The following is a 57671-nucleotide window of genomic DNA, read 5'->3' as shown; positions in this document are numbered from 1 at the left end:
TTATTGAATAACCAGTTCACCATTTCCACCGTCCCTTTGTATAAGTTGCAATACACTTTATGCGCATTTTCAAATGTGGGTACCCGGTCAAAATAGACAACGGGAATATCATATTTATCCAATGCCTGCAGGTGATCATATTTATTGGTTTGCTTGGATAAGGAAATGATCAACCCATCCACCCGTTGCTTTTTCATGGCATCAACCACCTTTTTTTCTCTTTCGGGATCATCAAAGCTTTGACCAAACAGTATGGTGTATTCATGTTCCATGGCTGCTGCTTCAATACCACTAATGGCTTCCGAAAAAAAATCTTCACGGATAAAAGGAACGATCACGCCAATGACATGTGTTTTCTTTTGTTTAAAAAAAATAGCCTGGGCATTAGGCTCATAATTCATTTCCTTGGCCAACTGTTGTACCCGTTCCCGGGTAGATAAGCCAATACGGGGATGATTGCTTAATGCCCTGGAAACAGTAGACACGGAGACATTCAGCTTCTTCGCAATTTCTTTGATGGTAGGTAGTTTATCCATTACAACACATTATTTACAATTTACCTAAAAATCAATACCCCCGGCGGTCAGTTTTTTACATCTTTCACACAACGAAATCCCGTATGCTCCAATCCTGTATCAGGACTGCTTTTCATACGACGTGCCACGCGGTATCCGCTGCAGTAACTGTCGTTACATAAAAAGCTGCCGCCGCGTAAACTTTTCTTGGGTGTATAAAGATCTTCCGGATCGTTACTTTTATCGGGACCCGGTGGATTAACAGCTGTTGCTTTACCGGAACTTAAATAATACGCAGCATCGTACCAGTCACTGCACCATTCCCATACATTGCCGGCGATATCGTATAATTGATAGCCATTTGCTGCAAATGATTTGACAGGCGCCGCAGTCATGTATCCATCTTTCATTTCATTCAAATAAGGAAATTTTCCTTCCCAGCTATTGGCTTTTGGTTTTCCTGTATTTACAGGTTCGTTTCCCCAGGGATAAATATTATTGACTAAACCACCCCTGGCTGCAAACTCCCATTCGGCTTCTGTCGGCAATCTTTTACCGGCCCATTTACAATAAGCCATAGCATCATACCAGCTCACCTGGACCACGGGGTAATTTTCCTTTCCTTTTATCGAACTACCCGGCCCCTGTGGATGTTTCCAGTTAGCACCTGCTACCCAACTCCACCATTGATTATAGTCATGAAGATTCACTTCACGGTCTGTTTGCCTGAACACCAACGAAGCAGCCACTAAGACACTATCAGGTGGTTTGGGAGTGCCGGGTGGTACTGTTTTTTTTAATTCCTCCCAGTCAGGTTTTTGTTCAGCAGTAGTAACGTAGCCAGTCGCCTCTACGAATTTTTGAAACTGCGCATTGGTCACTTCTGTTTCATCCATCCAGAAAGGTCGCACCTGCACAGTATGTTTTGGATACTCATCTGAACTGGCCTGTTCGTTATCGCCTCCCATCATAAATGATCCACCTGGTATATATTTCATCCCTGCGGTCGATGTATCACCGCTGGGCCGAATGGCAGCAAGGCTATCCACAGCAAACCTTGCCGGTGTTTTCATACAGGAAATAGCTGAATCTTCTTTTACAGTTTCCTGTTCGGGGGCTGCCTGGTTATTACAGGAAAAAAAGACTAACACCGCACCCATCCCTGCCAAACGACTAATTCTGTTCAATAGCATCCGGTAAAGTTAATCCTCTCCGAATTTATTAATTGATTATTGAAAAACTCATGCAAACGGTTGACCGCTGCGTTATAAATCAATTTCACTATTTTGAGGACTTTAAAATCAATACCTGCATGCAGCAACAAACAGCTACCCTCGCCCTGCCTAAAAAAGAAAGTTACGTGATGCCGATGTTCTTCATTTGTGCATTGTTCTTCATCTTTGGGTTTGTTACATGGGCCAATGGAACATTAATTCCTTTTTTTAAGCTGTCTTTCGGGTTATCTGACTTCCAGGCCTTCTTTGTTACTTTTTCTTCTTACATGGCTTATTTCTTTTTAGCATTGCCTTCGTCGTGGATATTAAAAAAGATAGGATTTAAGAATGGACTCGTAACAGGGCTATTGGTTTTAGGCCTGGGTTCATTGCTCTTCGTTCCAGCTGCAAAAACGAACTCATTTCCTTTATTTCTAACCGGAATATTTATTCAAGGTTCCGCCTTGGCCCTGTTGCAAACAGCATCTAATCCTTATTTGACAATCATTGGACCTATTGAAAGCGCAGCCAAACGTATCAGCATTGCCGGAATTTGTAATAAGACGGCGGGTATTATTGTTCCTGTAATAATGGGTACTTTGTTCCTGAAGAATGCAACGGCTATCGAGAAACAAATTGAAGCGACAACGGGTATTGAAAAAGAACAATTGTTGCAGGAAGTGTTGGGCCGTGTAAACACACCTTATATTTCCCTTGCCATTATATTCTGCTTATTTGCATTGGTGATAAAATTCAGTCATCTACCCGAAGTACAAGTAGAAGAAGACGTAAAGGATGAAACAAGCGGGGAAATTATTCATCATAAAAGTATTTTCCAGTTTCCTCATTTGTTCCTGGGTGCCTTTTGCATATTCGTGTATGTAGCGGCAGAAGTGATGGCTGGTGATATTATTGGAGTATATGGCAAGGCATTAGGCATAAGCCCGGATATCGCTAAATTTTTTACAGCATTAACGCTATCCGGTATGCTGATCGGCTATGTTGCCGGCATCATTACCATCCCAAAATATATTTCGCAGCAAAAAGCACTGAGAATATGTGCCATACTGGGTATCATTTTTACCATTGCAGCTTATTTTACCAGTGGCTATGCTTCTGTTACGTTTATCGCCTTGCTGGGATTGGCAAATTCCCTGATGTGGCCCGCCATTTTCCCGCTTGGCATAAGTCACCTGGGAAAGTTCACTAAAACTGGTTCAGCCATCATGATCATGGGTATCGCCGGCGGAGCCATTTGGCCGTTGATCTACGCCTTTTTGAAAGACAATCTTCACCTTGACTTTCAACTCTCCTATTTTGTCACTGTATTGCCTTGCTATTTATACATCCTTTATTTCGCTGTCAGTGGACATAAGGTTGGGTTAAAAAAATAAGCTCTCTACCTTTTAAGAACCAGCAGCGTTTATATTATCTTTTATTTAATTGAGCAATAATAACAAATCCATTTTTGCAGCAATATCAGGCGCAACGTTAAGCAACATCATATTGGGGTGATTTGCCAATCCGCAGATTAGCGACTAATTTCGTCCAGGCAATTTGCCCCTTAATCCATTTTGATTAGAGGTGACGAAATATAACCTATAATGGATCACCATCACCCTGAAAAAGTTAAAAACATCCTGGCGGCTATTATCCGTGAAAATGTAGCACCCGATGCGTGGAGCTGGCTGGAGAAAGCAATTTCAGAAACACCTGCCCGGCAAAAAATAACCGCCTTTGTCGCCATGCCCCGCAAAACGGGCCACCAGTTGACACATTTTACTGAGCAGCAAGAACAAGAACTTCATTCCGCCCGGCCCCATTTTTCTATCAATCATTGGACAATCGACAGGCTATGCCGTGTTTGGCTTTTGCTTCATCTTGACCCCACTAATAAAGAGACTTACATTGACACGATCGAAAATCTTTTTTTAGCCGCCGAAATGAATGAGTTGGTAGCGTTGTATTCATCCTTACCCGTTCTTCATTATCCCGAAAGTTGGAAAAATCGTTGCGCCGAAGGCATCAGGAGCAATATCGGTTCCGTATTGGAAGCGATCATTTGCAATAACCCCTATCCTTCAGAGCAATTAAGTGAAGCCGCCTGGAATCAATTGGTGATGAAAGCTTTTTTTACTGAAAAACCAATTCATCAAATAATCGGACTTGATCAGCGGGCCAATCCTGAACTGGCTTCGATGCTATCCGATTATGCCAGCGAACGCCGTGCAGCGGGTAGAGCGGTGAATCCTCAACTTTGGAGATGTGTGGGTCCTTTTATCGATGAAAAAAAATTCCCTGGTATGCAACGAGCCTTTCAATCGAATGAGCCGTTGGAACAGGAAGCGGCCGCATTAGCCTGTCATAATAGTAACTATGCCCCGGCTAAAGAATTATTGGATCAACATGCCGATTTAAAACTAAAAATTGCCAGTGGGCAGGTAAGCTGGGACAAGCTTGCCGATAAATTGACCTTACAACCCAGTTAAAAACCTTTATCCTTTTACCTTCAAACCGACAGCATATGTGTTGCAATAATATCACCGAAAAAGATCTTCAGCCAGGGAGTCATTTGCCACTGATGCTGGATAAAATAAAGGGCATGAAATTTTTTGATCCTCATGTTCACATGACTTCCCGTACTACGGATGACTACCAGGCCATGGCCGATGCAGGTGTAGTAGCATTGATTGAACCCGCCTTTTGGCTGGGGCAACCCCGAACAGGTGTTTCGACTTTCAGGGATTACTACAGCAGCCTGGTTGGGTGGGAACGTTTCCGATCTTCACAATATGGTATTAAACATTATTGCACCATTGGCCTCAACTCACGGGAGGCCAATAATGAAGCATTGGCTGAGCAGGTGATGGAAATATTGCCGGCATTTATCTATAAAGAAGGCGTTGTTGGCGTTGGCGAAATTGGCTTTGATGATCAGACAGCCGCCGAAGAAAAATATTATCGCCTGCAATTGGACCTGGCGAAAGAAGCCAGCCTGCCCGTACAAATTCACACGCCGCACCGCGATAAAAAAAGAGGCACTACCCGCAGCATGGACATCGCTATTGAACATGGACTTGATCCCTATATGGTGATCGTAGATCATAACAATGAAGAAACCGTCAAAGAAGTGCTGGACCGCGGCTTCTGGGCGGCATTCACCATTTATCCTTTTACCAAAATGGGGAATGAAAGAATGGTGGAGATCGTTAAGCAATATGGTACTGAAAGGATCATGATCAACTCGGCGGCCGACTGGGGCATCAGTGATCCGCTGGCAGTACCCAAAACAGCTGTGTTGATGAAGGAAAAAGGAATCAGTGATGAAGACATCAAAATGGTAACCTATCAAAATGCTATCACCGCCTTTGCACAAAGCGGGCAGATCAATGAGGCCGACTTTGTTGGTGGTTTGCAGGGAGTAGACCAAAGCCAAAAATTCGAGGGCAACACCATTCTCCGTGGAGGACAGCAACCCCGCATTGATAAAGACTCAATCATTATCCGATAAATCCAGCAAGTGCGGAAACTAACAGGCTATCTACGTTTAATGCGCCCTGCTAATATTGTGACTGCTGTTGCTGATATTTTGGCCGGAGTAGTAATTGCCGGGTTTGCCAGTACAGAGGGGTCAATTCCTTCCTTGTCTCCTGTCTTCTTATTGATCATTTGCACTGTAGGTCTGTATGGCGGGGGTGTGGTGTTTAATGACGTGTTTGATGCGGACATTGACCGGGTGGAAAGACCTGAACGACCCATACCCAGCGGACTTATTCAAAAAAGTAATGCCACGATACTTGCCATCGGTTTATATGTTATGGCATTGATTGCTGCAGCATTCGTTCATCCGCAAATCTTTTCTTTATCTTTTTTATTGGCGTCTGTCATAGCAATACTGGCAACCGTTTATGATAAATGGGGCAAACATCATTCTTTTTTTGGCCCTGTCAACATGGGACTATGCAGAGGTTTTAATTTATTATTAGGCATGAGTGTATTGTCCACAGCGGTGATGCAATATTGGTGGCTGGGCATTTTCCCTGTTATTTACATTGGCGCCATTACGATGATCAGCCGCGACGAAGTCTATGGCGGCAAAAGGATAACATTGTACCTGGCTGCATTTTTTTATTTGATTATCCTGTCTGCTATTGGCTGGTTTGCAGTTGAAAAAAATCAATTACTGTATGCGGCGGGCTTTATCCTTTTTTTTGCTGGCATGATAGGTCTCCCATTGGCTAAAGCCATTCAAAACCCTGTAGCCCAAAATATCCGCAAATCGGTAAAAGCCGGTGTAATCGCTGTGATCCTCATGAATGCGTCCTGGGCGGCTGCTTTCGGAGCCGTTGGCTGGGCACTCGTCATCCTGTGCCTGCTGCCTCTTTCTATATTATTCGCGAAGATATTTGCTGTTACCTGATCTTTTGAAGCCCTTGTGCTTCAAAAAAAACTTAACCGCTAAGTAATGCAAAGCATATCAGGAAATATAGTACGATAGAATCATTGAATCACTGAGGCACCAGGACACAGAGTCAGGGAGATTTTTCTTTTATTTTCCTGCGTCCCTGTGTCTCCGTGACTTTGTGTTTCAAAAAAAACTTAACCACGAGCCACAAAGACAAGCGATACACAAGGATGATTGCCCCGTTCACCTTCGGCCCTGGCGTCTCGTTGTTCTCTGTGGTTTATTCTTATCTGCTTGATATAGCGACAACTCGAATAGGCTCCCACGACCCGTTTTAACCGGCTAATGCTTAATTTCGCTTTTGCCTTGCCATCTCATCTGTTTTTTTATAGGTTCACAGTATTTTTAAACCGATTCTTATACAAGTTCGCCCGATGAATATGGATTTTTTGCAGCAATCATTCCAGGTAAGTTTTGACTACAAAGTTTTCTTCACCGAACATCTATTCGATACTAATAACCCGGTGCTTCGTGATTATTTATTATCACACGCAACACGCAATACAAAAAAATTATTATTTGTTCTCGACCAGTGCGTAGTGGATCACCATCCTGATTTGCCATCACAAGTAAAAACTTATCTCTCCGGTTTGCCGTCTTTGTCACTTATAGAAAATATGATACTCGTTCCGGGCGGCGAGCAATCCAAAAATAATGAGCAAGCCTTTGATCAGATCATTGCGGCCGTCAATCAATACGGCATCGACCGGCATTCTTATATTATTGCCATTGGCGGCGGCTCTTTATTGGACATTGCAGGATATGCGGCTGCTGTTGCTCACCGGGGTATACGTCATGTCCGTATTCCAACAACTGTGTTGTCGCAAAACGATTCGGGTATCGGCGTAAAAAACGGGATCAACTTTTTTGGCAAAAAAAATTTCCTTGGCACTTTCGCTCCACCCGCTGCAGTTTTTAATGATGCTCATTTTCTGACCTCCCTGGATGAACGCAATTGGCGAAGTGGTATTTCCGAAGCTATTAAAGTGGCCCTGATAAAAGACGCCGCTTTTTTTGAATGGCTGGAAGAGCAAGCGGATAATTTGGCCAACCGGGATATGGGCGCCATGAAATGGCTGATCAAGCGATGTGCTCAATTGCACCTGCAACATATTGCTGGCAGCGACCCTTTCGAAATGGGTTCATCCCGGCCATTAGATTTTGGTCACTGGAGTGCTCACAAACTGGAACAGTTGACGAATTTTTCCGTGTTGCACGGCGAGGCTGTCGCAATGGGTATCGTATTGGATACTGTGTATTCATTTGTATCAGGAAAAATAACAGAACAGGATTGTGTAAGAATAACCGGGCTGATCAGCAAACTCGGATTCGAGTTGACACATCCGCAGATGCAAATTGAAAATGAAAATAGTCCATTGATTGCAGGGCTAAATGAATTCAGAGAACATCTCGGCGGCCAGCTTACGATTATGCTTTTAAAATCGATTGGCGAAGGTGAAGAAGTACATGAGTTGAATACGGAGCTTTTAAAAAAATCAAGTGAATGGATCAATAAAAACAGGATGGCATGGACAGCAACTACGGACATCTGACTTATTGCAGCAATATTCACCCCGGCGAAACCTGGGAACAACATTTTTTGGAGTTGCAAAAACATATCCCGCTGATCATAGAAAAATGCAGTGGGGGAAAATCATTTGGAATCGGATTACGCTTGTCTGATAAAGCCAGTCTTGATCTCCAGGAATCAACCAATCTCTCCGCGTTTCTTGATTGGCTGAAAGCCAATGACTGTTATGTTTTTACCATGAATGGTTTTCCGTTTGGCAACTTTCATCATACCGTTGTAAAAGACAAAGTTCATGAACCTGACTGGTCCACACAAGATCGGGTTGATTATACTATTCGTTTAGCCAATATTTTATCCGTTCTTCTTCCTGAAGGGATCGATGGAGGTATCTCTACCTCACCGCTTTCGTATCGCCATTGGCATGATGCTGATCAACTGGATGATATTTTTAAAGAAACAACAAGTCGTTTGCTTGAAGTTGTATTGGAACTCATCAGCATTAAAACCAAGACGGGAGAATCCATTCACATCGACATAGAGCCTGAACCCGATGGCCTGCTCGAAACCGGGATGGAATTTATTCGATGGTATGATAATTATCTTTTGCCAATCGGTGTGCCGTTATTGACGGAGCGATTTAACTGGACCACTGAAAAAGCAACAGCTACAATCAAGGAGCATATTCAACTCTGTTATGATATTTGTCATTTTGCGGTTGGGTTCGAGGATCACCGGCAGGTGATTGATTTATTGAAGCAAAAAAATATCCGCATTGGTAAGATACAGATCAGTGCTGCATTGAAAGCAAGGCTTTCATCAACGACTGCCGAAAGAGGCGAAGTAATGAATGCGTTTAAACAGTTTAATGAATCCACTTACCTGCACCAGGTGATTGCGTTGCAGCAGGATGGAAGTTTTAAAAAATACCGGGATCTGCCCGATGCGTTGAAAGATGCAGCCAACCCTTCCGCCATCGAATGGCGTTCGCATTTTCATGTACCGATTTTTGTAGAAAACTTTGGTGTGTTGCAATCAACTCAACAGGATATTGTTACGGTATTAAACTATCATAAGCAGCAACGAATGACCAATCACCTGGAAATTGAAACTTATACCTGGGAAGTATTACCCGACTCATTAAAGCTGACTATAACCGATTCCATCATCCGCGAATTGGAATGGGTGCGGGAAAATTTAGAGCTCCAGGTTTCCTAGCGCCGTGTTGATTGCATTGCATACGCCATGTTACCGGTTACCAGTAACAAGCAACAGGTAACTGGTAACAATTTATGAACCTATAACTTTAAACCATCCGTTTCACCATGCACAAAACCGTTGTCATCGATATTGTAGGATTGTCTTCTTCGCTGATCAATGAGCATACTCCTTTTCTAAAAAAATATACTACCGAAAAAGGGTTGAATACGATCGAACCGATGCTACCGGCCGTCACCACTTCGGTACAATCGACTTTTGTCACAGGTAAATGGCCCGCAGAACATGGCATAGTTGGCAATGGCTGGTACGATGAGACTGACAGTGAAATAAAATTCTGGAAGCAATCCAACAAATTAGTGCTGGCTGAAAAAATTTGGGAACGGGCAAAAAGGGCCGATCCTTCATTTACCTGTTCCAAAATGTTTTGGTGGTATAATATGTATTCGGGTGCTGATTATTCTGTAACGCCGAGGCCGAATTATTTAGCGGATGGCAGAAAAATACCGGATTGTTATTCGCACCCGGCGGAGTTAAGAGATGAATTGCAAAAAGAACTGGGACAATTTCCTTTATTTAAATTCTGGGGACCGGCTACGGATATTTCATCCACCCAATGGATCGCCGACGCATCGATTTATACGGATAAAAAATATGACCCGACATTAACGCTGATCTATCTGCCACATTTGGATTATTGTTTGCAAAAATTTGGTCAGGATATTTCGGCTATTGCAAAAGATCTGGCTGAAATCGATAAAGTAGTCGAGCAATTGGTGAATCATTATACTACTAAAAACGCAAAGATCATTTTACTGTCGGAGTATGGCATTACGAATGTGAGCCGTCCAATACATCTTAACAGGGAGCTACGCAAAAATGGTTTGCTGCAAATAAGAACCGAACGTGGCCTTGAACTGTTAGATGCCGGTGCTTCGAAAGCATTTGCTGTGGCTGATCACCAGGTGGCACATATTTATGTAAACGATAAATCGCTGACTGACGAAGTAAAAAAAATAATCAAACAAGTACCCGGGGTACAGTTGATTTTGGATAAAGAGGAGCAACGACAGTATCATATCGACCATGAACGGTCCGGCGATTTAGTGGCTGTTGCCGATAAACAAAGCTGGTTTACCTATTATTTCTGGCTGGACGATGCAAAAGCTCCCGATTATGCAAGAGTGGTAGACATTCATAAAAAGCCCGGCTATGACCCGGTTGAATTATTTATGACATCCAAAGCAAGGGCTGGCTATAAACTATTAAGAAAAAAGTTAGCCTTACGCTATGTGATGGACGTTATTCCCCTTGATGCAACACTGGTAAAAGGATCACACGGAAGACTGGAAGCAGATAAAAAAAATCATGCTGTATTAGTGGCTGATAAAGTAAAAGATCAGCAGGTAAGGGCAACCGATGTGTATGATGTCATTTGGAATGAACTAACAGGTTCATAAAGAAAATTTATTGGGGCTAAAATCAAGTTATTCGCTGTATGGCATTCCCCAATGTTCATAATTAATATAAAGAGCAAATAACAGGAATAACAATGAGATTATTTTGACCTTGAAAAGGTATAGCCAAAACCCCATTAATGTAATTATTAAAACATTCAGCGGATAAAAATGACTTGAATAAGTAAAGCCAGGGATAACCAGGTTTAAAGAAATTAAAATTCTACAAATCCATTCAATCCATTTGCTATCATAAAGAAGATATTTCATACTAATTTCTTTTATCCAAATCTCTCCACCTCAAACGGACTTAAATCCAAACTCGTTTTCTTTTCATCCACCAATTCACCTACCAGCTTGCCGGTACCTGCACCGAGACTGAGACCAATCATGGCATGGCCGGTTGCCACTACTACATTTTTATATTTTTTGATGCGACCAATATAAGGCAATCCATCTGCCGAACAGGGACGGTATCCATACCAGATTTTATCAGTCGAAGGCATGGCAATATCAAATTCTGGTAAAAATCTTTTTACTGCATTTAATATGCCTTCTACCCTATTGTAACGCGGCGGTGTTTTGGTGGGCACGACTTCCATCGTACCGCCGAAGCGTATTTTGTTACCATCCATTGGTGTGATGGCTACCCGTCCTTCCATCAGCACGGCCGGGTGATTGAGATAATAAGGTGAATTTTCCAGCGTGACAGAATACCCTCGTCCCGGCATTAGGGAAATTTTTGCATCGGCGAGGGCAGCTATCTCCCGGCTCCATGACCCTGTCGCAATAACAAACTCATCTGCCTCATAAGCCTTCTTATCTGTGATCACTTTTTTGACTTGTGTGCCGTTCTTTTCAAATTTCGTCACCGCTTCCTGGCTGACAAAATTCACGTTCATTTTTTTCAACTGATCCAGCAAAGCGGTCATCAGTTTATTAGGATATAAATGTGCATCACCTTTAAAGTGTATCGCACCGAGACCATTGATCTTAGTATGCGGTTCTAAAGCCTGCAGTTCTTCATAACTTAATAGCGCCACATCCAGTCCCAATTCTTTTGCTTTATCTACCGTGTGTTTGGCATGCTCTCCCACCGGCCGCGTCTGAAACACCTCCAGCAATCCTTTTTTCTCGTACGAAAAATCAAAACCGGGTGTGTTCATCCACGATTGATATTCCAGTTGACTGAATATAGCGATATCCCGTAAGGGAACAGCTGATTTTTCAACATGTTTGTTCGTTGCGCTTTTTACAAAATTTATTCCCCAGTTGATCAGCGCACTGTTCAATGCAGGTTGTACATAAAAAGGACTTCTTGAATTGAACATCCATTTCAATCCTTGCCATACAATACCGGGTGTGGCCAGCGGAATAAAATGGCTGGGACAAACATAACCGGCATTGCCGTAGGAACAATTATCCAGCAGATCACCTTTATCAATCACCGTTACCTGGTGACCTGATTGACGTAAATAATAAGCTGCACTCAAACCAATGATACCACCGCCTATTACAATAACATTTTTCAAATCTTATAATTTATATCTTCCGATTAATGTTGAAATTTTCATTTCCCTGACCATCAAACAATCTTCTTGCAATTATGGTTTTGAAAGTTCCGGAGTCTCATTAAAGCCCCTTTAGGGGTTGGGGGTTTTATATCACCTGGAACCCATGCGCATATGGATCGTCATCATCAATTTTTATATTGTTATACCCGTATACAATGGCCCAACCTTCAATGGACGGAACAATGGCCGGTTTATCACCCACAGTCGTTTCTTCTTCTATCCGGCCAATAAATTGCGAACCGATAATACTTTCGTGTACAAACTTATCACCCTTTCTCAATTTTCCTTTAGCAAACCATTGGGCCATTCTTGCAGATGTCCCCGTGCCACAGGGCGACCGGTCAATGGCTTTATCACCATAAAACACGGCATTACGGGCGGTGGCATCAGGCGAAATAGTTTTACCGGTCCATAATAAATGACTCAATCCTTTGATGTGCTCATTCTCCGGATGTATGAATGAATACGTTTGATTTAAACGTTCGCGGCATACACGGCTCCACGCAATCAACTGGTCGGCTTTATAATTCTCAAGTCCCGGAAAATTTTCCTGTGGATCAACAATCGCATAAAAATTACCGCCATAGGCCACATCCACCTTTATTGTTCCCAGTTCAGGACATTCTACTTCAAGACCTTCAGCCGCTAAAAATGATTTTACATTCGTGAGCTTAACGGACTTAACCTTTTTCCCTTCCTGATGATACTCGACCAATACTAAACCTGCCGGTGTTTCCAAACGCAGTTTGCCCGGTATTTTAGGGGTAATCAATCCTTCTTCAATTGCAATGGTGACGGTGCCGATAGTACCATGTCCGCACATGGGCAGGCAACCACTTGTTTCAATGAACAGGACGCCAACATCATTCTGTTCATCATGTGGTGGATATAAGATGCTTCCGCTCATCATATCATGACCACGTGGCTCAAACATCAGTCCCTTGCGTATCCAGTCATATTCCTTTAAAAAATGTAGCCGCTTATCCATCATGCTCTGTCCCTCCAGGAAAGGACCACCACCGGCTACAACACGAACAGGGTTACCACAGGTATGAGCATCAATACAAAAAAAAGTTTTAGACGACATAATTAAAAACAGAACTCAAAAGTGAAAAGGCAAAAGTGAAAAGACAAGTACTTCATACGAGAATCAAAAGATTCAGGCATTTACCGCAGCCTGTAATTTTAAATAATCAGGCAATGCGGGACGTGAAACAATGGCTTTGTTGATCGTTGTTAATACTGTTTCTCTTTCTTTTCCCTGCAACACCAATCTTGGAGCTCTTACATATTCGCTGCAAAGACCGGTTTGCGTTGCGGCCAGCTTAATATATTGTACCAGCTTGGGATGAATGTCCAATTCCAACAAAGGCAGGAACCAACGATAAATATCCAACGCTTCCTTGTAACGCTCTGCTTTTACCAATTTATAAATAGCTACGGTCTCTTTGGGAAAGGCATCTACTAATCCGCCTACAATGCCATCGGCTCCCAACATCAATTCTTCCATTACAATCGTATCGACACCGCAGAACAATTTGTAACGATTACCGAAACGATTGCGCATCCTGGTAATATTGGTTACATCCCTTGTTGATTCTTTTACATATTGAATCGTGGGACATTTTGCTAATTCCTCAAACATATCCAGGGTGACTTCGATTTTATAGTCAACCGGGTTATTGTAGATCATGATCGGCAACGACGTATTGGCTGCAATGGTCTTAAAATACTCCACGGTTTCCCTGTCATCAGCTTTGTAACGCATGGGTGGTAGAATCATTAAACCGGAAGCCCCGTTTTTCTCCGCCTCTTGCGCCAGTTTAATGGCGGCACGGGTTGCCTGTTCTGCAATCGTTAATACAACAGGAACTTCTTTTTTGACCGTTTCCGTTGCATAAATCAACAACTGAATTTTTTCGTCCTGTTCCAGGGTACTTCCTTCACCCAGGGAACCACCTAAAATAAGCCCTTCCACTCCTGCTTCAAGTTGTGCCTGGATATTTTTTTCAAACAAACCAAAATCAATAGTATCATTGGCTGTAAATGGCGTGAGCATCGCCGGAAAAACACCTTCCCAAATTGTTTTATTCATAATTACTTTTTTTTAAACTGATCCGAAATTCAAAGCTAAGAGCAGCCGGGCAATAGCGCTGTACTTATTATGACTAATATTTCTCCAATTTTAACTGGCTGCTTTCCGAACGAAATATTGTTATTTATTTATAATAAAATTATCAGCGGAAAGTTTCCATTGATTATCAAAAAAGCCAGCCATTTTTATCGCCTTTGATCCCTGTTGCAACATGTCCAACTGAAAGACCATAAAATCGGGAAAACCACTGGCGCCGGCAAAATACTGGTTTGCATTGGCAGCCTGCATACCTTTCAATCCTGTGCCGGCAACCACCCCTACTGAATGAATTGCCGATCCTTTCATTGGCCAGGTAAAATACACAGCAAGATCGTCTCCCTGCCAGCTCTCATTGCCAACGGTCACTTTATTGCGTTCAATTTTTAGCGGACAATCGCTCAACAATTTGTTGAAAACACTATTGGTGGTAGCATTGCCATAGATGATGACATTTCTGCCAGCATATTTTGCTGAATACTCTTTATCGGCGATAATGTCCACCGCACCATTGCCGCGATAATACCAGGTTTCCGCATCATATTTTGCCTTGCTAAGATTCCATTTATTTTCTTCGGCATTTCCGTTGGTTCCATATACAAAGACCATCCGGTGATTAAATGGTTCTTTAAAAGTTCCATAACGTTGCGGTCCCTTTTCTTCTGCAGGAGCTTTGCCGGTAATCATCCATTGATTATCCTGGCGAACAAGAAGAATACTATCATCCTTTGTTTTGGTCGTGTATGGTATTGCATTCAAGCTGTCCAGCCAGATTTTTACTTGCGCATTACTGCCAAATTGATCCACCTTTAGTTTTAGCAAACGAATATTTTCTGTCGAGCCTGTGATGCTGTTATTTCTTTTATTTCTGCTTAACCGGATACGGCTGTATTGTAAAGGATATGCCTGCTGTTCAACAGATACCCATCGATATGAAGATGAAATACCCGGGCTCGCTGTTGTAAAATCAATATTATCGACGGTGCTGTCAGGCGCAATGCTATGCCATTTGAAAAAATCAAAAATCGGCTTCCAATCTACACTCTGATCACCAAACCAATGTTCGCCACCGGGGTATTCATAATAACTCATATCCGAATGAAAATCGGCTAGCAGCTTTCTCATTTGTCGTGCATAGTTTACCGACACGGTACGATCAGAGTCGCCGTGAAAAATATATACACCCAGCGATTTATAATTGGAAGCCAGCCTTGGCACATCACTTTGATTGCTGGCACGTAGTAATAACTGCTCCATTTCAGAAGCGCCTTTGGCGGGGATCAATCCATCGGCAGAGCCATATTCCTTTAAAGTCGGATAACCCGCACAGGGTGCAATGGCCGCCCATTTATCCGGGTAAGTGGCCCCTAAAAACCAGGTGCCATGACCGCCCATCGAATGACCGGTGAGATAAACCTGTTTGGGATCCGGCTGTAACTTTTGCTTCGCAATACTCAGCACTTCCAAAGCATCCAGGCGACCCCAATCTTCCCAATTAAATCCCCGGGGCCGGCGATTGGTAGCAGCCACCAATGTTCCCCAGTCTTTTTGCCGGTAAGCCCTTGCCTGTCCTATTGCTTCCACCCCGGCACCATGAACCGATAAAAACAAGGCCGATGACTGTTGCGGTCCGGATGGTGATTGTGGTGTCACCGCATAATATTGCAGGCTGCCGTCAATTTCACTCACGAAAGTTTCACTGTATTTGTCGCCAGGTTCTACAGCATCGATCATAATCTTTTTTTCATCCACAACTTTGCCTTTGTATTGCAGATGGATTACACATTCATGCTGACCTTTTGTTGAAATGCCTTCACTGCTAAATTCAAATATTACCTTGCGGGTTGTCATCGCCGGGATATCGGGGATGGCAGTCGTTAATTCTCTTCCCGCAATAAAACTTTTGATTTCATAATTTTTCAGTGTAGCAGCAGAGGCGTTGATCACTACTACGGCTGCTTTTAAGGACTGGTTACCGTTACCTAAAACAATAAAAGGCAGAGTAGGATCACCGGTATTTACCTGGATAGGTTGAGTAGGAAAAACTAATTTAACCGTCATCATGCCACCTGAACGGACGTACAACTCATTCAATCCTTTTTTTAATTTCACAGGAATGTAGAGCCAGCCGGAGTTGTATGGATCACCTGCATGCAACTCGCTATTAAAAAACACCCCGCTGTTACCGCTTATATTCAGTAGAGCTGTTTTTGCTTTTTCAGCGGTATAAGTAAAATAAAGATAGCCGCCACCACCGCCAAATCCTCTACCACGGAAGCGATTGGCCGAGTCGGCTTTTACCGGCTGCCATTTGATCTCTTCGCCTTTGTCATTTTTCTCACCCAATGATTTTCCTTCTCCAGGAGTTTCCAACGTTTTCGTATAAAGCTTATAGGCCAGTTTGTCCTGGTATAGCGCTTCCCTGCCATAGCGATGAACGCCGTTAACCGATAAACCCCGGGTAAAATAATAATCATCCTGCGCTATGGAGTTCTTGCTGACCAGAACACAGCAAAAGAAAAAAACGACATTGCGGCTTTTCCGGAAAAAAATTTTATGCATGATCGTATAAACAAAAGAGTTGAAAAATTATTGGAAAGATAAGCCCCGTTTTCTATTTCGCTTTTTTCATCCGGGGTTATTTAGGTTGAAAGTTTGTGATAAAGTAAAGTTCACTTACTATTACAAATTTTATTTTCAGTAATTATTGAAAATTCAAAATATTTACCCTAGCTTTGGCTCATGAAACTTACAGAAGCCAAACAACAATTCATCAGCAGTTGGGGTGCATTTGGTACAAACTGGGGCATCAACCGTACCATGGCCCAAATTCATGCATTGCTATTAATAAGCCCCGATCCGCTTACCCAGGACGACATGATGGAAGAGTTAAACATCAGCCGTGGCAATGTCAACATGAATATCCGTGAGTTGATCAGTTGGGGATTAGTGGAGCGGGTCATCCTGCCGGGTGAGAGAAAAGAATATTTTTCTGCGGAAAAGGATATCTGGAAAGTGGTAAAAATGATCGTGAAAGAAAGAAAAAAGAGAGAGTTGGAGCCTATGTTGAAATTATTGGATCAACTGGAAGAAGTGGAAGGGGACAAAAAAGATAAACACGTCAAAGCCTTTGTGGACACGGTTAGCGGCATTAAGAAATTGGGCAAGCAAGCCGATAAAACATTGGACACAATGATCAGGGCGGAAGAAAGCTGGTTTGTGAGCAACCTGGTCAAGCTCTTTAAATGAGTTTATATGCGAAAGCATTTTTCACCAAACTGGTTGCACTATTTTATTGCGACTGTTTGGATCGCTAACGGACTTTTCTGTAAAGTATTAAATCTTGTACCAAGACACCAGGAAATTGTCGAAAGGATTTTAGGTGGGCATGCACGACTACTAACGATCTTAATCGGCATTACCGAAATTGGAATGGCTGTGTGGATATTAATCGGCATTCAGAAACGTCTTAGCGCAGTGACACAAATTTTGGCAATCGCTGCAATGAACCTTTTAGAATTTTTTCTTGCACCCGACTTACTATTATGGGGAAGAGCCAATGCAATCTTTGCTTTTGCCTTTATTATACTGATCTGCTACAACGAATTTCACCCGAATAAAAAACTAACTCAACAGGCCACATGTTTCCATTCCTGAAAAATCACCCTTTTGCTGTTGAAGCTTTTTTCAAAAGTTCAATTGTTCTGACTTTCGCTATTCCCAAAGAGCAAATACAACATCTCATTCCTGAATGTTTGGAGTTAGACATTTTTAATGAAAAGTGGGCATTTATTGCTGTGGCGATGGTGCAGACAAAGGACTTAAGACCTAAGGGGTTTCCAAAAATTCTGGGCAATGATTTTTTTCTTATCGGGTATCGTGTATTTGTCAGGTTTACCAACCAGGCAGGTAAAAGGCTGCGAGGATTATATATTCTTAAATCTGAGACAGACAAAAAGAAAATGCAGCTCTTCGGCAATCTTTTTACTCATTACAATTATACAACAACCGACATTCAACAGGGAAAACAAAGCAGCACAATAGAAATATGTTCAACGAAATCAGACTTTAAAATACAGATCGAAGACTCACAGGAGAATGCTTCTTTACCCAACGAATCGCCCTTTAGTAACTGGAAAGAAGCACGAAGATTTGCCGGACCGCTGCCATTCACATTTACCTATTCTCCTGCCCATAAAAAAGTCCTCATCATTGAGGGAGTCAGGAAAAATTGGACCCCAAGACCTTTGAAAGTGCTCGATTATCGCTTTTCTTTTTTAGACAATCTGGAACTAAAGGAAATAAAATTGGCTAATGCTTTTATTATTGAAAGCGTTCCCTATTATTGGAAAAAAGGCAAAACTGAAAAATGGAACAGAGAAGAAAATTTCAAGGCGCTTTAAATATTTTAAGCTTCAACCGCCATTTTTATATCATAGGTTTTGTGGCCTTAGCTGCAGTGATCACCAGCCTTTTTTTTATTGATTGGCCCACTACTCTTTTTTGGCTCATTATAATAGCTTTTCTATATGGCTTCATAATGCCATTGATTGTCTCAGCTTATGTGTATGACTTTTCCGGTTATTACAGTTTGCATTGGCTGAAAAATCTGATCAGGAATGACGAAAAAGTAAACCTGGTCGTGAATATTAATGCCGGCTTTGACGAAACGAGCTTTCTTATCAAAAACAAGTTTCCACATGCTGATTTAAAAGTGTTTGATTTTTACAATGCCAGGCGGCACACGGAACCTGCTATTAAAAGAGCCCGTAAAGTAAGTTTGGTATATCCAAATACGCAACAAATAGTATCGAATTTTATTCCGATAAAAGATAACACTGCCGATATTGTCTTTCTGCTGTCGGCAGTACATGAGATAAGATCAAATGAGGAAAAAGTTCAGTTTTTAAAAGAATGTCATCGCTTATGTAAGCCGGGTGGAACTGTAATTATGGTAGAGCATTTGCGGGACTTTCCCAATTTCCTGGCTTTCTCGGTAGGTTTCACTCACTTTTTCTCCCGCCCTGTCTGGAAAAAAGCTTTTGAGCGTGCAGGCTTTTCCTCTTTCAAGGAAACCAAGTTCACAGCATTTATGTCAATCTTCAACTGTAGCCCGTAAACGATTCTTATTATACAATGGAACTACATCTTAAAATAATCGGTATATTTTTAATTATCCTGGCTTTAATTCACGCCATTTTTCCAAAATACTTCAAGTGGAAACAGGAACTCAACTCCTTAAGTATTATCAACAGGCAATTGATGTATGTGCATTCTTTCTTTATAGCATTTGTAGTCTTTTTAATTGGACTTCTCTGTCTGACTTCAACGAGTGAGCTTGTTGAAACAATATTAGGAAGACGTGTGTGTCTCGGATTGGCGATATTTTGGATCGCCAGATTATTTATCCAGTTCTTTGGCTACTCAGCAAAGATTTGGAAAGGCAAAACATTTGAAACAACAATTCACATCCTGTTTTCACTTCTATGGACTTACCTCAGTGTAATATTCAGCCTGGTTTACACAGGCTGATAGGTTTTCGACCAGGAATAAGTAGCAATCAAATGTCGCGGGGGGCAGTTGAATGCTTTGGCAATGACTTGATATTTGGATAGCTTTATCCCATGAAAGAACTTAAGAAAACCCTGGTTTTAGGCGCTTCTGATAATCCATCCCGTTATAGTTATTTAGCCATTCAACGGTTGCGAAGTTATGGCCACCCGGTTGTGGCTATTGGAAGAAAGAATACAAAGGTGAGCGATGTTATCATTGAAAAGGAAAAACAGGAAGTGAATGATATTGATACCGTCACTCTTTACCTGAATCCCATCCATCAGCAGGAGTACTATGATTATATTGTTTCTTTGAAACCGAAAAGAATCATCTTTAACCCGGGTACCGAAAACGAAGAACTGATCCGGCTCGCCAAAGAAAACAAGATTCAACCACTCGAAGCCTGCACACTGGTGATGCTCAGCACGGGCCAATACTAATTTAATAATTGCCGAAGATTTACGATTTGCCTCAACGTACTAACACTCTATTTATAAGATTGTACCGCCTGATATTTGGCTGCTGAAAGAAAATTTTCAAATCTTTGATGACCGTCCCCTCTGATAAGCAGCACAGGCCTTACTCCTGTGCAGTATTTTCTACTTATTTAATAATACCCATGATCAACCTTTTACCTGCAGGCAATTGCCTTGCTTACATATCATCTTTTCTGCTTTACTGGCAGGTCACAAAGGTTCATCGTTTCTATTCTTTTGCAAACCGCATTACCCTTTTTTGGCGCATATCCAGGTTAGGTGAAGAAATAAAGATGTTGTGCTGCGCTGTATTCACTCGCAACCCTTTTGCAGCTACCAATACCTATGACAACAACCTGAATCATGTTGTTATTAAAACCACCCGCTACATAGCGAAAGGTTGATCCTTCCTTGTCCACTATTACTGATGATATAGCCACTCACCATGGCTGTATCATCAGTTAAAAAAAGTCCGTTAACACAACCATAACCATTATACTCTTTGTTATTTGATGGTTTTTCTATAACTTAGAAAAACCTCTTTTTATATGCGATGGAGAAAATTTAATGGCGACACGATTGATCTCCCGATTACCAACGCAGTTGAAAATGCTATCAAACGGGAAACTGCAGCCGGTTACAAATTAAAAGTTTGCATTGGAACTGACTCCCAGGTAAAAGGGAAAGAAACGGAATTTGCTACAGTAATTGTCTTTTTAAGAGAAGGCCATGGCGGATTTATGTTCATTCACAATGACAAAACCCGCCAGCAATTCACAATTAAGGAAAGAATGTTGATGGAAGTAGCCAAAAGCATTGAAATTGCTTATGAGCTTTGCAACCTGTTCACCATTTACAATGTGGACATGGAAGTGCATGCTGACATCAATACTAACCCGCATTTCAAAAGTAATGACGCCTTGAAAGAAGCTATGGGTTATATCCTCGGAATGGGTTTTGCTTTCAAAGCCAAACCTGAAGCATTTGCCAGCAGCAGCTGTGCAAATAAAGTTGTGAACTAAACCTCCCGGCCTCCGTTTAAAAAAAATGTGGGGCACGCCCCGCACAAGGAATCGTCTCCCCTACTTTTCAATAATATTGCTTAAATAATTAATTGGGAATTCGCTGAAATTCTATTTCACTACTACTGAAGCAGCATTATTAACCGTACTGACTTCCGCGGTTTGCTTGGGAGAAGAAATAATAGATGGGTTGGCAACCACGACTCCGCCTTGCATTCTTTCGATCTTTTTGGCGTCTTCCTGTGCAAAAGAAAAAACCACAAATGCTGCTATAAATAATACAACTACAATATTGCGCTCGCTAAATACTTTCTTCATGTTGGTGCCTGGTTCGGTGCAAAGAAACAGATAAAATAGAAAACAAACTAATTCGAATTTTCATTACCAGTGATCACAAATCCCTTATTCAACCCTTCGATATAATTTAATAATAAGTCCCTTCCATCTTTTTTAACAGCAGAGGTGATAAAATATGGTGGTGGCTCCTCCCAATATTCTCCCATGCCATCTAAAAATGCTTCGACATTACGTGTGGTAGCGCCAGGTTTATTCTTATCACTTTTGGTAAATACGATAACAAAAGGAATTTCCCAGCGTCCGAGGTCATTTAAAAACTCATAGTCGATGTTTTGTGGCTCATGACGGCTATCGACCAAAACAAAAAGACAAACGAGATTTTCCCGTTTACGGATATAGCCTTCGATCATCTGTTCCCACCGTCGCCGGCTTTTCTGTGACACTTTTGCATAACCATAGCCGGGAAGATCTACCAGGTACCACTTCTTACGATCATTAGATACAATGTCAAAATGATTGATGAGTTGCGTTTTTCCTGGTGCCGAAGAAGTTTTGGCCAATGTCTTTTTATTGGTCAGCATATTTATCAAGGATGACTTGCCCACATTGCTCCTTCCTATAAAAGCATACTCCGGCCTGTCGGGTGGCGGGCACTGTTTAAAATCCGCATTGCTGATTAAATATTTGGCATCTTTAATTTCCATGAGGCTGCAAGATAGTGGATGAACAGAAATAAAGATGGTATGGCATTGCGGCTGACTATTGTTAAAAATCCAATCCCTTGCCAAAAGAGAAATCCTAAGCTTACCTTTGCCCCCCATGTCTAACCCCTTACCACACGACCATATTATACCATTTAAGGATTCGGGAAAAACCAAGAAAGAGCAGGTGGCTGAAATGTTTGATCGCATCGCCGGCCGTTATGATTTCATGAACCGTTTTCTCTCGGCCCGTACGGATGTAGGCTGGCGCAAAAAAGCCATTTGTCTGCTGAAAAAAGATAATCCCCAAACTATTTTAGATATCGCAACCGGCACGGCAGATATGGCAATCCGGGCTTGCAAAATGCTTAACCCGGCCCAGGTTGTAGGCATCGATATATCCCCACAAATGCTGGAAGTTGGGCGAAAGAAAATTGAAAAAGAAGGACTTGCATCTAAAATCCAATTACAGGTAGGGGATTCCGAAACAATAAATTTTGGGGAAAATACGTTTGATGCCGGGATGGTGGCTTTTGGCATTCGCAATTTTGAAAATCTGGAAAAAGGATTGGCTGAAATTTTAAGGGTTTTAAAACCTGGTGGACAATTAGTCATCCTGGAATTTTCAAAACCAAGGCAGCCTATACGCAGTTTCTATAATTTGTATATGGGTGTCATCGCTCCACAAATGGCCCGGTTGTTCAGGCAAAACAAGGAAGCATATGATTATTTGTGTGAGTCGGCCAATGCTTTTCCTGACAGGCAAAACCTGGTTGATATTTTAAATAAAACTGGTTATTCCGATACCCGTTATAAACCGCTAAGCTTAGGTATATGTTGCATTTACACCGGACGAAAACCCGAACGTTAAGAACCAAACTATGTCTCGTAGCTGGAGTATTGTTGTTTGCACAGGTTGCCCAAGCCCAAACCCGGGAGCTCTATCAATATGATCATGATAGCAAGCCATACTACTTCGGAATCACATTAGGGTCTAACATGTCCCGCTTTCAAACCTCGCTCCATTCCCGTTTTTTAGAAAATGATAGCGTCTATGTTGCAGAACCGAAGAACTCAAATGGCTTTGCGTTGGGCTTACTGGCTACTGCCCGCCTGTCTGATCGTTTCCAGTTGCGCTTTAATCCCCAGTTAATGTTTACAGAGCGCACCATCTATTATAAGTTAAAACATCCTGAAGGCGGTCAAACCGAAATCAATAAAACTATTGAATCGGTATTGGTCACTTTCCCCGTACAGGTCAAATTGCAATCCGACCGGATCGGCAACTTCCGGGTGTATATGATGACAGGGGTCAAAGGTGATATAGATCTTGCCAGCAATGCCCGTGCAAAACGTGCCGAAGACCTGGTAAAAATTAAAAAATTCGATTACGGCGTTGAACTTGGCCTGGGCTTCAACTTCTTCTTTCCCAGTTTTATTCTTTCACCCGAGTTAAAGATCAGCAACGGCCTTAACAATATTCATAGCCGTGATGCGAATTTAAAATACTCAAGTGTATTTGATAAGATACAGTCGAGGATGATCGTATTTAGTTTGCATATTGAGGGGTAAGACCGGCCCCATCCCAGCCTTCCCCCAAAGGGAAGGAGTCAACTCACAAACCTCGCTTTTTGGAATGTCAATTCTAATTTGAATCTTCGAAAATGCTAGTTAGCGATATAAAGTTGATGTGGCAGTTATGAAGTTGATTAAAGATATACAGCACCACTCCCTCTCCTTGGGAGAGGGAGAAGGAGGGTGAGGCCGCGCCGCTAAAAATCAAACTCCCTCCGATGCATATTCCATCTTACGCCAAACGATACAGTAGTACTATTGTCTGAAGTAACCGGAGCTGTTTTTGTTTCCTGTTTGCGATACGCTCCAAACAACTCCAGGAAAAGATTTTGCTTCCACTCATAGGATAACAGCAGCGACCCATACACCACATTCGTTTTCCATCCTGAACCAATATTGTATCCATAATCACCCACCCTGTAAGGTGGTGTATTAGGCAAGAAAATATTACTTCCATAGCTTACCGCACCAGTATCTCTTCCCTGCTGGTAAATGATACCTTTCACTTGTACCATCCATTTAGGTGCAGGTTGATAACGAGCTATACCTATCAGCTCTTTGAAGTTTGCCATCAATGGATGTGCTAAAGGCTGATTATAGTGTGTATAATTTGCTACGGAATCCCTGTGAGCATACGTGAATGGTCGAATCCTGTTATGCTCAATTTGCAGATCAAGATTTTTGATATTGAAGGCGTCAATGTATTTGGCCCCCATCTGTATTCCGAACTTGTTACCCCACCAACCCCGGTTCGCTCTTACCTCAGAAAGTTTAAATTCATCCAGCAATAACTGTCCATATACCTGGAAACGTTTGGCAATATTGGCTTTAAGATCGAGACCCACTACCGCATTGTCCTGGCTCCCGTTTTGTTGTTCGATCGACCGGTAAAAAATGATGGGATTTAAATAAGAGAAATCGAACTTATTAGTACGGCCAAAAACGACGCCTTCAAATAAACCCACATTTAACCATTTCAAAATATTGATATCAAGATGATGCATTACAGCATACTTCTTACCCAGCAACTTGTCGCCACCCCGCTGATAAGCATTGTGCAACTCCATGAACAAGTTTTGATAATTGAACTTCCATATCCTTGTATTTAACTTCAGGAAAAGATTGTTACTGCCAAAATCACTCAGGAATAAACTGCGATGCCCGTTTCCAATAAAATTTTTATCATAGCCAAATGCTACATCAATGTATTTGGCAACATTGAAAGTAAAATATCCTCTTGCATCAAAATAGTCGAGGCCGCCCGCTGCTTTAAAACTTTTATAATAACCATTGCCCGGTACAGCTTGCCGGTCGCTTACCCATTGCTGTACATAGGCAGGATCCCTTTCCTGGTTATCGGTGAGGTAGGCCGAAAACCCGATCTTATTGGCAATTTTCCCCCTTACAGTCAACCCCCTGGTATTTAAAAACAATGATTGATCATTGTCGCTTTCTTTCGAAATCACATATTGTACAACGGGGTTAATGATGAGGTCAAAATCCTTTACATGCACTTCGTAAAGGTTGGCGGGAGTCGTATAAAAATTTTTCAGAATAGGTTTTTTGCTTTTATATAATTCGAGCTCTTCCGGTGTAAGCCACTCAGTATTGTTCATATAGAGACTGCGCAAATTATAAGCGTCCACTTTTGACAAAGCAGATGAGTCCACTTTTTGCAAATAACTTCTCACGCCATTTATCACATATTTGTTACGGTTAAAATACCTGGTTTTGGAAAAATTAAGCACCGAATCCGTCCCTGCTTTGATCTCCATTCTTTCGAGTAGGATATTTTGTTTATCGCCCTGGGACAGGTAAGTGGATTGAGACCAACCGGCAACCGGTAAAAGAAATACAAATAGTCTTACAAGGGTTTTTTTAAATTGCATTCCAACAAGTTTAGGATAACAGTTAACAAATTATGCAAATATATCTGATTAAAAATATTCATGTCGTCAATGAAGGATCGATTTCAACGAATGATGTATTGATAAAAAATGGCCGTATCGAAAAAATCGGGCCACGAATCGATGCGCCTGATTCAAAAACGATCGAAATAGATGGCGAAGGCAGGTATCTTTTACCAGGAGCTATCGATGACCAGGTTCACTTCAGAGAACCAGGGTTAACGCATAAGGCGACGATCTATACAGAAGCAAAAGCAGCCGTAGCAGGTGGTGTCACCAGTTTTATGGAAATGCCCAATACCCTGCCGCCAGCCTTCACACAGCAGTTGCTTGAAGATAAATATTCCATTGCTTCCCAAACATCGTTAGCCAATTATTCTTTCTACATCGGGACGTCCAATGAAAATGCGTCAGAAGCTTTAATAGCAAATGAAAAAAAGAATGACATCTGCGGCATAAAAATATTTATGGGCTCATCTACCGGCAATCTGTTGGTGGACAATCCGCTTACCCTCGAAAAAGTCTTTAGTGAAAGTGAACTGCTGATCGCTACCCATTGCGAAGATGAAAAGATCATCAAAGAAAACCTGGAGAAACTAAAAGCGGAAAACCGGGAGCTGACGGCCAAAGATCACCCGGTGATCCGGAACGAAGAAGCCTGTTTTGAATCTTCCTTTTATGCGGTCCAGCTTGCTAAAAAATACAATACACGTTTACATATATTGCATATCAGCACTGAAAAAGAATTACAACTTTTCAGCAATATGCTGCCATTAACTGAAAAGAGAATAACCGCCGAGGTTTGCGTACATCATTTACATTTTACCAGTGACGACTATGAAAGACTGGGCAACAAAATAAAATGTAATCCTGCCATCAAAGCTCCGAATAATAAAGAAGCCCTGTGGAAGGCTTTACTGGATGATCGTTTGGATGTAATAGCCACCGACCATGCACCCCATACTATCGAAGAAAAAAATGAACCCTACCTGAAAGCTCACGCCGGGCTACCATTGGTACAGCATTCCGTATTGATGATGTTACATTATCACAAACAGGGGAAAATATCGCTGGAAAAAATTGTACAGAAAATGAGCCATGCCGTAGCCGATTGTTTTCAAATAAAGGAAAGAGGCTATATCCGTGAAGGTTATCATGCGGACCTGGTGATCGTTGACCTAAACAATAAAACAAAAGTGTCGAAAGAAAACATTTTATACAAATGTGGGTGGAGCCCATTAGAAGGTGTTGAATTTCCGGCGGTCGTCACCCATACATTTGTAAATGGGCATTTAGTATATACCTGTCCCGACCCCGGTGTCGGGGGAAATGGCGTATGGAATACGGTATGGGATGAATCTAAGAAGGGCGAAAGATTAAAATTTGAACGCTAGGCAGGAACGCAGATAATCATGATAGTTATGATAAATGGTACTCTGTAACCTACAGCGATAGCCTGGCAACTCTTAATAATCATAACAACCAGCGTTCCGACATGCAAATAGACCATATCTCATTTAATGACATTTCCATCTTTCACCCGGAAGAGGAATTTTCGATTTTTCACAAACTGAATTTCACCCGCACCAGTGGTGGCAAGGAATGGCTACGCAAATTTTTCACAGAGCCGCATAGCGATTTAAAACGAATTATCGGCACACAGAAGATCATCCGCACATTAATGGAGCATGTAGATGACTGGCCCGAAGATATTACTAACGGCACCTTACTGGTAATGGACAAATTCATGGATTATTCCCTTGACCCTATCAGTGAACGAAGCAATACCTTCAACAGCGTTTTATACAAATGGCTTCACAGCGAAGACTATTCGATGGTGAAATACTCCATTCCGCATTTTGCTGATTTTTTCAGAGGGATCAAACAAATTGTAGCATTACTGGATGGTCTTGACCTCCCAACCAATATCAGTATCTATATAGAACGCATCCGGCATATCATTCAACATGAACCGTTGCAACTTTTGTCGAAAACAGAAAGAGGCCAGCGATTCTCCATTCGGGAAAATCTTTATTTCGGCTTTTATCTCCGCACCAGGTATAAAAATAATACACTGGAACTGATCGATATTTTCAGTCGGCTCGATGCGTGGTATTCGATGGCGGTTGCTGTAAAGACCTATAAACTTTCGTTTCCCGAATTTATAGACCAGGAAGCACCCCTGGTAGAAGCGAAGGGGCTTTATCATATTTTGATTCCAAAGCCTGTCGCTTATGATTTGCAAATGAGCCCCGAACATAATTTTCTTTTTTTGACGGGAGCCAATATGGCCGGCAAAAGCACTTTGATCAAATCCGTAGGATCAGCTGTATTCCTCGCCCACATGGGAATGGGGGTGCCAGCGACCAGTATGAGACTCACCCTATTTGATGGCTTGCTCAGTAATATTAATGTAGTGGATAATATTGCAAAAGGTGAAAGCTTTTTCTTTAACGAAGTACAACGCATAAAGAATACCATCGATAAAATTAATAATGGCAAAAAATGGCTGGTACTGATTGATGAATTATTCAAAGGCACCAATGTCCAGGATGCGATGAAATGTTCGCTAACAGTGATTAAAGGGCTGATAAAGATGAAAAACTCTCTGTTTATTCTATCCACCCACCTATATGAAATTGGCGAGGAGTTAAAAGTTTTTCCCAATATTTCTTTCCGCTATTTTGAAACGAATGTAGAAAATGACCAATTGCAGTTCAGCTACCAGCTGAAAGAAGGGATCAGTAATGACCGGATTGGATATGTAATTCTCAAAAGAGAAAAGGTAGTGGAGATGTTGGAGAAATTGTAGTCTGAACCGGGACCTGCCTGCTGGCAGGCAAGTTTATGTGATTAATGGGATTCGCAGGAGAAATATCTTCCTTATTTTGTGCCGTATGCTAAAACTATTTTTTTCCACCAGTTTGATATTGTTGTTTATTGCTACCAGTGGGCAGAGCAAAATCGATGTATTACATTATCGTTACCAGCTTGAAGTAAATGATAACAATGATAGTATTTATGGAAATGCTAGTATTACTTTCACCACAAAAGAAGATATCAAGCTTTTGTCCTTTGATTTATCAACGATAAATAGCCGCAAGAAAGGAATGATGGCTTCTGAAGTTGGCTTTAATGATCCAAATTCATTATCAACAAAATTCAGCCAGGAAAATAATAAGCTAATCATTCAACCTCAGACTACTATTTTAAAAGGTGACACGCAGAGTCTTTTTATTCATTACAAAGGCGTACCCGCCGACGGTCTCATTATCTCTAAAAACAAATACGGCCATCGCAGCTTCTTTGCCGACAACTGGCCCAACCGGGGACATAATTGGATACCCTGCGTAGATGATCCCGCTGATAAAGCCACTGTAGAATTTATTGTAACAGCACCCCAACATTACCAGGTCGTAGCTAACGGTATACAAATTGAAGAAACCAATTTAACAGAAGGAAAGAAAAGAACCCATTGGAAAGAGGATGTACCAATCTCTACCAAGGTGATGGTAATAGGCGTTGCAGACTTTGCGGTTAACCTTTCTGGTGTTGTTGATAATTGTATCCCTGTTTACAGTTGGGTTTACCCCGAAGACAGGGACAAAGGTTTTTATGACTATGCACAGGCCAATGAAATACTTCCTTTCTTTATAAAAAATGTTGGACCATATGGCTATAAAAAATTAGCTAACGTACAATCCAAAACCACTTTTGGCGGGTTGGAAAATGCCAACACGATTTTTTACTATGAAAACTCCATTACCGGCACCCGAAAATCAGAAGCTTTATTAGCACACGAAATTGCACACCAGTGGTTCGGTAATATGGCCACTGAAAAAAGCTTTGCGCATCTGTGGCTTAGCGAAGGTTTTGCTTCTTATATGACCATTCTTTACCTGCAAAGCAAATATGGTGCAGATACGGCAACCAAGATGTTGCTGGAAGACAGGTTGCAGATCATTGATTTTGCTAAAAAGAATACCGCGCCGGTAGTAAATGAAACCAAAAATTATATGGAGCTACTCAATGTCAACAGCTACCAAAAAGGCAGTTGGGTATTGCATATGTTGCATCGGCAATTGGGAGATTCGGTTTTTTGGAAAAGCATTCGCAGGTATTATGCGGACTATGCCGGCAAGAATGCTGACACCAAAAACTTGCAACAGGTGTTTGAAAAAGTATCGGGTAAAAATTTGGAAACTTTTTTTTATCAGTGGCTATATACTTCCAGCATTCCAAAGATTGACATCCGTTGGAACTATCTCGCAAAAGAGAAAAAACTAAGTGTGACGATAAGGCAACAACAAAAAGTTCCTTTTGTATTTCCGTTGGACCTCCAACTAAAAACAGCCACAGGCTTTTCTTCAGTTAAGTCGATACAGGTTTCAAAGCAGGAAGAAACTTTTTTTCTTCCGGTGAAAGGACAAATTACTTCCGTTAAGGCTGATCCCGAAACCGCTCTCCTGTTTGAAGGGAATATCACTGGAAAATAATCTTTCATAAACTTATTCGCCCAAATCATAACGATTTCTTTTATTTTATTGACAGAAAAAACAAATTATCTTAGGTTATCATTTCCGGATAATCTTAAAAATCTTACAAATCCCGGTTCAGATAATGCTTGTAAAAACATTTGGAAGTGCTGTATACGGCGTGGAAGCGACTTCAATTACCATCGAAGTAAACTGGCTATCATCACAGGGTAAAGACCCGATGATCGTTGGCTTGCCGGACAATGCCGTGAAAGAAAGCCTGCAAAGAATAGAAAGCACTTTTAAAACAAACGGCTACCAGTTTCCAAGAACAAAAGTAGTAGTGAACCTCGCCCCTGCTGATATTAAAAAAAGCGGGACTGCTTTTGATTTGCCTATTGCATTAGGTATACTTGGCGCATCTGAACAATTAGAAAACAAAGAAGCATTAGCCAATTATGTGATCATGGGTGAGCTAAGCCTCGATGGTGAAGTAAGGGCTATCAAAGGAGCATTACCTATTTCCATCCAGGCAAGAAAAGAAGGATTTAAAGGTTTGATCGTGCCGAAAATGAATGCCCGGGAAGCCGGCATGGTCAACAATCTGCATGTGTACGGCGTGTCGCATATAAAGGAAGTGATCGATTTTTTTGAAAATGAGGAAAAAGGATTAGAACCGGTTGTCATCAACACAAGAGAGGAGTTTTTTCATTCCCAATGTGATTTTGAAATTGACTTTACGGATGTAAAAGGACAGGAGAATATTAAACGGGCATTGGAAATAGCAGCAGCAGGGGGACATAATGCAATATTGATCGGGCCACCCGGCGCCGGAAAAACGATGCTGGCCAAACGCCTGCCAACTATTCTTCCGCCACTCACTTTACAGGAAGCATTGGAGACAACAAAAATTCATTCTGTAGCCGGTAAGCTTCCCGAAAATTCAACGCTGGTTTCCAAACGACCTTTTCGTTCACCCCATCATACTATTTCAGACGTGGCATTGGTCGGTGGCGGAGGTATTCCGCAGCCCGGTGAAATTTCTTTGGCGCACAATGGCGTTTTATTCTTAGATGAGTTGCCCGAGTTTAAAAGAACAGTATTAGAAGTAATGCGGCAACCAATGGAAGAAAGGAGGGTGACAATTTCAAGAGCGAAAATAGCTATTGATTTTCCTGCGTCTTTTATGTTGATCGCATCAATGAATCCATGCCCTTGCGGTTTTTATAATCATCCCGACAGAGAATGTACTTGTCCGCCGGGGGCCGTGCAAAAATATTTGAACAAAATATCGGGGCCATTGCTTGACCGTATTGACTTGCATGTTGAAGTAACCCCTGTTGCTTTCAGCGAATTGTCAGCGATCAAACCACAGGAAAATTCTTCGTCCATACGTGACCGTGTTATCCAGGCAAGAGAGCAACAGGCCGAACGATATAAAGACAACCCCGGCATTTATTGCAATGCGCAAATCAGCAGTAAAATGTTAAGAGAGATTTGTGTGATCGACCAGGTAGGTTCCAACCTGTTGAAACTCGCTATGCAAAAATTAAATCTTTCGGCAAGGGCCTACGACAGAATATTAAAAGTGTCAAGAACCATCGCCGATCTTTCATCCAGTGAAAACATAAAACCAGAGCATCTTGCCGAAGCCATACAATATCGAAGTCTTGACAGGGAGGGATGGGCGGGGTGAGTCAAAGGTGAAAAGACAAAAGTGAAAAATCCAGATTGCCGATGTAATTGTAAAGATTTTCTAAACGCCTGCATTTATGAAGATAGAAGTTGTCAAAACAGGTTTGGAAGAAATCAAATCTTTCCGGCTGATGTTCCTGCAGGAAAACAATTTCCAGTTTATACACGACAAATGCCATTATTATGGATGGGCTGACACATACTTGTTTTTACGTGATGATATAAAGATCGGGTATGGCTCCATATGGGGTAAAGATAAACGGGAAGACAGAGATACAATATTTGAATTTTATATTATCAAACCATACAGGAAACTATCCGCTGATATTTTTAAACAACTTCATGCAGTATCTTCGGCTACATATATCGAATGTCAAACCAATGATCTGCTGCAGACCGGCTTGTTATACGAGCATGCAAAAGAGATAACTGCAGAAGCCATTCTTTTTAAGGACCATTTTGAAACCAATTTTCAAATGCCGGGTATGATTTTTCAAAAAAATATTCCGGCTTCTTCAAACCCCAACGATATTCAATATGTTTTAAAACAGCAGGATGAAGTGGCAGCAACCGGCGGGCTGATGTTAAATTATAATTTTCCTTACGCCGATATCTATTATGAAGTAAAAGAAGAGCACCGGCGCAAAGGTTATGGCAGTTTTATGATTCAGGAATTAAAAAAAGCGGCCTATGAGATGGGAAGAGTCCCCGCCGCCCGTTGCAATATAAAAAACCGGGTCTCCAAAGCCGCCCTGCTCAAAGGAGGTTTGACCGTTTGCGGATATCTATTGACCGGTAAAATAAGCTAAGAACCGGCCTGCTGCTAAGTTGTCATTTTTTACGAACTTGTACGCTATTTGATTGTTGTTTCTCTTTTGCTCATATAGTTTCCCTTTTATGAAGATATTATTTCGCTATCTTAAGCCTTATAAATGGTTGGTAATATTGACCCTTGTGCTGGCTGGTATCAATATTGGCTTTTCACTGTTTGACCCGATCATTTTTGGAAAACTCGTTGACCTGGCAGCTTATCACCAAACAACTGAGAACTTTTCCTGGCACGATTTCCTTTATACTAAACAAACAGTCACTGTAAATAAGGCATCAGGGGAACCTGTAAAGCAGGCTTTGTATGGCGTAGTTTGGCTGCTACTAGCTTCGATTTCGGTAGCAATGATCAGTCGTATCGCCAAAGCCTTCCAGGATTATTTTTTAAATCTTGTTACGCAAAAATTTGGCGCCACTGTATTTACGGATGGATTGCAACACGCCATGAAGCTTCCTTACCATGATTTTGAAGATCAGCGAAGCGGTGAAACATTGGGCATCCTGCAAAAAGTAAGAACGGATACGGAAAAATTTATTTCCACTTTTATTAATGTATTGTTTCCGGTATTCGTGGGAATCGCTTTTGTAGCGTTTTATTCCTTTACCAAAGATTGGCGGTTGCCCATCATTTATTTCGGCGGAATCTTTTTGCTCACTTATATTTCGAACCTGTTAAGTAAAAAGGTAAAGGTCATCCAAAAGAAAATCGTTTCACAAACAACCTCTTTGGCAGGTGCAACTACCGAATCACTCCGTAATATCGAACTGGTAAAAAGTCTTGGCCTTACTCAACAGGAAGTTGGTCGATTGAACAAAAACACTTTCAAAATTCTCGGGCTTGAGCTGACCAAGGTAAAACGTATCCGAAGTATTAGTTTTATCCAGGGCACATTTGTCAATACGCTTCGCCAGGTGATTTTATTTATGCTGATGTGGCTGGTATTTCGGGGTGAATTACAACCCGGCGAAATCGTAACCATGCAGATCTTTTCTTTTTTTGTATTTGGTCCGTTGCAGGAAATCGGCAATATCATTCTCTCCTATCGTGAAGCACAGGCATCACTGGAAAATTTTCAGAGCCTGATGCAAAAGAAACCAGAGCCACAGGCAGCCAATCCTATGCACCTTGGTGACATTCGTAAACTGCAGTTTGAACATGTTGGCTTCAAGCATCAAACAGCGCAACAAAGTGCAATCAACGATATTAGCTTTGAAGTATCCACCGGCGAAACGATCGCCTTTGTGGGACCATCAGGTTCAGGCAAAACGACGTTGATGAAGTTACTCGTGGGACTTTATCGTCCGCAAAAAGGAAAAATTCTTTACAACTCGCTGGATGAAACAAAGATCAACTTCGAAGACCTTCGGCGACAAATTGGCTTTGTCACCCAGGACACACAATTGTTTTCAGGCACCATCCGGGAAAACCTGATGTTTGTAAATCCTGCTGCGACTGAAGATGACCTTTTCGATGCATTAAATAAAGCTGCCTGTCAAAATTTATTGTCAAGGGCTGAAAAAGGATTGGACACTACCATCGGTGAAGGTGGTTTGAAATTGTCCGGTGGAGAAAAACAAAGATTATCTATCGCCAGGGCATTGATCCGCAAACCAAAACTATTGTTGTTTGACGAAGCAACGTCCGCACTGGATTCACTGACCGAAGAAGAAATAACAGACACCATCCGTGATATTTCCCGCGAAGGCAACCAGGTTACTATCCTGATTGCACACCGTCTCTCCACCATCATGCATGCCGACAGAATTTTTGTATTGGAAAAAGGCGATGTAGTAGAAACAGGTTCACATGAAAGCCTGCTCGAGGAAAAAGGTTTGTATTATGCCATGTGGCGCCAGCAGATCGGCGAAAGAAAAACAAAAGTTTTAACGGCTTAAGATACTTCCATGTCGATCCTTTCTTTTTTAGGCCTTGGTAATAGTAAGATAAAAGATGCCTTATTTAGGGGTGCGTTGATAATCGACGTACGGTCCGCTGCAGAATACGACCAGGGCAAGATTCCCGACTCTATCAATATACCAGTAGACCGCATTCCCATCAATGCAAAAAGAATCCTGGCGATGAATAAACCTATCGTTTTTTGTTGCACGTCGGGTCATCGGAGCAACCAGGCGATTCAATACCTGAAAGAAATGGGATTAACAGAGTATTACAATGGCGGCAATTGGCATAGATTGCTAAGAATAGTGAACAGGCTATAAAAACGGCCTCACCTCCCATCCTCCTCTCCCAAGGAGAGGAGGCGGTGCTTCATATCTTTCCTATCTACATCTCTACCACATCATCTTTATACCCCACTCAACAATTCCGGAGACATTTATTGTTATCGACATCTCCGAAAAGCGAGGATTGTGTATTGGTGGCTTCCCCTATTGGGGGAAGTCGGAAGGGGGCCGTTCCTTTCCCTTCCACAAATCCGTAAAGAAGTTTGACTTTTCTAAATCTTCCATATCACTTAATTCCAGTTCCAGCGCATGGGTGCTTTTTGAGATTTCAATCAGTGAAATGATCAGGGATGCCAACAAGCTGATCAGGCTTAGAGCAAATACATATTTGATCAGCACACTCCATTGCTGGTACACACCGTACATGGTAATTACACAACACAAAAAACTAAACACACCTGCTCCCTGCATGTATCGCACCAGGTTAATACGCTGGCGAAGTATCCTGATCTGTTTCAACAAGAGATGATTCTTTTCGCCCCGCATATATTCATCATGTAGTTTTCGGATAAGGTTGGCCAAAGCGAGATACCGGTTGGTATAGGCCAGCAACAACAAACTGATAGCCGGAAATAATAAAGCAGGGGTATTAAAAGTGATTTCCATGATTAAAATTATTAAAGTTAGGACAACGGCACTTCTGCTAAACCGATACTGAAATAAAATTGTAACTTAAATGACCTTTTGGGATAATAAGTCCAGGCTGACATTATTTTTTTGAGTTTGAAAAATATCACTCCCCGGAAAAAACAAATGCTATTGGAGACAAAATAAGCCAGCCAAAAATTTTTGTGGGCTCTGCAATAATGCAAACCGATGGCAACCAGGCTTACGACTACTTCGCATCTAAATTGATTACTATTTAAATGAGAAAGATTTTGCTTTATACCCTTTTAATTTTATGCTTATGGATCGTTTTAGCGCAATGCGTGGTATTTAAGTTTCGATGGAGTGATTCGAAAGCTCACAAGCTTTTTGCCGCCCGGCAAGTGCCATTGGATATTCATGATACAATTATTGATAAAAGGCATTTACATTATGCGATAAGCGGTTCCGATAGTTTGCCTTCGCTTATTTTTTTACACGGTAGCCCGGGCAGTTCAATGAACTATGCAGAATATATGTGGGATCCTGACTTGCAAAAAAAGTTTAGACTGGTAAGTATTGACAGGCCTGGATTCGGTTTTAGTGATTTTGGCCAGCCACTACATCTGCAGGACCAGTGTAAACTGATTTTACCCCTGCTACAATCATTGAAAACGAAGCAACCCATGTATGTCTGCGGGCATAGTCTGGGAGCTCCAATTGCAATACAGTTAGCAGCAAGTGATCCAAATCTTTTTGAAACAATCATTATAGCATCAGGTTCCATTGACGCTAAGCAGGAAAAAAAAGAAACCTGGCGAAAAATCATGAATGTAAGACCACTCTACTGGCTTTTTCCAGGTGCACTGGGCCCAAGTAATACCGAACTAATCTATTTGAAAACTGATCTCTTGCCTTTACAACAAGAGTTTAAAAAAGTAACCTGTAAGGTTCATTTTATACACGGCGACAAAGACAAATGGGTACCGATTCAAAACATTGCATATGGCACAGCCATGCTGATAAACGCTGAAAAAATTACGATTGATACGATAGCCGGGGCACAACACCTGATTCCCTGGAAAAATAAAAAAGAATTCAGGGATATGCTTTTGAATCTATATTAAACTACACAGGAATAGTGTCTATAAATTCTCAATCACTCCTGCAATACCCTGCCCACCACCTACACAGGCTGTCACCATTCCATATTTCTTATTTAACCGCTTCATATCATTCAACACCTGGATGGTGAGTTTCGCTCCGGTACAACCTAATGGGTGTCCCAACGCAATGGCTCCACCATTAATGTTAACTCTGGCAGGATCCAACCCTACTTCACGAATAACGGCTAATGCCTGCGAAGCAAAGGCTTCATTTAGTTCGACAAGATCAATATCGCCCAAATTCATCCCTGTCTGTTTTAAAGCTTTTGGAATGGCAGCGACCGGTCCAATGCCCATCACTCTTGGTGGCACTCCGGCTGAGGCACAAGCTACCAGGCGACCAATTGGTTTCAGCCCAAGCTCATTAATCATCTTTTCTCCCATCACGATCACGAAGGCTGCACCGTCGGAAGTTTGAGAAGAATTGCCGGCCGTTACCACACCATTGGCGGCAAATACTGGTTTCAATTTGGCCAGGGCTTCCCTCGAAGTATCAGCCCTTGGGCCTTCATCCGTATCTACAGTATAATTTCTTTTTTGCTTTTTTCCCTTTGCATCCAGGTAAATCTCTTCTACGGTAATCGGCAGGATACCACTTTTGAAGTAACCATTTTGTATCGCCGCTATCGCCTTTTGGTGAGAGTTATAGGAAAACTCATCCTGGTCTTCACGGCTTACATTGTATTCTTTCGCTACCGCTTCGGCTGTCAATCCCATGCTCAGGTAGTAATCGGGATCATCCTTGGCAATGGAATAGGCGGGCACAGTTTTCCATCCTGCTGTAGGCACCAGGCTCATACTCTCAGTTCCACCTGCAATGATGCAATCCGCCATACCAGTACGAATTTTAGCAGTTGCCATGGCTATTGTTTCAAGACCTGAAGCACAATACCGGTTAACCGTCACACCAGGTACATCAAACCCCAAAGCACGGGCAGAAATGATCCGGCCAAACTGCAATCCCTGCTCGGCCTCCGGAACAGCATTACCCACAATGACGTCATCAACCTGTTTGGGATCCAATTGAGGCACCGAAGCCATAACTCCTTTGATCACTTCCACCGCCAGATCATCAGGACGATAAAAACGAAAACCACCACGTTTGGTTTTACCAACAGCTGTTCTGTAACCGGCTACTATATAAGCTTCCTGCATAGCGAAAAGTTTAAGACGTTTAAAAAGTTTAAAGTTTTTTGGTTTGTAGTTTGTAGTGCTTTACCCGGTTTATTTAACCATAAATTCAAAACTATAAACCATAAACAATTTGGTTGTTTATGCAACTTTCAATATCAAATTTAATCAGACTTGGCTTATCCACCAAGCTGTCTTTAAAGTTCATTTATCTTCGCCGCCATTATGTATAACACTCTGCGACGCATACTGTTTTTTTTCGATCCGGAATGGGTTCATTACTTCTCTATGAATACCCTCAAACTCCTTTGCAGCGTAGGTTTTATCCGGAAATCGATCGAACTCCTTTTTTCACCAAAAAATAAGAGCCTGCAAAGCCATCATTTTGGATTAGCATTTAAAAATCCGGTAGGCCTGGGTGCCGGTTTTGACAAAAATGCCCGGTACCTGAGAGAGTTAGAAGCTCTTGGTTTTGGCTTTGTTGAAATTGGCACAGTGACTCCACTTGCACAGGCAGGCAATGAAAAACCAAGATTATTTCGGTTGCCCGCAGATAAAGCGCTGATCAACCGCATGGGCTTTAACAATGATGGGGTTAAAGTAATAGCTGAACGATTGAAAAAATGGAGTGAGAATCAGTCGGCAGTCGGCAACAAACTAATAATTGGCGGAAACATTGGTAAAAACAAGGTCACTCCTAATGAAGACGCCTGGAAAGATTATGAGATTTGTTTTAAAGAGCTGCATCATTATGTTGACTATTTCGTGGTAAATGTCAGCAGTCCCAATACACCCGGATTGCGGGAACTGCAGGAAAAGGAATCTTTGCGAAAAATTTTACGACATCTGCAGATGATCAATAATGGCAAAGCGATTTCAAAGCCTATACTGTTAAAGATTGCACCAGATCTTACACCGGAACAGGTAGATGATGTAGTGGACTTGGCCATGGAAATACAGCTTGATGGATTAGTTTGCAATAACACTACTACCAGTCGAATTGGGCTTGAAACCTCAACAGAAGAAATTGAGAAAATCGGGCCCGGGGGGCTTAGCGGCCTGCCGGTTAAAGCAAGATCAACGGCATTAGTAAACTATATTCACCAACGAACAGGCGGATCCGTGCCGGTAATCGCTTCCGGTGGAATTTTTACCGGAACAGATGCCAAAGAAAAATTAAATGCAGGAGCGTCATTGCTGCAGGTGTGGACGGGTTTTATTTACGAAGGTCCATCCATCGTAAAAAATATTTGCAAAGAGTTAATCTAAATTCATCCACAACTATTTTATCAGCACATTTGCACAATAGCCAATCAGTATATTAACTATGGAACATTTATTTACCAGTGAAAGTATTATCAGTTTTTTCATTCTTGTTATTCTGGAAGTCGTACTAGGCATCGACAATGTCATTTTCGTCAGCATCATTATGAATCGCCTGCCAACGGTAAAAACCCAAAAAACAGCAAGGCGCATCTGGATGATCACTGGTATTATTTCACGCAGTTTGTTGCTGTTGGCACTTGGCTGGCTGCTCTCACAAAAAGGCAAAGCGGTATTCAGTATTTCCGGCAAAGGCTTTGACCTCGCCAGCCTGGTAATGTTAGCCGGAGGTATTTTCCTGATCTATAAATCCGTGATGGAAATACATCATAAACTCGAAGGAGAAGATCCTAATGTAGCCGCCGCTAATATTAAACCATTATCGCTCGGAAAAGCGATTGCACAGATCATGGTGATTGACGCGGTATTTTCATTTGATAGCATCATTACAGCCGGCGGTACAGCCAAACATGTTGAGATCATGATTGCAGCCGTAGTAATCGCCATGTTCATCATGTTTACTTTTAGTCCTAAGATCTCCGCTTTTATACATAAGCATCCTACGTTAAAAATGCTGGCCCTTTCGTTTCTTGTCATGATCGGGTTAAGCCTGGTAATAGAAGGATGGGATGCCGAATCAGCAGAACAACTGCACCTGAAAAATTACATTTACTTCGGCATGGCCTTCTCCTTTGTAGTAGAATTATTGAATATGGTGATGCGCAAGCGTATGGCCAGTAAACGGGTAGTAGAGTTGAATGAGCCGCAATTGAGAGATGATATAAACTACTCCGACCAGGCAAAGTAGTGTTGCTGTTAATCTGTTTATAAGTTAATTGGTTAATTCATTTAGTTGTTGATACTGATAAACCAATTAACTGATTAACATTAATCTCAACGCATTCTTAAAATTGTAGCAGCAACAATACCGGCTGTTTCGGCCCTGAGTCTTGTTTCTCCCAATGCTACTGCATCAAAATGATGGGCAATAGCCATGTCTATTTCCTGCTCAGTAAAATCCCCTTCGGGGCCTATGAGTATGATTTGTGAAGGAAGCGTCTCATTAACCAAATCAGCCAGGTTTCTTTTCTGATTTTCTATGCAATGCGCAATAAATTTTTGCGAGGCTTTTGCCACTTCTTCCTGGCGAAATAATAATTCATAGGCAATCGGCTCATGCAGCACAGGCAGCCAGCATTGTTGTGACTGCAGCATGGCGCTGACTAAAATACTCTTCAACCGATCGTGACGAAATTTTTCTTTTTCTGTCCGATGGCAAATAAGAGGGATAATTTCATTGACACCAATCTCTGTTGCTTTTTCCAAAAACCACTCAAACCGGTTGGCATTTTTTAGAAGAGAAATAGCTACTGAAATTTTTCCTGGACCTTGTTGTTTATAACTTTTTTCCTGGACCTTAACAACACAGTGCTTTTTATGATCATCGGTGATAGATGTTGTAAGTAAGTTTCCCTTACCGTCAGTCAGGTTCACTAATTCCTGCTGCTTCATTCGCAATACCTGGATAATGTGACGGGAAGTATCTTCATCTAACAAAATCTCATTTTTAGATGGATCATAGTCATCGATATAGAAAAAGGGGAAAGCCATATGTAAAAATAAAAAATGTCCGGCCCAATGGACCAGACATTTTCAATTTATTCACCCCAATTAAAATGGGTCTTCATCAGCCGGTATATCATTCATCTTACTACCAGCTTGAATATATAACTTTTCTCCGCCGCCTCCATCCTGCACGGGTCTCCAGCCGCCTGACGGCAGACCGACACCACTGTATGGATCTTCATCCCAGTTGGTAAATTTTTGAATATGCAGCAGTGCTTTCAGTTTTACTGTTTCAAGAGAACCGTTTCTATGCTTGGCAATTTTTACTTCCGTGAGGCCCTTAATATTTTCTCCATCGGCACTTTGCGTCAGGTCATAGTATTCTGGGCGGTAAAGGAACATAACCATATCCGCGTCCTGTTCGATAGCACCCGACTCACGAAGATCACTCAACTGCGGTACCCGGCTGCCTTCTTTAGAACCACGCTGTTCAACCGCACGGCTTAGCTGTGACAAGGCAATGATGGGAACATTCAGTTCTTTTGCAAGGCCCTTCAGATTTCGGGAAATATTACTGATCTCCTGCTCACGGTTTGTGCCTCTGCCATCACCTGTTCCACTCATCAGCTGCAGGTAGTCGATAATGATCATGCCGATCTTATGCTGATTCTTTAAGCGACGGCACTTAGCCCGCAATTCAAAAATATTCAGCGCCGGCGTATCATCTATAAACAAAGGAGCTTGTGACAAACGTTGAATACCCCGTGCATATAGCTGTTTCATCTCATGTTCTTCCATTTTACCACGGGCAATTTTTTCCAGCCATATTTCACTTTCTGCAGACAGAATACGCTGTACCAACTGACCCGCACTCATTTCCAACGAGAACAAAGCTACTGCCGTAGGTTTTGTAGGATGCATGGCGGCATTCCGTGCAAGATTCAGGGCAAAAGCCGTTTTACCAACCGCGGGTCTTGCGGCGAGTATAATGAGGTCTGTATTTTGCCAACCATAAGTAACACGATCCAACCCGGTGAAACCACTCGGCACACCCGTTACATCTTCGTTGCGTTGACGCAGGTCCTCGATCCGTTTGATCGTATTCACCAAAACCGTATCAATGGAGTTATAGTCTTTGCGCAGGTGATTATTGGTGATCTGGAACAATTTATTTTCTGCATCATCCAGCAGGTCGAATACATCGGTTGAATCTTCATAAGCATCACCGATGATCTCACCACTGATCCGGATCAATTCACGTTGAATAAATTTTTGCAGGATAATGCGGGCATGGGCGTCAATATTGGCTGAAGATACCACCGCATTAGTCAGCTTGGTAACATAATAAGGCCCTCCTACCATCTCCAACTCTTCACGGCTGCGCAGCTCTTCGGCTACCGTTAATATATCAATCGGCTGGCTTTTGTTGGCCAGGCCCTGCATGGCATTAAATATCCGCTGATGTGCATCAACATAAAAACATTCAGGTTTCAGAATTTCTATTACCGCATCAAAAGCATTTTTCTCGAGCATAATGGCGCCCAGCACGGCCTCTTCCAGGTCCTTCGCCTGCGGCGGCACCTTGCCATATACCATTGTTCCCAGGTCTATCGAAGATCTTCTTTTCTGTTTCCTGTCTTTATTAAGGTTCGTCAGGTCCATCGTTCAGTTATAGCGATAAAAATTTAAACCATCAGTGTTTTATTCACCAATGACTTTAGGGCTAGTATTCCAGTCTTGCTTTAAGAAAATGTTACCTCTTTGTTATCGGAATGTTTTCCCGAAGTCAGACGGCGAAAATAAAGTTCTAATTCCATTCAAAAGCTCTTTTAAAAAACTTTTTCTTTCTACACTAGTTTTTCACCTGGCTGCTGGCGGTTATCCACAAACCGATTCTCAAACAATCCCAAAAGCCAACCATCAAATTAGTTAAAAATATCGGGCCGTTCTGTTAAAAGATAAGCACACCGGTGCATAAAAAGAGAATGGCGAACAGGCATTAGTAAATTGTCACCATTGTAACTTAACACAAACTTTATTCAATGACTTCTCAAAAAAAACAACCAATCACTATTGAAGATTTTTTACAGCAATCGGGAGCCAACCAGGTTATAGCAGAATTAAAAACTTATTTCAAGGATAAGCCATTGATGATATCAGATGTAACGGATAAAGCGGGACATCAATATGTCGACCTTGTACAGGAGGGCGGTGGCGTATTGGGCGTTGCTTTGGTTGGTTATACTTATGTGTTGGAAAAAATGGGCGTCAGGTTTTTTAGCCTGGCAGGAACCAGTGCCGGTTCTATTAACGCTATGTTGATGGCTTGTACCGGCAACAAGGAAGACGAAAAAGTAGAGAAGATCATAAAGGACATTCTGAGTCTTGATTTCTTTTCCTTAGTCGATGGAAAAGAATCCAACTGGAAATTCACGAAACGGGTGAAATCACTGGTACAAAAACTTTTGGTAAAAAAGAATTTCTTTCGGCGAATTGCCCGTATAATTAAATGGTTTGTCATCATACTTCTCGTCTTAACATTTGGCTGTTTTATCCTGAACTTCTTTGTACCAGGTGTTGCCAAATGGATCGGGTTTGGAGCAGGTTTTCTCTTACTCTTATCAATTCTAGGGTTGTATTCATTGCAAAAAAAGTTCAAACACTTTAGCCAAAATGGCTATGGATTAAATGAGGGTAAAGTATTTCATCGCTGGATCAGGCAGGTGATCGATTCCAATCACGTGCAAGCTGACGCTTCAAAAGGAAGTATTGATAACCTTGCAAAATTTAACCAGCATTTTATGCGGGTACCATCTGTCCTTTCAGTGAAGCCCGACTCCCGGCGCACCAACAACAATCCACCCGATACGCCCATGCTGACTATTATCACCTGTGATATTGTTTGCGAACGCAAAATCGAGTTTCCCAATATGTGGGACCTCTATTGGGCCAAACAGGAAGATGTTCACCCGGGTGATTTTGTCAGAGCCAGCATGTCGATCCCGGCTTTTTTTGAAACTTATTGCCAGGATAATATCCGAACCAAAAGCTCATTCGCTATTTGGGATAAACACTTGAACTGGCAAAATGAAAAAAAGAATATTCCGGATAAAGCCCAGTTTATCGATGGTGGTACTCTTTCTAATTTCCCAATCAATGTTTTTTACAATCCTAATTATCCCGTACCCCGCATGCCTACATTGGGTATCCGCCTGCAAGATGGAATAGTAGATGCAGTGAATCGCAGCAACAATACTTTTTTAAAGTATATACAATCACTTTTCTCAACGCTACGATTCAACTTCGACCGGGATTTTATTACCAAGAACAGGGCTTATAATTTTGGTGTCAGGCAGATCGATGTGCAGGATCATAGCTGGCTCAACTTTTTTATGGAAGACAAGGAAAAGATTGAACTCTTTCGCAAAGGTGCATTGGCGGCAGCTGAGTTTTTAAAGGGCTTTGATTGGGAAAATTATAAGGCGGAACGGCTGAGGAATTTTCAAATAGGATTAGAGAGATTTGAAAATCCGAATAATGTATAAAGGATAATAGAAACGATTTATATATGCTTTTAGCCTTTCCTTATCTTCGCAGCCAAATAAAGACGTAGCAGACAATGACGATTTCTTATAAATGGCTCAGTGAATATTTACCTGTGACAATTGAACCCGAAAGATTAAGCCGCATACTTACTTCGATTGGATTGGAAGTGGAGAGTATGGAAAAATATGAGGATGCAAAAGGTGGGCTCAAAGGCCTGGTGATTGGTGAAGTGTTGACTACAGAAAAACATCCCAATGCCGATAAACTTACACTAACTACAGTGAATATTGGTAGTACAGCACCCTTACAAATAGTTTGCGGCGCACCCAATGTAGCAGCCGGACAAAAAGTAGTCGTAGCACCAGTCGGCACCACTATTTATCCAGCCAACGGCGAACCGTTGACCATGAAGGTGGCGAAGATCCGAAGTGTTGAAAGTTATGGTATGATCTGCGCCGAGGATGAAATTGGACTGGGAACTTCACATGCAGGCATCCTGGTTTTACCGTCCGAAGCTAAAGTAGGTACTACTGCTGCCGACTATTTTAAGCCTTATGAAGACTGGATCTATGAAATAGGTTTAACTCCCAACCGCATGGATGCCATGAGTCATTGGGGCGTAGCGAGGGACGTTTGTGCTTACCTGAATCACCATGATAAAAAAGCGATTAAACCTAAATTGCCAACCAGCAATAGTTTTAAATCGGACAACCATTCACTTCCTATCGGGGTAAAAGTGGAAAACGTTTTGTCCTGTCCGCGATATTCTGGTGTGACCATTTCTAATGTAACCATCGAAACTTCGCCAACCTGGCTGCAGCAAAAATTAAAAGCTATTGGTTTACGACCCATCAATAATATAGTTGACATTACGAATTATATACAGCATGAAACCGGCCAGCCATTACATGCTTTTGATGCAGATGCCATCAGCGGTAAAAAAGTGATCGTTAAAAACCTGGCTGAAGGAACAACGTTTGTAACGCTGGACGAAAAAGAAAGAAAACTAAGTGCTGAAGATTTGATGATCTGCAATGAAAAAGAAGGAATGTGTATTGCCGGTGTATTTGGCGGCCTGCACAGTGGAGTGACTGATTCTACTAAAAATATTTTCCTGGAAAGTGCCTGCTTCGATGCAGTATCCATCCGCAAAACATCTTTTCGCCATGGATTAAGAACGGATGCTGCCAGTCGCTTTGAGAAGGGAACAGATATTTCTGCAACCGTAACAGTTTTAAAAAGAGCAGCCCTCCTTATCAAAGAAATTTGTGGCGGCGAAATATCATCTGATATAGTTGATGTGTATCCTCAGCAAAAGGAAAAAACACAGGTGGCAATAAAATATCATTACCTGAAAAAACTAAGCGGTAAAAACTATCATCCGGATACTATTAAAGATATCTTAACCAGCCTTGGGTTTGAAATTGTAAAAGAAGGAATCGATGAACTGAGAGTTGCTGTTCCCTATCACAAGCCTGATATCAGCCTTCCTGCAGACTTGGTAGAAGAGATTTTGCGTATCGATGGGCTGGATAATGTGACCATCCCTGATTCTATCACCATTACGCCTGCTGTTGAAGAAAATTATGCAACAGAAGTGTACAAGGAAAAAACGGCAGATTACCTCGTAGGCCTCGGCTTTTACGAGATCATGACCAACTCTATCACTAATTCGGCCTATTTCAGTGAGGAAGAACTGGATTCATCAGTAAAAATGCTGAATAATCTAAGTGCAGAGTTAAATATCCTTCGTCCTTCAATGCTGGAAACAGGATTAGAAGCAATTGCTCATAATCTCAACCGGAAAAATAATGACCTGCGCTTTTTTGAATTTGGTAAAACTTATTCAACAAGCGGCTCTGCCCAGTACAAGGAACCGGAGCATCTTTGTTTTTATATCACGGGAAAAAACAGTGAGGATAGCTGGAGAAGCAAATCAACCAACTCAGACTTTTATGTATTAAAAGGTGTTGTCGCAAAAGTTTTGCAACTGTTGGGCATCACCATCGATTCATTCGAAGCATTACAACACCCAAAATTTGAAACCGGTCTGCAAGGAATGATCAAAGGAGTAGTGGTCCTGCAGATAGCGATCGTACATAAAAAAGTATTGAACCGCTTTGACATTAAACAACCGGTATTCTTTGCCGATTTGAACTGGAATGCTTTGTCAAAAATTGCAGCCGCCACCAAGCCTTCTTTTAACCAAATTCCAAAATTCCAGGCCGTGCAAAGAGACCTGGCTATGATCGTTCCATCACAATTGGCTTATGAGGAGGTAGAGAAAACGGTGCAGAAGATAAAACTGAACAAACTGCAAGGTTTGAAATTGTTTGATATTTTTGAAAGTGAAAAATTAGGTGCCGGGAAAAAATCATTGGCAATTAATTTCACCTTTTTGGATGAAGAAAAAACATTGACTGACCAGGAGATCGACGGATGGATGAATAAAATCATGACGGCTTTAGAAAAAGATTTACAGGCGGAGATCAGGAAGTAATAGCAATTATTTTATTAACTTTTAATAAAAATAATAGTGAATACCACGGAACAACATCTCAGGCGTATACAGGATAAAGTGCAGCAACTGGTAAAGCAACATTCCGTTTTACAAAAGGAAAACCTATCGCTGAAGGAAGAACTGGCTATGGTAAAGAAAGAAGCGTCAGAAGCAAAGGAAAATTCGAATACTCTCAAACAGCAGGTTGAAATATTGAGATACAGTAATGGGGAAATGGCTGAGGAAGATAAAAAGCAATTTGAAAAACGAATTAATGGATATCTCAAAGAGATTGACCGGTGTATTACTATGCTGAGCCGTTAGTTCAAACTCTTTTAACCAGGTTCAGCTTCATTTCTTCTTTTCCGTGCACCAATTCAAGTGTGTATTGGCCGTAAGGCAAATCATTTAAGCCTGACCAGCTGATTTGCTTTTGATCCTGTGAAATATTTCTCTCTAATACGCCACAAATACTCCCCTTATCATCTTTGAGGATACATCTGAAAAAGCTGTCTTTGTTGCTGATTAATTCGAATTGCAGAACATCAATAAAATTCGATGACCTAATTTTGGCAAACATGGGTTAAGTTTTGGTGTTTATTGCCTTCATAAAAGTGGCGGGATTATTACATTTTTAAAAAAAGTTATCTAATATAATCACAGTTTTTTAAAATAGCAAGCTATGGATCAATTAATTGCAGCCACCATCGTGATTGCCGACCGCAATTACCGGATAAAACTGAATCCCCAGGACGAGGAAGTGGTTCGCCGCACGGTCAAAATCATCAATGATAAGATCATTGAATATAAAACGCAATTTGCCGGAAAAGATATGCAGGATTATATAGCTATGGTATTGATCTGGCTGGCTACTGAGCAACAAACAGCGGGTTCAGCAGACATTCAGCAAGACGCCCTCACTGATAAGCTTAGCGCTATTGAAAGATTATTGGATAGCCAGGCCGGGTAAACAAGTTTGTTGGGCTGATTTATTTCCTGGCCAGTTTAAATGTTTTGCTGGCAGTATTAGCCGGTTTACTTTTTGACTTCAATTCAATAGTTACGATGCCCACTTCATTCAGCACAATGTTCGAAATCGTAACATTGATCGGAGAAGCTGTACCGCTGATACTTTGAGTAGATATAAGACTATTGTCAAACTCCTTTCTAAATGTAACCGTTCCCTCTACGCCCTTTTCGGGCATTTTTGATTTTATCAGCACTTTAAAATCATAACTGGAACCTAATGTTTTTGCTATTTCAGCGCCGGGATCAGGATCTATTCCAATCGATAAGTTCTCTTCAGCCGGAGGGGTAGGCGGGTTGGGGTCACTACCGCCTTTTGAACAACTCAATACAAGTACCACTAAAAAGGCAAACAAAACAGATTTTATTTTTGTAAAGAACATATCAAACTTAATGGATGTTTTTAGACTACAATTTTTCGAAGTGAAAATAGTGATAAATAAACTGAATCTCCAACTTCTGCATATTTAATTCGTTCTAAGCATCTTCTTTTCCCGCTTCAAAAAGTCCTAAAACCATAGTCGCTAAATGCTTGTAATTTCATGCATTAGTTTCCCTTTTGTATCTTCGCCTATTGCCTGTAAAAAAGCTGTTAACTCAGCTCAACAACAGGTTCACTAAACCACTTGATTTTGGAATACATTAAACAAAATTTTCATGGACATCAATGTCATATCTCTTATAATTGGTATAGCCGCACTTATCGTTGGCATCATAGCAGGTAAATTCATTTTTGCTAAAAACACCCAGAAAAAAATAGAAGAAGCTGAATTACAATCAAAAAATTTATTAAAAGAAGCTGAACTAAGAGCCGAAACCATCAGAAAGGAAAAAGAACTGGAAGTAAAAGAAAAATTTATTCAGTTAAAAGCGGCTCACGATAAAGAAGTAAATGATCGCAACCGCAAAATCAACGAAGGCGAGAACCGTATCCGTCAAAAAGAACAGTCGATCAGTCAAAAAGAAATCAATCTTGACAAACAGGTAAAGGAAAACGAAGCCATTAAAGATAACCTGAATCGCCAGATCGATCTGGTCAACATCAAAAGAAGCGAACTGGAAAAACACCAGGAAGAACACATTCGCCGGTTGGAGAAAATTGCGGGGCTTTCGGCAGAGGAAGCAAAAACGCAATTGGTAGAAAGTCTAAAAAATGAGGCTCATACACAGGCTTTGGCAATGCAGCAGGAAATTATTGATGAAGCCAAACAAAAAGCCAATAAAGAGGCCCGCAAAATCATTATTCAAACTATACAACGAACTGCCGCAGAACAGGCAATTGAAAATTCTATCACTGTTTTCAACCTGGAAAGTGACGAAATCAAAGGACAGATCATTGGTCGTGAGGGACGAAATATCCGTGCCCTGGAAGCAGCAACTGGCGTTGACCTGATCGTAGATGATACCCCTGAAGCTATTATACTTTCAAGCTTTGATCCGCTCCGCCGCGAAATAGCCCGTCTGAGCTTACAAAGACTGGTGGCCGACGGCCGGATTCACCCTGCACGGATTGAAGAAGTGGTGGAAAAAACCCGCAAACAGATTGAAGAACAAGTGATGGAAATCGGTGAAAGAACGGTGATCGAATTGGGTATCCATGGTCTTCATAAAGAGCTGGTTAGAATGGTTGGTCGGATGCGTTTCCGTTCTTCATATGGTCAAAACCTGTTGATGCACAGCCGTGAGACAGCCAACTTGTGTGCTACTATGGCTGCTGAACTCGGCCTGAATCCTAAACTCGCCAAACGTGCTGGTCTTTTACATGATATCGGAAAAGTGCCGGATGAGGAAAGTGAATTGAGCCATGCTTTGTTAGGAGCCAAACTCGCAGAAAAATACGGCGAAAACCCAGCTGTTGTAAATGCTATTGGAGCTCACCATGATGAAATGGAAATGCAATATGTGATCTCCCCCATTGTCCAGGCCTGCGATGCCATCAGCGGTGCAAGGCCCGGCGCCAGGAGAGAGATCATGCAGCAATACCTGCAGCGTATTAAGGATCTTGAAAACCTCGCGATGACCTATCCCGGTGTTGAAAAGGCTTATGCTATCCAGGCGGGACGTGAATTGAGAGTTATTGTTGAGTCTGAAAAAGTTACGGATGGGGACTCGGACAAACTTTCTTTTGAAATAGCCCAGAAGATCCAAACTGAAATGACTTTTCCCGGGCAGATAAAAGTGACGGTTATCCGGGAAAAGAGAGCAGTGAATATTGCCAGATAAAAGATTAAGCCACAAGCCACAAGTTTCAAGGTACAAGAAAGGACCGATCCTCAATCTTGTACCTTATTTTTTTCTTGTACCTTGTGCCTTGAAAATAAGATTAGATCAAATTTGGTTAATCTGCTATTGACCCCTACCTTTGCCCTCCTTAAAAATAAGAGTCATGAACGCCATAGCATTTGTACATGAGCAGTTGAGCAGCAAGAAAGAGTTCCCCGCTTTCAAGGCAGGTGATAATATTACCGTAAACTATAAAATCATTGAGGGTAATAAAGAACGTATCCAGTCTTTTAAAGGCGACGTCATCAAAAAACAAGGTAGCGGTTTTACTGCCAGCTTTACTGTACGTAAAATTTCTGATGGTGTAGGCGTTGAGAGGGTGTTTCCATTTTCTTCTCCCAATGTTGACTCTATTATTTTGAATAAAACAGGTGATGTGCGTCGTGCTAAGCTTTTCTATCAGCGTAAACGTAGCGGTAAAAGTGCCAGGATTCGTGAAAAACGCATGGCGACTGAAACAGCGAAATAAGTCATTAACATATTATAAAAATCCTCCGCTTCCGTGGGGGATTTTTCGTTTCCACAACATCCCGTTGTAATTATTTACCTTATGTATTTAGCGATACTATTTTCCTATCTTTGAAGTCTAATCTTTTACTATCATGATACATGCAGATCTATTAGGAGTGTTAGGTACAAACGAAATCATCATTATCCTGATCATCGTTTTGTTGTTGTTTGGTGGCCGCAAAATTCCTGAACTGATGAGAGGACTTGGCAAAGGTGTTCGTGAATTCAATGATGCCAAAACCAATGTGAAGAAAGAAATAGAAGAAAGCACTAACGATATTAAAGCTTCTTAAAAGTCTTGATCTTCCTGCTTTATCCACCCTTATTTCATTGAAAAAAGAGTAACCACTTTTGTTTGAGTTTTCGTCTATTGATCAGTATCATTCCTCATTAAAGGAAGGAAAGATTTCCTGTTTGCAGGCTGTTGAGCATTGCTTAAAGCAGATAAATGCTACCCGGCATTTGAATGCGTTCGTTCATGTATTTGAACAGGAAGCCATCGAAAAAGCAAAGGCACTGGACGAACAAAGAAAAGCAGGCAAGCCAACAAAAAAATTACATGGCGTTGTTATCGGCATTAAAGATGTGATCGCTTATAAAGATCACCCGCTGTCGGCCGCATCTGCAATTTTAAAAGGGTTTACTTCCATCTACTCCGCCACAGCGATTGAAAAGCTATTGGCAGAGGAAGCTATCATCATCGGTAGCCTTAACTGCGATGAATTTGCGATGGGCTCTACTAATGAGAACTCGGCTTATGGCAAAGTGTTAAACTTTCTCGACGAAACAAAAATTCCCGGGGGATCTTCAGGCGGATCGGCAGTGGCCGTACAGGCAGGCCTCTGTATGCTCTCACTGGGGAGTGATACCGGCGGGTCCGTGCGGCAACCAGCTGATCTCTGTGGAATTATTGGTTTAAAACCCACCTACGGAAGAATATCCCGTTATGGGCTGATTGCTTATGCTTCATCTTTTGACCAGATCGGCATTTTTGGAAAAAACATTCCCGACATTGCCCTTGCCCTTGAAATAATGGCCGGAGCTGATGACTACGACAGCACCGTTTCTCATCGACCAGTTGAAAGCTATTCAAAAAATTTAACCAGTGATAAGAAGTATCGTATAGCCTACTTTCCCGAGGCGCTTGATCACCCGAGCCTGGATATTGAGATTTCGAAACGCATCAAAGACTTATTAGAGCAATTGAAAAATCACGGACATGAGGTTAAGGCGGTTAAATTTGACCTGCTGGACCATATTGTCCCAGCCTATTATGTCTTAACAACCGCTGAGGCTTCCTCCAATCTGTCCCGTTACGATGGTGTTAAATTTGGTTACCGGGCCAATAAGCCTGATTCGGATCTTACTGAGCTTTATAAAGAAACGAGGTCAACCGGCTTTGGCAAGGAAGTCAAACGACGAATCATGCTTGGCACCTTTGTACTAAGTGCTGGCTACTATGATGCCTACTTCACCAGGGCTCAAAAAGTTAGAAAATTGTTATTTGATCAAACTCAGTTGATTTTCAATGAGTTTGACTTCATTTTCCTGCCAACTACGCCTTCTACAGCATTCAAAATTGGCGAAAAAATGGATGACCCAATTGCCATGTATCTGGCTGATATCTATACCGTTATGGCTAATTTAGTGGGTATTCCGGCAATCTCCCTTCCCCTCTTCCGACACACAAATGGCATGCCTTTTGGCGTGCAAGCCATGTCAAATCGCTTTAATGAATTAGCTTTGCTCCGCATCTCGAACGAGCTAATGCAATAACGAGCTAATGCAATAAATGGACGAGTGATATAATCCTGCCGAAACCGTATTTGTGACTGAATTCCGCTTTTGTTGCGGATGAGGGTGTAATCTAAATCGCTGTGATTGATGTTAAAACAACTTGGATTTATTTGTATTAGCTGTATTGTCGCTATTGCCACTTCAGCCTTTGCCAGGAATGAGAACCGGTTAAATGTTGCATTCCCCATTTCCGATACTGTTGATATTCAATTAAAAGATTCTCTGGCTGCCGAAATTATTGCTGCAAGAAATCCGAAGGAAGATTTCAAGGATCTTTTTGTTACGTCAAACCCGTCAACCGGTGTCAGCGTTGAGCAGCTCAATCCTTTGGCGCTTAGTTTTGTCGAGGATTACATGGAAAAGTTTGGCAAATCCATGGAAAAGATGAAAGGTTGGGGTAAGCCTTATTTTGACATGATGGATAATATCCTGGCAAAACACGGACTGCCCAGAGAACTGAAATACCTCGCTGTAATAGAGTCAAATCTTAAATCAAATGCAATATCCTGGGCCGGCGCTGTTGGGCCGTGGCAGTTGATGCCTGCCACAGCGAGAAATCTTGGATTAAGAGTCAACCGCAAAATGGATGAAAGGCGGGATATTTATAAAAGTACGCATGCAGCTTCGCGTTATTTAACTGACCTGTTCTCAATATATGGCGATTGGCTATTAGTTATTGCTGCCTACAATGGAGGGCCAGGAAATGTGAATTCGGCGATCAAAAGAAGTGGCAGTCGTGATTTTTGGAAATTGCAAAAATATCTACCGGCAGAGTCGAGAAAGCATGTGAAGAAATTTATTGCAACGCATTATATCATGGAAGGTGAAGGTGGCATTACTACACTCACAAAAAAAGAAGCGGCCAATTTTTTATTGGCTAATAATACTACACCGGTGAAAATTGACCTGGCTGGCTCCATTGCTCAAACAATCAATGGACGTTATAATGCTTCCGTGATTGTAAAGCACATTGAAATGGACCTTGCTTCTTTCCAGAAGATCAATCCGGATTTTGATAACATGATTGCGTCAAATGGGAACTATGAATTGCGGCTGCCATCCGAAAAAATGGATATTTTCAAAACAAAGAAAAACGATATTCTGGCAGAGTCTATCCAGGTTTTACTAAACCCTGATGCTGTATCTTCTGCAACACCACGATAATTTCAAAAATTTTATAGTAAAAAACCGGTTTATGATGATAAACCGGTTTTTTATTTTCGCTGCCCAAATCAGGCACAATATTTCCTGTGTTAGTCAAGAATTATTTTTTATTAAAACAAGTCTTATGGTACAAAGCAAATTAAAATGGACAATTCCTTTTATGGCAGGCATAATTATTCTTTCTTCTTCCTGCTCCTCCTCCAAAAAAGCAGTGGCTACGGCCAGCCGGGATGATGTAAAAGGAACCTGGGTGTTAAATAGTATTACTTATGATGGACTGCCGCAGGGGCAAAATATTAAGCTAACCTTACTGGATGAAGGAGATGAAAATTGCCTGAAGGGCAGCACCTGGGTTTTTCCAAATAATGGAAATGGGTCTTATACAATTTCTTCCGCTAACAACAGTTGCACACCAGGCGAAAGAAATATTGTTTGGTCGTACAGGATTGAAAATGGTCAAACGATATTACAATATAAAAGACTTCCCGGAGGTGTAAAAGCAAAAGACATTGCAGATGGTTATAAGTTCAACATTATATCGGCCTCGGATGCTAACTTGTCTTTAAGATCAAACGTAAACTTTGAAGGAAGAACTATTTCGATCAACTATTCCTTTTCTAAAAAATAGTATTCCTCTTACCTAATAAAAAAAGGTTGCCATTGTGACAACCTTTTTTTATTAGCATCAAATCCGACTAAATTAATTGAAGCGGTATCCTAATGAAACGCCGAAACCTGTATTTTTCGTTGTTGATTTGGAATCGTCTGCAGGACGGTTACTGATATTAACCAATCCAAGGCCTGCGTTCAGTTGAAAGGACAATTTATTACTGAACTCATAACCTGCCAAAAGATTAGCCCCGGCATCAAATCTTTTTGTTTCCGGATACTGATCTCCAAATTCTATATCTACGTCATTGCCATTTTCCGGTTTGTATTTACCACCAACTGCAAAAGCTGCATAAGGGCCAAATCCTAATATCATTCTTCCTTCCCCTAATTCTGGTTTGTAAATAAAATTAACCGGTACTTCTACATAAGATAAATTAATCTTATTATCAGTGTCTTCTATTTTTGCACCTTTTGTACTAAATAAAACTCCTGGCTGTAGATAGAAATCAATTCCTACAGGTATCTCCGCATTTACTCCGGCATTAAATCCTGTTTTTAGTTTATTCTCTCTTTTGTCATCGTTAATGTCTTTTCCATTTAAATTTTGAAAATTGACGCCGCCACGTATACCAAAAGTTGTTTTTTGCTGTGCAAATATGCCGGTTGTTAACAATAAAGCAATTGCTACCGCGCAAATTTTTGTTGTTTTCATTAGTGTTGTTTTAGATTAAAAAATCATTTGGCCTTTCTATTATGCTATTATTAATGGCCTGCCTCTTTCTTTGCATCACTCTTCATTTTTTCATTAGCAGTGATCAAAAATTCTACCCGGCGATTTTGTGCCCTGCCACTTTCTGTATCATTGCTGTATTTAGGAGCCGCTTCTCCAAAGCCTACTGTCTTTACTCTTTCAAGAGCAATACCATGATTGGTCAGGTAATTAGCAACAGTTGATGCTCTTCTTTCGGATAAACTTTGATTATACTTATCGGTTCCGGTATTATCGGTGTGACCCTGGATTTCCAGGTCCGTATCGGGATATTTATTCAAAATTTTGATTAGATCACCCAATGTCGATTCCGCTTTTGATGAAAGGCTTGATTGATCAAATCCAAATAATACGGCACTGCTGAATTCCACTACTATCCCTTCACCTACCCGTTCAACTTTTGCACCAGGCACTTCATTCTTTATTTCTTCTGCCTGCTTATCCATTTTTCTACCGATCACTGCACCTGTAACACCTCCAACGGTTGCACCAATAATGGCACCTAATGCAGTATTGCCGGCAGCTTTACCAATTACTGCACCTGCAGCGGCGCCACCTGCCGTTCCGATTACAGCTCCTTTCTGTGTTTTATTCATATTCTTACAACCTGTGGCAAGTACGGCGAATGCCAAAGTAGCAGTTAGCCAATTTTTGATTTGTTTCATACTTTTCTATTTAATAATAACCCCATTATCCAAACATCATACCAATAGCTTTTATTGAGTAATTGTTGCCTGTATACCCAAATGAGTTTCACTTCTTTCAGGACTTAATGTCACAAGTGAAGATTAGTCAGCGGATTATTACTTCGGTGATTCCCGTTACTGCATTTGTTTGGCGTAAACGGAAAGAGGAATTAGCGGCAATTTTTTGCCCAGTTAGGTTGTATTATTTCGTGTGAAAAATTTCTTTGATAGCTGATGCTTTCAATAAGCATTCTTCCCACTCTTTTTCCGGATCGCTATAAAAAGTAATTCCTGACCCTGTTTGAAACGAAAGATAATTATCCAACTGATTATACATTATACTTCTTATCACAACATTGAAGTCGAAATCGCCAGAAGGTTTAATATAGCCAACAGCACCGGAAAAAATACCCCGTTTTGTTTTTTCGTACAGCTCGATCAGTTCAATCACTTTTTTCTTAGGAGCTCCTGTCATTGACCCCATTGGAAATGTGGCCCTGAGAATATCCGCAAATGAAATATCGTTTTTTAATTGACCGCTGATCGTTGAAATCATTTGGTGCACCTGTGGAAAGGAATAGATGCCATACAGTTCGTCAACCTGCACTGAGCCTTCTTCACATATTTTTGAGAGATCATTACGCATCAGATCAACGATCATTACATTTTCAGACCGGTCTTTTGCACTATTATAAAGTTCTTCTTTTGCTTTTATATCTTTCACCGAATTTTCCTTCCGCCTTTGAGAAGTACCTTTTATCGGTTGCGACAATATCTGTTTTCCCTGCTTTTTTAAAAAACGCTCAGGACTGGCACATATCAGCCATTTGTCATCTAAGCGATATAAAGCGGAAAAAGGATTAGGTGATACGTCGCTCAATCTTAAATAAGTTTCTACCGGATTTATTTGAACGTTCTCTGCGAAAAACTCCTGGCAAAAATTTATTTCATAACAATCGCCCCGCAAAATATGTTGTTGCAATCGCCTGATGATTGACAGGTATTCTTCCTTCCCGATCCGGCTGTTGACCTGGACTTTTTCCAGTCCCTTTGAAATGATATCAGTACTGTTTATTTGTGAAAAGATTAATTCCGGATCCTCCGCCCCGATGATTATTTCTTTTTCGCTAATCCGAATTAAAATAGATGGTTCGAAAAAAAAAGCATCAGGGAAACGAATATGATCCGGGTGGGAAGAGATACTTTTTGTCAGTACGTTCTTAAAATCATAATTGAGATGACCGAAAAGCCACTTTGCTTTTGAGCCCTCAATAAAATTTTGAAGATCATTTAATGGATCTGGTGACAGCCCTGCATCAAATTTGTTTTTAACACCTACCGCTGCCACGCACTCTTCAGTGTGAGGTTGGATATGATACTGATGATTATCCAAAAAACAAAAAGTGTTGAACTGTTGTAACCAGTTCAACACTTTTTTCTTCAATAACCTGAAGTCCGTGATCTGAAATATAGAATTAGTCAGAGTAGTTTACTTGATCAGATGAAACGAAATTCAATTAATAATCATCATCATCGTCACTGAAATCATCACTATCATTGAACATGTCCTTGAATTCTTCATCTACCTTGAAATCGTCATCATCATCCACTCCACCTTTTTTAGACGGGCCGGTTACTTTTTTGCCTTTGGATTTTGGCACATCAAACTCAGCAAAATCAGGATCCCAGTTTTCCTCTTCCTCTACCTTATCCCAATCATCTTTTTCATCAATATCGTCGTCGTCATCATCATCGTCATCATCATTTTTACCTTTTTTAGACGATGATGGCTTGCCACCTTTTTTTGATGTAGTTTCTTCCACATCCTCGTCAAGCTCATCATCATCATCGTCTTCAACTTCTTTTTTCTTTGGTTTTGAAGACTCTTTCTTAGCTGATGCTTTAGAGGAATCTGCAGGTGCTTTACCTGTAACTTTTTTTTCCTTATCGGATTTCGATGCCATAATAAGCTAGGGTTATAAGTGTAAAATTTCAGCGAACTTTTTAATTGACCAAATTTTTTTTATAAAAAATTCTGCGCCTATTAATCTACAAAAATAATCTGGTCCCGGCCAGGTCCGTTGGATATATATCGCACATCCACACCTAAATATTCATTGATAAAACTTATA

General features: G+C 41.3%; 57 protein-coding genes (2 of these 57 cut by a window edge). 37 read left to right on the top strand and 20 right to left on the bottom strand.

Annotated elements, in window-relative coordinates:
* On the bottom strand, positions 1-536 hold the 5' portion of the coding sequence (locus P2W73_RS06120; protein WP_276501119.1) for a LacI family DNA-binding transcriptional regulator. It extends 496 nt beyond the left edge of the window; 536 of the gene's 1032 nt are visible here — the first part of the coding sequence; its start codon is at positions 534-536; its stop codon lies off the left edge, out of view.
* Between the two features lie 47 nt (positions 537-583).
* Complete coding sequence (locus P2W73_RS06115; RefSeq protein ID WP_276501118.1) at positions 584-1708, bottom strand: formylglycine-generating enzyme family protein; 1125 nt, start codon at positions 1706-1708, stop codon at positions 584-586.
* A 119-nt stretch (positions 1709-1827) separates the two neighbouring features.
* Between P2W73_RS06115 and P2W73_RS06110 the strand changes: the two genes are divergently transcribed.
* The 7 genes from P2W73_RS06110 (at position 1828) to P2W73_RS06080 (ending at position 10400) form a co-directional block, all read left to right on the top strand.
* Entirely contained in the window at positions 1828-3123 is a 1296-nt protein-coding gene (locus P2W73_RS06110) for a sugar MFS transporter (protein WP_276501117.1), read from the top strand.
* A 210-nt stretch (positions 3124-3333) separates the two neighbouring features.
* Positions 3334-4218 (top strand): EboA domain-containing protein, encoded by an 885-nt coding sequence (locus P2W73_RS06105; RefSeq protein WP_276501116.1) that lies wholly within the window; start codon positions 3334-3336, stop codon positions 4216-4218.
* A 35-nt stretch (positions 4219-4253) separates the two neighbouring features.
* Positions 4254-5240 carry a TatD family hydrolase gene (locus P2W73_RS06100; RefSeq protein ID WP_276501115.1) on the top strand — a complete coding sequence of 329 codons (987 nt, stop codon included), beginning with the start codon at positions 4254-4256 and terminating at the stop codon, positions 5238-5240.
* Between the two features lie 9 nt (positions 5241-5249).
* A complete protein-coding gene (gene eboC, locus P2W73_RS06095) occupies positions 5250-6149 on the top strand; it encodes a UbiA-like protein EboC (protein WP_276501114.1) in 900 nt (299 codons plus the stop codon).
* Between the two features lie 419 nt (positions 6150-6568).
* Entirely contained in the window at positions 6569-7747 is a 1179-nt protein-coding gene (locus P2W73_RS06090) for a 3-dehydroquinate synthase (RefSeq protein ID WP_276501113.1), read from the top strand.
* Positions 7723-8940: a metabolite traffic protein EboE gene (gene eboE, locus P2W73_RS06085; protein ID WP_276501112.1), complete on the top strand. Its 1218-nt coding sequence runs from the start codon at positions 7723-7725 to the stop codon at positions 8938-8940. The genes P2W73_RS06090 and eboE overlap by 25 nt, the downstream gene beginning before the upstream one ends.
* A 107-nt stretch (positions 8941-9047) precedes the next feature.
* The gene (locus tag P2W73_RS06080) at positions 9048-10400 is read left to right on the top strand and encodes an alkaline phosphatase family protein (protein WP_276501111.1); all 1353 of its coding nucleotides are present in this window, start codon (positions 9048-9050) and stop codon (positions 10398-10400) included.
* Between the two features lie 278 nt (positions 10401-10678).
* On the opposite strand, the gene P2W73_RS06075 is transcribed toward P2W73_RS06080, so the two are convergent.
* From P2W73_RS06075 to P2W73_RS06060, 4 genes are all read right to left on the bottom strand, one after another.
* On the bottom strand, positions 10679-11929 hold the full coding sequence (locus P2W73_RS06075) for an NAD(P)/FAD-dependent oxidoreductase (RefSeq protein WP_276501110.1): 1251 nt from the start codon (positions 11927-11929) through the stop codon (positions 10679-10681).
* Positions 11930-12056: 127 nt separating this feature from the next.
* The gene (locus tag P2W73_RS06070; RefSeq protein WP_276501109.1) at positions 12057-13058 is read right to left on the bottom strand and encodes a 4-hydroxyproline epimerase; all 1002 of its coding nucleotides are present in this window, start codon (positions 13056-13058) and stop codon (positions 12057-12059) included.
* 72 nt (positions 13059-13130) lie between these two features.
* Positions 13131-14066 (bottom strand): dihydrodipicolinate synthase family protein, encoded by a 936-nt coding sequence (locus P2W73_RS06065; protein ID WP_276501108.1) that lies wholly within the window; start codon positions 14064-14066, stop codon positions 13131-13133.
* Positions 14067-14186: 120 nt separating this feature from the next.
* Positions 14187-16664: a carboxylesterase family protein gene (locus P2W73_RS06060; RefSeq protein ID WP_276501107.1), complete on the bottom strand. Its 2478-nt coding sequence runs from the start codon at positions 16662-16664 to the stop codon at positions 14187-14189.
* 180 nt (positions 16665-16844) lie between these two features.
* On the opposite strand from P2W73_RS06060, the gene P2W73_RS06055 reads away from it, so the two are divergent.
* The 8 genes from P2W73_RS06055 (at position 16845) to P2W73_RS06020 (ending at position 21153) form a co-directional block, all read left to right on the top strand.
* Complete coding sequence (locus P2W73_RS06055; protein WP_276501106.1) at positions 16845-17351, top strand: GbsR/MarR family transcriptional regulator; 507 nt, start codon at positions 16845-16847, stop codon at positions 17349-17351.
* 6 nt (positions 17352-17357) lie between these two features.
* Positions 17358-17759 (top strand): DoxX-like family protein, encoded by a 402-nt coding sequence (locus P2W73_RS06050; protein WP_276501105.1) that lies wholly within the window; start codon positions 17358-17360, stop codon positions 17757-17759.
* Positions 17744-18505, top strand: a complete 762-nt coding sequence (locus P2W73_RS06045; RefSeq protein WP_276501104.1) for a DUF2071 domain-containing protein — start codon at positions 17744-17746, stop codon at positions 18503-18505. Before P2W73_RS06050 ends, P2W73_RS06045 begins: the two co-directional genes overlap by 16 nt.
* On the top strand, positions 18472-19221 hold the full coding sequence (locus tag P2W73_RS06040) for a class I SAM-dependent methyltransferase (RefSeq protein WP_276501103.1): 750 nt from the start codon (positions 18472-18474) through the stop codon (positions 19219-19221). Before P2W73_RS06045 ends, P2W73_RS06040 begins: the two co-directional genes overlap by 34 nt.
* A gap of 17 nt (positions 19222-19238) precedes the next feature.
* Positions 19239-19634: a hypothetical protein gene (locus P2W73_RS06035; RefSeq protein WP_276501102.1), complete on the top strand. Its 396-nt coding sequence runs from the start codon at positions 19239-19241 to the stop codon at positions 19632-19634.
* 92 nt (positions 19635-19726) lie between these two features.
* A complete protein-coding gene (locus tag P2W73_RS06030; protein ID WP_276501101.1) occupies positions 19727-20095 on the top strand; it encodes a CoA-binding protein in 369 nt (122 codons plus the stop codon).
* 179 nt (positions 20096-20274) lie between these two features.
* Positions 20275-20535, top strand: a complete 261-nt coding sequence (locus tag P2W73_RS06025) for a hypothetical protein (RefSeq protein ID WP_276501100.1) — start codon at positions 20275-20277, stop codon at positions 20533-20535.
* A 144-nt stretch (positions 20536-20679) separates the two neighbouring features.
* On the top strand, positions 20680-21153 hold the full coding sequence (locus P2W73_RS06020; RefSeq protein WP_276501099.1) for a ribonuclease H-like YkuK family protein: 474 nt from the start codon (positions 20680-20682) through the stop codon (positions 21151-21153).
* Positions 21154-21264: 111 nt separating this feature from the next.
* Here P2W73_RS06020 and P2W73_RS06015 read toward each other — a convergent pair whose 3' ends face one another.
* Together P2W73_RS06015 and yihA are read right to left on the bottom strand one after the other, a co-directional pair.
* Positions 21265-21471: a hypothetical protein gene (locus P2W73_RS06015; protein WP_276501098.1), complete on the bottom strand. Its 207-nt coding sequence runs from the start codon at positions 21469-21471 to the stop codon at positions 21265-21267.
* Positions 21472-21518: 47 nt separating this feature from the next.
* Positions 21519-22154: a ribosome biogenesis GTP-binding protein YihA/YsxC gene (yihA, locus tag P2W73_RS06010; RefSeq protein WP_276501097.1), complete on the bottom strand. Its 636-nt coding sequence runs from the start codon at positions 22152-22154 to the stop codon at positions 21519-21521.
* A gap of 115 nt (positions 22155-22269) precedes the next feature.
* Here yihA and ubiE point away from each other — a divergent pair, with 115 nt between their 5' ends.
* Both ubiE and porT read left to right on the top strand, forming a co-directional pair.
* On the top strand, positions 22270-23022 hold the full coding sequence (gene ubiE / locus P2W73_RS06005) for a bifunctional demethylmenaquinone methyltransferase/2-methoxy-6-polyprenyl-1,4-benzoquinol methylase UbiE (RefSeq protein WP_276501096.1): 753 nt from the start codon (positions 22270-22272) through the stop codon (positions 23020-23022).
* Complete coding sequence (gene porT / locus P2W73_RS06000) at positions 22986-23723, top strand: type IX secretion/gliding motility protein PorT/SprT (RefSeq protein WP_276501095.1); 738 nt, start codon at positions 22986-22988, stop codon at positions 23721-23723. Before ubiE ends, porT begins: the two co-directional genes overlap by 37 nt.
* Positions 23724-23923: 200 nt before the next feature.
* Here the strand turns inward: porT and P2W73_RS05995 are convergent, their stop codons facing one another.
* Positions 23924-25615, bottom strand: coding sequence for a hypothetical protein (locus P2W73_RS05995; RefSeq protein ID WP_276501094.1), 1692 nt, complete (start codon positions 25613-25615; stop codon positions 23924-23926).
* Between the two features lie 32 nt (positions 25616-25647).
* Between P2W73_RS05995 and P2W73_RS05990 the strand changes: the two genes are divergently transcribed.
* The 7 genes from P2W73_RS05990 to P2W73_RS05960 all read left to right on the top strand — a co-directional run bounded on the left by P2W73_RS05990 (position 25648) and on the right by P2W73_RS05960 (position 34851).
* A complete protein-coding gene (locus tag P2W73_RS05990; protein WP_276501093.1) occupies positions 25648-27027 on the top strand; it encodes a dihydroorotase in 1380 nt (459 codons plus the stop codon).
* A 101-nt stretch (positions 27028-27128) separates the two neighbouring features.
* Positions 27129-28445: a MutS-related protein gene (locus P2W73_RS05985; protein WP_276501092.1), complete on the top strand. Its 1317-nt coding sequence runs from the start codon at positions 27129-27131 to the stop codon at positions 28443-28445.
* Positions 28446-28530: 85 nt separating this feature from the next.
* Positions 28531-30129 (top strand): M1 family metallopeptidase, encoded by a 1599-nt coding sequence (locus P2W73_RS05980; protein WP_276501091.1) that lies wholly within the window; start codon positions 28531-28533, stop codon positions 30127-30129.
* Positions 30130-30253: 124 nt separating this feature from the next.
* A complete protein-coding gene (locus P2W73_RS05975; protein ID WP_276501090.1) occupies positions 30254-31804 on the top strand; it encodes a YifB family Mg chelatase-like AAA ATPase in 1551 nt (516 codons plus the stop codon).
* Between the two features lie 76 nt (positions 31805-31880).
* Positions 31881-32612 carry a GNAT family N-acetyltransferase gene (locus P2W73_RS05970; RefSeq protein WP_276501089.1) on the top strand — a complete coding sequence of 244 codons (732 nt, stop codon included), beginning with the start codon at positions 31881-31883 and terminating at the stop codon, positions 32610-32612.
* An 88-nt stretch (positions 32613-32700) separates the two neighbouring features.
* A complete protein-coding gene (locus tag P2W73_RS05965) occupies positions 32701-34527 on the top strand; it encodes an ABC transporter ATP-binding protein (protein WP_276501088.1) in 1827 nt (608 codons plus the stop codon).
* A gap of 9 nt (positions 34528-34536) precedes the next feature.
* Positions 34537-34851, top strand: coding sequence for a rhodanese-like domain-containing protein (locus tag P2W73_RS05960; protein WP_276501087.1), 315 nt, complete (start codon positions 34537-34539; stop codon positions 34849-34851).
* A 168-nt stretch (positions 34852-35019) separates the two neighbouring features.
* On the opposite strand, the gene P2W73_RS05955 is transcribed toward P2W73_RS05960, so the two are convergent.
* Positions 35020-35481, bottom strand: coding sequence for a DUF2721 domain-containing protein (locus P2W73_RS05955; RefSeq protein WP_276501086.1), 462 nt, complete (start codon positions 35479-35481; stop codon positions 35020-35022).
* Positions 35482-35741: 260 nt separating this feature from the next.
* On the opposite strand from P2W73_RS05955, the gene P2W73_RS05950 reads away from it, so the two are divergent.
* A complete protein-coding gene (locus P2W73_RS05950) occupies positions 35742-36587 on the top strand; it encodes an alpha/beta fold hydrolase (protein WP_276501085.1) in 846 nt (281 codons plus the stop codon).
* Between the two features lie 18 nt (positions 36588-36605).
* On the opposite strand, the gene P2W73_RS05945 is transcribed toward P2W73_RS05950, so the two are convergent.
* Complete coding sequence (locus P2W73_RS05945) at positions 36606-37781, bottom strand: acetyl-CoA C-acyltransferase (RefSeq protein ID WP_276501084.1); 1176 nt, start codon at positions 37779-37781, stop codon at positions 36606-36608.
* 201 nt (positions 37782-37982) lie between these two features.
* On the opposite strand from P2W73_RS05945, the gene P2W73_RS05940 reads away from it, so the two are divergent.
* Together P2W73_RS05940 and P2W73_RS05935 are read left to right on the top strand one after the other, a co-directional pair.
* Positions 37983-39026 (top strand): quinone-dependent dihydroorotate dehydrogenase, encoded by a 1044-nt coding sequence (locus P2W73_RS05940; RefSeq protein ID WP_276501083.1) that lies wholly within the window; start codon positions 37983-37985, stop codon positions 39024-39026.
* Between the two features lie 58 nt (positions 39027-39084).
* On the top strand, positions 39085-39888 hold the full coding sequence (locus P2W73_RS05935) for a TerC family protein (protein ID WP_276501082.1): 804 nt from the start codon (positions 39085-39087) through the stop codon (positions 39886-39888).
* An 86-nt stretch (positions 39889-39974) separates the two neighbouring features.
* On the opposite strand, the gene P2W73_RS05930 is transcribed toward P2W73_RS05935, so the two are convergent.
* Positions 39975-40691, bottom strand: a complete 717-nt coding sequence (locus tag P2W73_RS05930) for an RsmE family RNA methyltransferase (protein WP_276501081.1) — start codon at positions 40689-40691, stop codon at positions 39975-39977.
* Between the two features lie 60 nt (positions 40692-40751).
* Entirely contained in the window at positions 40752-42308 is a 1557-nt protein-coding gene (dnaB, locus tag P2W73_RS05925; RefSeq protein ID WP_276501080.1) for a replicative DNA helicase, read from the bottom strand.
* A 380-nt stretch (positions 42309-42688) separates the two neighbouring features.
* Between dnaB and P2W73_RS05920 the strand changes: the two genes are divergently transcribed.
* The 3 genes from P2W73_RS05920 to P2W73_RS05910 all read left to right on the top strand — a co-directional run bounded on the left by P2W73_RS05920 (position 42689) and on the right by P2W73_RS05910 (position 47016).
* Positions 42689-44191, top strand: a complete 1503-nt coding sequence (locus tag P2W73_RS05920; RefSeq protein ID WP_276501079.1) for a patatin-like phospholipase family protein — start codon at positions 42689-42691, stop codon at positions 44189-44191.
* A 74-nt stretch (positions 44192-44265) separates the two neighbouring features.
* Positions 44266-46692, top strand: a complete 2427-nt coding sequence (pheT, locus tag P2W73_RS05915) for a phenylalanine--tRNA ligase subunit beta (protein WP_276501078.1) — start codon at positions 44266-44268, stop codon at positions 46690-46692.
* A 36-nt stretch (positions 46693-46728) separates the two neighbouring features.
* Entirely contained in the window at positions 46729-47016 is a 288-nt protein-coding gene (locus P2W73_RS05910; protein ID WP_276501077.1) for a hypothetical protein, read from the top strand.
* 1 nt (position 47017) lies between these two features.
* Here P2W73_RS05910 and P2W73_RS05905 read toward each other — a convergent pair whose 3' ends face one another.
* Complete coding sequence (locus tag P2W73_RS05905) at positions 47018-47272, bottom strand: hypothetical protein (protein ID WP_276501076.1); 255 nt, start codon at positions 47270-47272, stop codon at positions 47018-47020.
* A gap of 102 nt (positions 47273-47374) precedes the next feature.
* On the opposite strand from P2W73_RS05905, the gene P2W73_RS05900 reads away from it, so the two are divergent.
* Positions 47375-47662: a cell division protein ZapA gene (locus P2W73_RS05900; protein WP_276501075.1), complete on the top strand. Its 288-nt coding sequence runs from the start codon at positions 47375-47377 to the stop codon at positions 47660-47662.
* Positions 47663-47681: 19 nt separating this feature from the next.
* Here P2W73_RS05900 and P2W73_RS05895 read toward each other — a convergent pair whose 3' ends face one another.
* The gene (locus P2W73_RS05895) at positions 47682-48101 is read right to left on the bottom strand and encodes a hypothetical protein (RefSeq protein ID WP_276501074.1); all 420 of its coding nucleotides are present in this window, start codon (positions 48099-48101) and stop codon (positions 47682-47684) included.
* 274 nt (positions 48102-48375) lie between these two features.
* Here P2W73_RS05895 and rny point away from each other — a divergent pair, with 274 nt between their 5' ends.
* The 6 genes from rny to P2W73_RS05865 all read left to right on the top strand — a co-directional run bounded on the left by rny (position 48376) and on the right by P2W73_RS05865 (position 54100).
* On the top strand, positions 48376-49941 hold the full coding sequence (gene rny / locus P2W73_RS05890; RefSeq protein WP_276501073.1) for a ribonuclease Y: 1566 nt from the start codon (positions 48376-48378) through the stop codon (positions 49939-49941).
* A 163-nt stretch (positions 49942-50104) separates the two neighbouring features.
* Entirely contained in the window at positions 50105-50470 is a 366-nt protein-coding gene (gene rplS / locus P2W73_RS05885; RefSeq protein ID WP_276501072.1) for a 50S ribosomal protein L19, read from the top strand.
* Positions 50471-50603: 133 nt separating this feature from the next.
* On the top strand, positions 50604-50804 hold the full coding sequence (locus P2W73_RS05880) for a Sec-independent protein translocase subunit TatA/TatB (RefSeq protein ID WP_276501071.1): 201 nt from the start codon (positions 50604-50606) through the stop codon (positions 50802-50804).
* A gap of 58 nt (positions 50805-50862) precedes the next feature.
* Positions 50863-52287 (top strand): Asp-tRNA(Asn)/Glu-tRNA(Gln) amidotransferase subunit GatA, encoded by a 1425-nt coding sequence (gene gatA / locus P2W73_RS05875; RefSeq protein ID WP_276501070.1) that lies wholly within the window; start codon positions 50863-50865, stop codon positions 52285-52287.
* A 108-nt stretch (positions 52288-52395) separates the two neighbouring features.
* The gene (locus tag P2W73_RS05870) at positions 52396-53472 is read left to right on the top strand and encodes a lytic transglycosylase domain-containing protein (RefSeq protein ID WP_276501069.1); all 1077 of its coding nucleotides are present in this window, start codon (positions 52396-52398) and stop codon (positions 53470-53472) included.
* A gap of 124 nt (positions 53473-53596) precedes the next feature.
* Complete coding sequence (locus P2W73_RS05865; RefSeq protein ID WP_276501068.1) at positions 53597-54100, top strand: lipocalin family protein; 504 nt, start codon at positions 53597-53599, stop codon at positions 54098-54100.
* A gap of 72 nt (positions 54101-54172) precedes the next feature.
* On the opposite strand, the gene P2W73_RS05860 is transcribed toward P2W73_RS05865, so the two are convergent.
* The 5 genes from P2W73_RS05860 to P2W73_RS05840 form a co-directional block, all read right to left on the bottom strand.
* On the bottom strand, positions 54173-54796 hold the full coding sequence (locus P2W73_RS05860) for a porin family protein (RefSeq protein ID WP_276501067.1): 624 nt from the start codon (positions 54794-54796) through the stop codon (positions 54173-54175).
* Between the two features lie 50 nt (positions 54797-54846).
* Complete coding sequence (locus tag P2W73_RS05855; protein WP_276501066.1) at positions 54847-55518, bottom strand: YiaD family glycine zipper/OmpA-like lipoprotein; 672 nt, start codon at positions 55516-55518, stop codon at positions 54847-54849.
* Positions 55519-55741: 223 nt separating this feature from the next.
* Positions 55742-56971, bottom strand: a complete 1230-nt coding sequence (locus P2W73_RS05850) for an anthranilate synthase component I family protein (protein WP_276501065.1) — start codon at positions 56969-56971, stop codon at positions 55742-55744.
* Between the two features lie 85 nt (positions 56972-57056).
* Positions 57057-57503: a hypothetical protein gene (locus P2W73_RS05845; RefSeq protein ID WP_276501064.1), complete on the bottom strand. Its 447-nt coding sequence runs from the start codon at positions 57501-57503 to the stop codon at positions 57057-57059.
* An 80-nt stretch (positions 57504-57583) separates the two neighbouring features.
* A protein-coding gene (locus tag P2W73_RS05840; RefSeq protein WP_276501063.1) for an adenylosuccinate synthase crosses the window boundary here: on the bottom strand, positions 57584-57671 show its 3' end. It continues 1178 nt past the right edge of the window; the window shows 88 of its 1266 coding nt (coding positions 1179-1266); its start codon lies beyond the right edge, outside the window; the stop codon is at positions 57584-57586.

It is taken from the genome of Terrimonas pollutisoli, from assembly GCF_029360765.1.
GTDB classification, from domain to species: domain Bacteria; phylum Bacteroidota; class Bacteroidia; order Chitinophagales; family Chitinophagaceae; genus Terrimonas_B; species Terrimonas_B pollutisoli.
This window is presented reverse-complemented; position numbering and strand designations above follow the sequence as displayed.

Excerpts from the sequence above, each read along its gene's own strand:
- P2W73_RS06115 (WP_276501118.1), bottom strand. The coding sequence starts at position 1,708 with ATGCTATTGAACAGAATTAGTCGTTTGGCAGGGATGGGTGCGGTGTTA.
- P2W73_RS06110 (WP_276501117.1), top strand. The coding sequence starts at position 1,828 with ATGCAGCAACAAACAGCTACCCTCGCCCTGCCTAAAAAAGAAAGTTAC.
- P2W73_RS06105 (WP_276501116.1), top strand. The coding sequence starts at position 3,334 with ATGGATCACCATCACCCTGAAAAAGTTAAAAACATCCTGGCGGCTATT.
- P2W73_RS06100 (WP_276501115.1), top strand. The coding sequence starts at position 4,254 with ATGTGTTGCAATAATATCACCGAAAAAGATCTTCAGCCAGGGAGTCAT.
- P2W73_RS06090 (WP_276501113.1), top strand. The coding sequence starts at position 6,569 with ATGAATATGGATTTTTTGCAGCAATCATTCCAGGTAAGTTTTGACTAC.
- eboE (WP_276501112.1), top strand. The coding sequence starts at position 7,723 with ATGGACAGCAACTACGGACATCTGACTTATTGCAGCAATATTCACCCC.
- P2W73_RS06080 (WP_276501111.1), top strand. The coding sequence starts at position 9,048 with ATGCACAAAACCGTTGTCATCGATATTGTAGGATTGTCTTCTTCGCTG.
- P2W73_RS06070 (WP_276501109.1), bottom strand. The coding sequence starts at position 13,058 with ATGTCGTCTAAAACTTTTTTTTGTATTGATGCTCATACCTGTGGTAAC.
- P2W73_RS06065 (WP_276501108.1), bottom strand. The coding sequence starts at position 14,066 with ATGAATAAAACAATTTGGGAAGGTGTTTTTCCGGCGATGCTCACGCCA.
- P2W73_RS06060 (WP_276501107.1), bottom strand. The coding sequence starts at position 16,664 with ATGCATAAAATTTTTTTCCGGAAAAGCCGCAATGTCGTTTTTTTCTTT.
- P2W73_RS06055 (WP_276501106.1), top strand. The coding sequence starts at position 16,845 with ATGAAACTTACAGAAGCCAAACAACAATTCATCAGCAGTTGGGGTGCA.
- P2W73_RS06050 (WP_276501105.1), top strand. The coding sequence starts at position 17,358 with ATGCGAAAGCATTTTTCACCAAACTGGTTGCACTATTTTATTGCGACT.
- P2W73_RS06045 (WP_276501104.1), top strand. The coding sequence starts at position 17,744 with ATGTTTCCATTCCTGAAAAATCACCCTTTTGCTGTTGAAGCTTTTTTC.
- P2W73_RS06040 (WP_276501103.1), top strand. The coding sequence starts at position 18,472 with ATGGAACAGAGAAGAAAATTTCAAGGCGCTTTAAATATTTTAAGCTTC.
- P2W73_RS06035 (WP_276501102.1), top strand. The coding sequence starts at position 19,239 with ATGGAACTACATCTTAAAATAATCGGTATATTTTTAATTATCCTGGCT.
- P2W73_RS06030 (WP_276501101.1), top strand. The coding sequence starts at position 19,727 with ATGAAAGAACTTAAGAAAACCCTGGTTTTAGGCGCTTCTGATAATCCA.
- P2W73_RS06025 (WP_276501100.1), top strand. The coding sequence starts at position 20,275 with ATGATCAACCTTTTACCTGCAGGCAATTGCCTTGCTTACATATCATCT.
- P2W73_RS06020 (WP_276501099.1), top strand. The coding sequence starts at position 20,680 with ATGCGATGGAGAAAATTTAATGGCGACACGATTGATCTCCCGATTACC.
- P2W73_RS06015 (WP_276501098.1), bottom strand. The coding sequence starts at position 21,471 with ATGAAGAAAGTATTTAGCGAGCGCAATATTGTAGTTGTATTATTTATA.
- yihA (WP_276501097.1), bottom strand. The coding sequence starts at position 22,154 with ATGGAAATTAAAGATGCCAAATATTTAATCAGCAATGCGGATTTTAAA.
- ubiE (WP_276501096.1), top strand. The coding sequence starts at position 22,270 with ATGTCTAACCCCTTACCACACGACCATATTATACCATTTAAGGATTCG.
- porT (WP_276501095.1), top strand. The coding sequence starts at position 22,986 with ATGTTGCATTTACACCGGACGAAAACCCGAACGTTAAGAACCAAACTA.
- P2W73_RS05995 (WP_276501094.1), bottom strand. The coding sequence starts at position 25,615 with ATGCAATTTAAAAAAACCCTTGTAAGACTATTTGTATTTCTTTTACCG.
- P2W73_RS05990 (WP_276501093.1), top strand. The coding sequence starts at position 25,648 with ATGCAAATATATCTGATTAAAAATATTCATGTCGTCAATGAAGGATCG.
- P2W73_RS05985 (WP_276501092.1), top strand. The coding sequence starts at position 27,129 with ATGCAAATAGACCATATCTCATTTAATGACATTTCCATCTTTCACCCG.
- P2W73_RS05980 (WP_276501091.1), top strand. The coding sequence starts at position 28,531 with ATGCTAAAACTATTTTTTTCCACCAGTTTGATATTGTTGTTTATTGCT.
- P2W73_RS05975 (WP_276501090.1), top strand. The coding sequence starts at position 30,254 with ATGCTTGTAAAAACATTTGGAAGTGCTGTATACGGCGTGGAAGCGACT.
- P2W73_RS05970 (WP_276501089.1), top strand. The coding sequence starts at position 31,881 with ATGAAGATAGAAGTTGTCAAAACAGGTTTGGAAGAAATCAAATCTTTC.
- P2W73_RS05965 (WP_276501088.1), top strand. The coding sequence starts at position 32,701 with ATGAAGATATTATTTCGCTATCTTAAGCCTTATAAATGGTTGGTAATA.
- P2W73_RS05960 (WP_276501087.1), top strand. The coding sequence starts at position 34,537 with ATGTCGATCCTTTCTTTTTTAGGCCTTGGTAATAGTAAGATAAAAGAT.
- P2W73_RS05955 (WP_276501086.1), bottom strand. The coding sequence starts at position 35,481 with ATGGAAATCACTTTTAATACCCCTGCTTTATTATTTCCGGCTATCAGT.
- P2W73_RS05950 (WP_276501085.1), top strand. The coding sequence starts at position 35,742 with ATGAGAAAGATTTTGCTTTATACCCTTTTAATTTTATGCTTATGGATC.
- P2W73_RS05945 (WP_276501084.1), bottom strand. The coding sequence starts at position 37,781 with ATGCAGGAAGCTTATATAGTAGCCGGTTACAGAACAGCTGTTGGTAAA.
- P2W73_RS05940 (WP_276501083.1), top strand. The coding sequence starts at position 37,983 with ATGTATAACACTCTGCGACGCATACTGTTTTTTTTCGATCCGGAATGG.
- P2W73_RS05935 (WP_276501082.1), top strand. The coding sequence starts at position 39,085 with ATGGAACATTTATTTACCAGTGAAAGTATTATCAGTTTTTTCATTCTT.
- P2W73_RS05930 (WP_276501081.1), bottom strand. The coding sequence starts at position 40,691 with ATGGCTTTCCCCTTTTTCTATATCGATGACTATGATCCATCTAAAAAT.
- dnaB (WP_276501080.1), bottom strand. The coding sequence starts at position 42,308 with ATGGACCTGACGAACCTTAATAAAGACAGGAAACAGAAAAGAAGATCT.
- P2W73_RS05920 (WP_276501079.1), top strand. The coding sequence starts at position 42,689 with ATGACTTCTCAAAAAAAACAACCAATCACTATTGAAGATTTTTTACAG.
- pheT (WP_276501078.1), top strand. The coding sequence starts at position 44,266 with ATGACGATTTCTTATAAATGGCTCAGTGAATATTTACCTGTGACAATT.
- P2W73_RS05905 (WP_276501076.1), bottom strand. The coding sequence starts at position 47,272 with ATGTTTGCCAAAATTAGGTCATCGAATTTTATTGATGTTCTGCAATTC.
- P2W73_RS05900 (WP_276501075.1), top strand. The coding sequence starts at position 47,375 with ATGGATCAATTAATTGCAGCCACCATCGTGATTGCCGACCGCAATTAC.
- P2W73_RS05895 (WP_276501074.1), bottom strand. The coding sequence starts at position 48,101 with ATGTTCTTTACAAAAATAAAATCTGTTTTGTTTGCCTTTTTAGTGGTA.
- rny (WP_276501073.1), top strand. The coding sequence starts at position 48,376 with ATGGACATCAATGTCATATCTCTTATAATTGGTATAGCCGCACTTATC.
- rplS (WP_276501072.1), top strand. The coding sequence starts at position 50,105 with ATGAACGCCATAGCATTTGTACATGAGCAGTTGAGCAGCAAGAAAGAG.
- P2W73_RS05880 (WP_276501071.1), top strand. The coding sequence starts at position 50,604 with ATGATACATGCAGATCTATTAGGAGTGTTAGGTACAAACGAAATCATC.
- P2W73_RS05870 (WP_276501069.1), top strand. The coding sequence starts at position 52,396 with ATGTTAAAACAACTTGGATTTATTTGTATTAGCTGTATTGTCGCTATT.
- P2W73_RS05865 (WP_276501068.1), top strand. The coding sequence starts at position 53,597 with ATGGTACAAAGCAAATTAAAATGGACAATTCCTTTTATGGCAGGCATA.
- P2W73_RS05860 (WP_276501067.1), bottom strand. The coding sequence starts at position 54,796 with ATGAAAACAACAAAAATTTGCGCGGTAGCAATTGCTTTATTGTTAACA.
- P2W73_RS05855 (WP_276501066.1), bottom strand. The coding sequence starts at position 55,518 with ATGAAACAAATCAAAAATTGGCTAACTGCTACTTTGGCATTCGCCGTA.
- P2W73_RS05845 (WP_276501064.1), bottom strand. The coding sequence starts at position 57,503 with ATGGCATCGAAATCCGATAAGGAAAAAAAAGTTACAGGTAAAGCACCT.